Source organism: Streptomyces sp. NRRL S-455, assembly GCF_000717875.1.
Taxonomy (GTDB): Bacteria; Actinomycetota; Actinomycetes; order Streptomycetales; family Streptomycetaceae; genus Streptomyces.
Genome location: NZ_JOCT01000021.1, coordinates 114,096 through 170,077, shown reverse-complemented (window position 1 = coordinate 170,077; position 55,982 = coordinate 114,096). Strand labels below are relative to the sequence as shown.

At 72.4% G+C, this 55,982-nt stretch carries 53 protein-coding genes and 1 pseudogene (1 of these 54 only partly in view); 28 read left to right on the top strand and 26 right to left on the bottom strand.

Annotated elements, in window-relative coordinates; genetic code table 11:
* Positions 1-15: 15 nt before the first annotated feature.
* Positions 16-2,403 (bottom strand): ABC transporter permease, encoded by a 2,388-nt coding sequence (locus IE97_RS0126075; RefSeq protein WP_030245302.1) that lies wholly within the window; start codon positions 2,401-2,403, stop codon positions 16-18.
* Positions 2,400-3,173: an ABC transporter ATP-binding protein gene (locus tag IE97_RS0126070; protein ID WP_030245300.1), complete on the bottom strand. Its 774-nt coding sequence runs from the start codon at positions 3,171-3,173 to the stop codon at positions 2,400-2,402. The genes IE97_RS0126075 and IE97_RS0126070 overlap by 4 nt, the downstream gene beginning before the upstream one ends.
* 111 nt (positions 3,174-3,284) lie before the next feature.
* Here IE97_RS0126070 and IE97_RS0126065 point away from each other — a divergent pair, with 111 nt between their 5' ends.
* Together IE97_RS0126065 and IE97_RS0126060 are read left to right on the top strand one after the other, a co-directional pair.
* Positions 3,285-4,451 carry a sensor histidine kinase gene (locus IE97_RS0126065; protein WP_030245297.1) on the top strand — a complete coding sequence of 389 codons (1,167 nt, stop codon included), beginning with the start codon at positions 3,285-3,287 and terminating at the stop codon, positions 4,449-4,451.
* Positions 4,451-5,089 (top strand): response regulator, encoded by a 639-nt coding sequence (locus tag IE97_RS0126060; protein ID WP_030245295.1) that lies wholly within the window; start codon positions 4,451-4,453, stop codon positions 5,087-5,089. Before IE97_RS0126065 ends, IE97_RS0126060 begins: the two co-directional genes overlap by 1 nt.
* A gap of 13 nt (positions 5,090-5,102) precedes the next feature.
* Here IE97_RS0126060 and IE97_RS0126055 read toward each other — a convergent pair whose 3' ends face one another.
* Both IE97_RS0126055 and IE97_RS0126050 read right to left on the bottom strand, forming a co-directional pair.
* Positions 5,103-5,537 carry an ABA4-like family protein gene (locus IE97_RS0126055; protein WP_030245293.1) on the bottom strand — a complete coding sequence of 145 codons (435 nt, stop codon included), beginning with the start codon at positions 5,535-5,537 and terminating at the stop codon, positions 5,103-5,105.
* Complete coding sequence (locus IE97_RS0126050; RefSeq protein ID WP_030245290.1) at positions 5,534-6,418, bottom strand: hypothetical protein; 885 nt, start codon at positions 6,416-6,418, stop codon at positions 5,534-5,536. Before IE97_RS0126050 ends, IE97_RS0126055 begins: the two co-directional genes overlap by 4 nt.
* A 179-nt stretch (positions 6,419-6,597) precedes the next feature.
* On the opposite strand from IE97_RS0126050, the gene IE97_RS0126045 reads away from it, so the two are divergent.
* Complete coding sequence (locus IE97_RS0126045; RefSeq protein ID WP_037837058.1) at positions 6,598-7,233, top strand: MerR family transcriptional regulator; 636 nt, start codon at positions 6,598-6,600, stop codon at positions 7,231-7,233.
* Positions 7,234-7,407: 174 nt separating this feature from the next.
* Here the strand turns inward: IE97_RS0126045 and IE97_RS0126040 are convergent, their stop codons facing one another.
* Positions 7,408-8,952 carry an MFS transporter gene (locus tag IE97_RS0126040; protein ID WP_106975427.1) on the bottom strand — a complete coding sequence of 515 codons (1,545 nt, stop codon included), beginning with the start codon at positions 8,950-8,952 and terminating at the stop codon, positions 7,408-7,410.
* Here IE97_RS0126040 and IE97_RS0126035 point away from each other — a divergent pair.
* The 4 genes from IE97_RS0126035 to IE97_RS0126020 all read left to right on the top strand — a co-directional run bounded on the left by IE97_RS0126035 (position 8,951) and on the right by IE97_RS0126020 (position 13,185).
* Positions 8,951-9,922 (top strand): helix-turn-helix transcriptional regulator, encoded by a 972-nt coding sequence (locus IE97_RS0126035; RefSeq protein WP_030245284.1) that lies wholly within the window; start codon positions 8,951-8,953, stop codon positions 9,920-9,922. The genes IE97_RS0126040 and IE97_RS0126035 overlap by 2 nt on opposite strands.
* A gap of 100 nt (positions 9,923-10,022) precedes the next feature.
* Positions 10,023-11,198: a sensor histidine kinase gene (locus tag IE97_RS0126030; protein ID WP_030245281.1), complete on the top strand. Its 1,176-nt coding sequence runs from the start codon at positions 10,023-10,025 to the stop codon at positions 11,196-11,198.
* Complete coding sequence (locus IE97_RS0126025) at positions 11,195-11,908, top strand: response regulator (protein WP_030245279.1); 714 nt, start codon at positions 11,195-11,197, stop codon at positions 11,906-11,908. The genes IE97_RS0126030 and IE97_RS0126025 overlap by 4 nt, the downstream gene beginning before the upstream one ends.
* A gap of 95 nt (positions 11,909-12,003) precedes the next feature.
* The gene (locus tag IE97_RS0126020; RefSeq protein ID WP_030245275.1) at positions 12,004-13,185 is read left to right on the top strand and encodes a serine hydrolase domain-containing protein; all 1,182 of its coding nucleotides are present in this window, start codon (positions 12,004-12,006) and stop codon (positions 13,183-13,185) included.
* 12 nt (positions 13,186-13,197) lie between these two features.
* Here IE97_RS0126020 and IE97_RS0126015 read toward each other — a convergent pair whose 3' ends face one another.
* From IE97_RS0126015 to IE97_RS0125995, 5 genes are all read right to left on the bottom strand, one after another.
* Complete coding sequence (locus IE97_RS0126015) at positions 13,198-13,875, bottom strand: response regulator transcription factor (protein WP_030245273.1); 678 nt, start codon at positions 13,873-13,875, stop codon at positions 13,198-13,200.
* Positions 13,872-15,158 (bottom strand): sensor histidine kinase, encoded by a 1,287-nt coding sequence (locus IE97_RS0126010; RefSeq protein ID WP_030245270.1) that lies wholly within the window; start codon positions 15,156-15,158, stop codon positions 13,872-13,874. The genes IE97_RS0126015 and IE97_RS0126010 overlap by 4 nt, the downstream gene beginning before the upstream one ends.
* A gap of 117 nt (positions 15,159-15,275) precedes the next feature.
* A complete protein-coding gene (locus IE97_RS0126005; RefSeq protein ID WP_037844795.1) occupies positions 15,276-17,486 on the bottom strand; it encodes an MMPL family transporter in 2,211 nt (736 codons plus the stop codon).
* Positions 17,487-17,623: 137 nt separating this feature from the next.
* On the bottom strand, positions 17,624-17,770 hold the full coding sequence (locus IE97_RS42225) for a hypothetical protein (RefSeq protein WP_158708331.1): 147 nt from the start codon (positions 17,768-17,770) through the stop codon (positions 17,624-17,626).
* Between the two features lie 177 nt (positions 17,771-17,947).
* Complete coding sequence (locus IE97_RS0125995; protein ID WP_030245265.1) at positions 17,948-18,946, bottom strand: LacI family DNA-binding transcriptional regulator; 999 nt, start codon at positions 18,944-18,946, stop codon at positions 17,948-17,950.
* 289 nt (positions 18,947-19,235) lie between these two features.
* Between IE97_RS0125995 and IE97_RS0125990 the strand changes: the two genes are divergently transcribed.
* Positions 19,236-21,290 (top strand): glycoside hydrolase, encoded by a 2,055-nt coding sequence (locus IE97_RS0125990; protein ID WP_030245264.1) that lies wholly within the window; start codon positions 19,236-19,238, stop codon positions 21,288-21,290.
* A gap of 149 nt (positions 21,291-21,439) precedes the next feature.
* Positions 21,440-21,823 carry a VOC family protein gene (locus IE97_RS0125985; RefSeq protein WP_030245263.1) on the top strand — a complete coding sequence of 128 codons (384 nt, stop codon included), beginning with the start codon at positions 21,440-21,442 and terminating at the stop codon, positions 21,821-21,823.
* A 24-nt stretch (positions 21,824-21,847) separates the two neighbouring features.
* On the opposite strand, the gene IE97_RS0125980 is transcribed toward IE97_RS0125985, so the two are convergent.
* The 4 genes and pseudogenes from IE97_RS0125980 to IE97_RS0125965 all read right to left on the bottom strand — a co-directional run bounded on the left by IE97_RS0125980 (position 21,848) and on the right by IE97_RS0125965 (position 25,327).
* Positions 21,848-22,777 carry an amidohydrolase family protein gene (locus IE97_RS0125980; RefSeq protein WP_030245261.1) on the bottom strand — a complete coding sequence of 310 codons (930 nt, stop codon included), beginning with the start codon at positions 22,775-22,777 and terminating at the stop codon, positions 21,848-21,850.
* A gap of 39 nt (positions 22,778-22,816) precedes the next feature.
* A complete protein-coding gene (locus tag IE97_RS0125975; RefSeq protein WP_030899757.1) occupies positions 22,817-24,181 on the bottom strand; it encodes an erythromycin esterase family protein in 1,365 nt (454 codons plus the stop codon).
* 109 nt (positions 24,182-24,290) lie between these two features.
* A pseudogene (locus IE97_RS38685) lies at positions 24,291-24,748 on the bottom strand (helix-turn-helix domain-containing protein); the annotation flags it as partial.
* Between the two features lie 57 nt (positions 24,749-24,805).
* Positions 24,806-25,327 carry a hypothetical protein gene (locus IE97_RS0125965; RefSeq protein WP_030245255.1) on the bottom strand — a complete coding sequence of 174 codons (522 nt, stop codon included), beginning with the start codon at positions 25,325-25,327 and terminating at the stop codon, positions 24,806-24,808.
* 129 nt (positions 25,328-25,456) lie between these two features.
* Here IE97_RS0125965 and IE97_RS0125960 point away from each other — a divergent pair, with 129 nt between their 5' ends.
* Positions 25,457-26,797, top strand: a complete 1,341-nt coding sequence (locus tag IE97_RS0125960; protein ID WP_030245252.1) for a BTAD domain-containing putative transcriptional regulator — start codon at positions 25,457-25,459, stop codon at positions 26,795-26,797.
* Positions 26,798-26,921: 124 nt separating this feature from the next.
* Here the strand turns inward: IE97_RS0125960 and pip are convergent, their stop codons facing one another.
* Complete coding sequence (pip, locus tag IE97_RS0125955) at positions 26,922-27,902, bottom strand: prolyl aminopeptidase (RefSeq protein WP_030245244.1); 981 nt, start codon at positions 27,900-27,902, stop codon at positions 26,922-26,924.
* Between the two features lie 34 nt (positions 27,903-27,936).
* The gene (locus IE97_RS0125950) at positions 27,937-28,815 is read right to left on the bottom strand and encodes an alpha/beta fold hydrolase (RefSeq protein ID WP_030245242.1); all 879 of its coding nucleotides are present in this window, start codon (positions 28,813-28,815) and stop codon (positions 27,937-27,939) included.
* A 105-nt stretch (positions 28,816-28,920) separates the two neighbouring features.
* On the opposite strand from IE97_RS0125950, the gene IE97_RS0125945 reads away from it, so the two are divergent.
* The 12 genes from IE97_RS0125945 to IE97_RS0125890 all read left to right on the top strand — a co-directional run bounded on the left by IE97_RS0125945 (position 28,921) and on the right by IE97_RS0125890 (position 40,608).
* Positions 28,921-29,355, top strand: a complete 435-nt coding sequence (locus tag IE97_RS0125945; RefSeq protein ID WP_030245240.1) for a VOC family protein — start codon at positions 28,921-28,923, stop codon at positions 29,353-29,355.
* A 120-nt stretch (positions 29,356-29,475) separates the two neighbouring features.
* The gene (locus IE97_RS0125940) at positions 29,476-31,128 is read left to right on the top strand and encodes an alpha/beta hydrolase (protein WP_051705105.1); all 1,653 of its coding nucleotides are present in this window, start codon (positions 29,476-29,478) and stop codon (positions 31,126-31,128) included.
* Positions 31,129-31,242: 114 nt separating this feature from the next.
* Positions 31,243-33,450, top strand: coding sequence for an MMPL family transporter (locus IE97_RS0125935; protein WP_030245235.1), 2,208 nt, complete (start codon positions 31,243-31,245; stop codon positions 33,448-33,450).
* Positions 33,451-33,455: 5 nt separating this feature from the next.
* Entirely contained in the window at positions 33,456-34,646 is a 1,191-nt protein-coding gene (locus tag IE97_RS0125930; protein ID WP_030245233.1) for a sensor histidine kinase, read from the top strand.
* Entirely contained in the window at positions 34,643-35,299 is a 657-nt protein-coding gene (locus IE97_RS0125925; protein WP_030245231.1) for a response regulator, read from the top strand. Before IE97_RS0125930 ends, IE97_RS0125925 begins: the two co-directional genes overlap by 4 nt.
* Positions 35,300-35,431: 132 nt before the next feature.
* Complete coding sequence (locus IE97_RS0125920; protein WP_030245229.1) at positions 35,432-35,839, top strand: hypothetical protein; 408 nt, start codon at positions 35,432-35,434, stop codon at positions 35,837-35,839.
* Positions 35,836-36,453 (top strand): class F sortase, encoded by a 618-nt coding sequence (locus IE97_RS0125915; RefSeq protein WP_030245227.1) that lies wholly within the window; start codon positions 35,836-35,838, stop codon positions 36,451-36,453. Before IE97_RS0125920 ends, IE97_RS0125915 begins: the two co-directional genes overlap by 4 nt.
* Complete coding sequence (locus tag IE97_RS0125910) at positions 36,450-36,941, top strand: RNA polymerase sigma factor (RefSeq protein WP_030245224.1); 492 nt, start codon at positions 36,450-36,452, stop codon at positions 36,939-36,941. The genes IE97_RS0125915 and IE97_RS0125910 overlap by 4 nt, the downstream gene beginning before the upstream one ends.
* The gene (locus IE97_RS40755; protein WP_078603373.1) at positions 36,925-37,404 is read left to right on the top strand and encodes a hypothetical protein; all 480 of its coding nucleotides are present in this window, start codon (positions 36,925-36,927) and stop codon (positions 37,402-37,404) included. Before IE97_RS0125910 ends, IE97_RS40755 begins: the two co-directional genes overlap by 17 nt.
* A gap of 195 nt (positions 37,405-37,599) precedes the next feature.
* Complete coding sequence (locus IE97_RS0125900; protein ID WP_051705104.1) at positions 37,600-38,490, top strand: putative RNA methyltransferase; 891 nt, start codon at positions 37,600-37,602, stop codon at positions 38,488-38,490.
* A 155-nt stretch (positions 38,491-38,645) separates the two neighbouring features.
* Complete coding sequence (locus IE97_RS0125895) at positions 38,646-38,849, top strand: cold-shock protein (RefSeq protein ID WP_007502648.1); 204 nt, start codon at positions 38,646-38,648, stop codon at positions 38,847-38,849.
* Between the two features lie 88 nt (positions 38,850-38,937).
* Complete coding sequence (locus tag IE97_RS0125890) at positions 38,938-40,608, top strand: DEAD/DEAH box helicase (RefSeq protein ID WP_030245216.1); 1,671 nt, start codon at positions 38,938-38,940, stop codon at positions 40,606-40,608.
* A gap of 41 nt (positions 40,609-40,649) precedes the next feature.
* Here IE97_RS0125890 and IE97_RS0125885 read toward each other — a convergent pair whose 3' ends face one another.
* The 3 genes from IE97_RS0125885 to IE97_RS41650 all read right to left on the bottom strand — a co-directional run bounded on the left by IE97_RS0125885 (position 40,650) and on the right by IE97_RS41650 (position 43,079).
* Positions 40,650-41,228, bottom strand: coding sequence for a tellurite resistance TerB family protein (locus IE97_RS0125885; RefSeq protein WP_030245215.1), 579 nt, complete (start codon positions 41,226-41,228; stop codon positions 40,650-40,652).
* A 228-nt stretch (positions 41,229-41,456) separates the two neighbouring features.
* Positions 41,457-42,737, bottom strand: a complete 1,281-nt coding sequence (locus tag IE97_RS0125880; RefSeq protein ID WP_037844794.1) for a serine hydrolase domain-containing protein — start codon at positions 42,735-42,737, stop codon at positions 41,457-41,459.
* Between the two features lie 198 nt (positions 42,738-42,935).
* Complete coding sequence (locus IE97_RS41650; RefSeq protein WP_158708330.1) at positions 42,936-43,079, bottom strand: hypothetical protein; 144 nt, start codon at positions 43,077-43,079, stop codon at positions 42,936-42,938.
* A gap of 379 nt (positions 43,080-43,458) precedes the next feature.
* Between IE97_RS41650 and IE97_RS0125870 the strand changes: the two genes are divergently transcribed.
* The 3 genes from IE97_RS0125870 (at position 43,459) to IE97_RS0125860 (ending at position 44,804) form a co-directional block, all read left to right on the top strand.
* Positions 43,459-43,821, top strand: coding sequence for a DUF1304 domain-containing protein (locus IE97_RS0125870; protein WP_030245209.1), 363 nt, complete (start codon positions 43,459-43,461; stop codon positions 43,819-43,821).
* Positions 43,822-43,899: 78 nt separating this feature from the next.
* Complete coding sequence (locus tag IE97_RS0125865; protein ID WP_030245206.1) at positions 43,900-44,274, top strand: DUF6479 family protein; 375 nt, start codon at positions 43,900-43,902, stop codon at positions 44,272-44,274.
* A 41-nt stretch (positions 44,275-44,315) separates the two neighbouring features.
* Positions 44,316-44,804 carry a hypothetical protein gene (locus IE97_RS0125860; RefSeq protein WP_030245205.1) on the top strand — a complete coding sequence of 163 codons (489 nt, stop codon included), beginning with the start codon at positions 44,316-44,318 and terminating at the stop codon, positions 44,802-44,804.
* Here IE97_RS0125860 and IE97_RS0125855 read toward each other — a convergent pair.
* Positions 44,798-45,568 (bottom strand): Ig-like domain-containing protein, encoded by a 771-nt coding sequence (locus tag IE97_RS0125855; RefSeq protein ID WP_030245203.1) that lies wholly within the window; start codon positions 45,566-45,568, stop codon positions 44,798-44,800. The two genes, IE97_RS0125860 and IE97_RS0125855, sit on opposite strands and share 7 nt — an antisense overlap.
* Positions 45,569-46,034: 466 nt before the next feature.
* On the opposite strand from IE97_RS0125855, the gene IE97_RS0125850 reads away from it, so the two are divergent.
* Together IE97_RS0125850 and IE97_RS0125845 are read left to right on the top strand one after the other, a co-directional pair.
* Positions 46,035-46,994: an LAETG motif-containing sortase-dependent surface protein gene (locus IE97_RS0125850; RefSeq protein ID WP_030245201.1), complete on the top strand. Its 960-nt coding sequence runs from the start codon at positions 46,035-46,037 to the stop codon at positions 46,992-46,994.
* A gap of 137 nt (positions 46,995-47,131) precedes the next feature.
* The gene (locus tag IE97_RS0125845) at positions 47,132-47,896 is read left to right on the top strand and encodes a restriction endonuclease (protein WP_051705103.1); all 765 of its coding nucleotides are present in this window, start codon (positions 47,132-47,134) and stop codon (positions 47,894-47,896) included.
* Positions 47,897-47,967: 71 nt separating this feature from the next.
* Here IE97_RS0125845 and IE97_RS0125840 read toward each other — a convergent pair whose 3' ends face one another.
* Together IE97_RS0125840 and thrS are read right to left on the bottom strand one after the other, a co-directional pair.
* On the bottom strand, positions 47,968-48,927 hold the full coding sequence (locus IE97_RS0125840) for a nucleoside hydrolase (protein WP_030245195.1): 960 nt from the start codon (positions 48,925-48,927) through the stop codon (positions 47,968-47,970).
* Between the two features lie 115 nt (positions 48,928-49,042).
* Entirely contained in the window at positions 49,043-50,263 is a 1,221-nt protein-coding gene (thrS, locus tag IE97_RS0125835) for a threonine--tRNA ligase (RefSeq protein WP_030245188.1), read from the bottom strand.
* A gap of 286 nt (positions 50,264-50,549) precedes the next feature.
* Here thrS and IE97_RS0125830 point away from each other — a divergent pair, with 286 nt between their 5' ends.
* Complete coding sequence (locus IE97_RS0125830) at positions 50,550-51,338, top strand: hypothetical protein (RefSeq protein WP_030245185.1); 789 nt, start codon at positions 50,550-50,552, stop codon at positions 51,336-51,338.
* A gap of 18 nt (positions 51,339-51,356) precedes the next feature.
* Here IE97_RS0125830 and IE97_RS0125825 read toward each other — a convergent pair whose 3' ends face one another.
* The 4 genes from IE97_RS0125825 to IE97_RS0125810 form a co-directional block, all read right to left on the bottom strand.
* A complete protein-coding gene (locus tag IE97_RS0125825) occupies positions 51,357-52,160 on the bottom strand; it encodes a GAF and ANTAR domain-containing protein (protein WP_420706139.1) in 804 nt (267 codons plus the stop codon).
* A gap of 142 nt (positions 52,161-52,302) precedes the next feature.
* A complete protein-coding gene (locus tag IE97_RS0125820) occupies positions 52,303-53,646 on the bottom strand; it encodes a helix-turn-helix domain-containing protein (RefSeq protein WP_030245173.1) in 1,344 nt (447 codons plus the stop codon).
* A 404-nt stretch (positions 53,647-54,050) separates the two neighbouring features.
* Complete coding sequence (locus IE97_RS0125815; protein ID WP_030245172.1) at positions 54,051-55,463, bottom strand: extracellular solute-binding protein; 1,413 nt, start codon at positions 55,461-55,463, stop codon at positions 54,051-54,053.
* Positions 55,463-55,982, bottom strand: partial view of a caspase family protein gene (locus tag IE97_RS0125810; protein WP_030245171.1) — the 3' end only. Its footprint extends 2,012 nt past the window's final position; 520 of the gene's 2,532 nt are visible here — the last part of the coding sequence; its start codon lies off the right edge, out of view; the stop codon is at positions 55,463-55,465. The genes IE97_RS0125815 and IE97_RS0125810 overlap by 1 nt, the downstream gene beginning before the upstream one ends.

Genomic DNA, 55,982 nt, shown 5'->3' with positions numbered 1-55,982 from the left:
CCACGAGCCGGCCCGTCACACCCGCCGCATCCGCCGCAGCGCGGCCCGGGCCGGGAGGACGGTGGCGGTCGTGGCGAGCAGCAGGCAGCCGGCCACCACGCCCGCGACCCAGGGCCAGGCCACCGACAGATCGACCGGCAGGCCCAGTTCCCGGCGCAGCCCGTGGGCGACGCCGAACAGGGTCGGGGCGGCCACCGCCAGTCCCAGGCCGGCGCCCAGGGCGACGACGCAGCACGTCTCGGCCGCGAGCGTCAGCAGCACCTGGCGCGGTGTCGCACCGGACAGTCGCAGGACGCGCAGGTCGCGCACCCGGCCCGCCGTGGCCGTCAGCACCGTGGAGGCGACTGCGATCATCGTGTAGCCCGCCGTGATGGTGACGAGGATCAGGGTGAACACCCGCACCAGCCGGTCTTCCTCGGCGTCGTCCGAGGCCGCGTAGGCCGCCACGGAGACTTCCTGTGCGCCGAGCCGGGCGGGCAGCGCCGCGGTGCCGATACCGGTGCCGGTGCGGTAGACGACGTCCGCGAGGGCCGACGGGTCGTGGGCGCGCACCACTTCGCGAGGCAGGAGCACCTGGTACGGCATCGAGTCGTCCACCACGCCGGCCACCCGCAGCCGCCCGGTACGGCCGTCCTCGAAGGTGAGGGTGACGGTACGGCCCTCCCGCCAGCCGTGCGCGGCGGCCACGGCGCCGGTGACCACGACGGCGTTCCCCCGCGGTGCCCGCACCCCGTACGTCCGCTCAAAACCGGGTGTCACTCCGGCTGCCGCCAGGGCGACTTGGCGCTCGCCGCCGTAGACGGTCGTCGACAGCAGGGCCGTGCCCTCGGCCCGGGCGACCGCGGCGTCCGACAGGCCCGGCGTGCCCCGGGGCACCACCGCGCTCTCGGCCCGTACGGCGGCGGCCTGCCGGCTGGTGTCGGCGCTCTGGGTGGTCTGCACCGCGCTGGTGATCAGCACGGCGAAGGCGACGGTCGCCAGCACCGGGGCGATCGTGGCGGACGTGCGGCGCACCGCGGTGATCATGTTCTCGCGCACGAGTACGGCCGTCGCCCCGGGCCGCCGGGCGAGCGGCCGGGTCAGCGCCCCGATCACGGGCCCGGTCAACGCGGGCAGGAGGAGGGTCAGTCCGGCCGTCAGGCACATGGCCGCGCCCAGGGCCGTCAGCACCATGCCGTCGGCCCCCGCGAAAGCCGTACCCACCGAGCAGGCCGTGCCCAGACCCGTCGTCACCAGTCCCGTGGCCCATCGGCGGCGCGTCATCGGCCGGCTGTCCACCACAGCCTCCCGCATCACCTCCAGCGGCTTCACCCGGGAGGCCCGCCGCGAGGCAACTCCCGCCCCGGCGACGGCCGTCGCCACGCCCAGGGTCCAGGCGGCGGCCGGCACCCACCACCGGATGCTCACCTCGAAACCCGCCGGCTGGAAGCCCGCGTCGATCAGCAGACCGGTCATCGTCGGTGCGAGAGCCACCCCCGCGACCGCCCCGGCCGCGGCGCCGATGACGCCCACGAGCAGGGCCTCCCCGTAGACCAGCCGCCGCACCTGCCGCGGTGTGGCGCCGAGGGTGCGCAGCAGGCCGAACTCGCGGCGCCGCTGGGCGACGGCGAACGCGAACGTGGAGGACACGTTGAAGACGGTGACGAACGCGGAGAGCAACGCCATGGCGGTGAGCACCTGGCCGCCGATCCAGCGGGTCATCTCGTCCTGCTTCGGCGCGAGCGCGTCACGGGCGGCGCCGGTCAGGACCGTGCCGTCGTCCCCGACGGCGTGCCGCGCGGCCTCCGCGACCCGGGCGGGGTCGGCTCCCGGACGGAGGACGAGCCCGATGGCCCGCGTCCCGCCCGCCAGTTCGGCGGCCCGCCGGTCGGTGACGTAGTAGCCGGGGCCGTCGGTCGTACCGGACACCGTGAGGCGCTGCGGCCCGCGTGCCGTCAGCACCGTGACGTGCTCGCCCGGCCCGTACCCCAGGGACTCGTCCAGAACGATCTCGCCCGCCGCGGTCGGCGCCCGGCCCGCGCTCAGTCCGTAGGTGCTGAGTCGCGCGGTCGACCAGGGGTGGCCCTGCCTCTCTCCCCGGCGCTGCTCACGGCCCGGCACCTGGGCGTAGAAGGACCGGTCGGCCACCGCCGCGTCCACTCCCGGAAGCCGGGCGAGTGCTCGCCGCAGCTCCTCCGCGCGCTCCGGTGCCCAGGGCGGGTTCTCCGTGAACACCCCACCGGTCCGCTCCCCCGCCGGGCTCTGCACCAGCACCGGCGCCCCCGCCAGCCGCCGTGGCACGCCCGTGCCGTCCGACAGCAGCACCAGGGCGCTCATGGTGACGACCGCGACGCCCAGCGCCACGGCCCCGAACGACCCCAGGAAGGAGGTCCAGCGCTCCCTCGCCGTCGCCAGGCTGATCACGCCCGCACCTCCAGCGCGGCCGTGCGCGCCGCGATCGCCTCGGCGCCCTCTCCGCCCGGCAGTTCGTCCGCGAGCCGGCCGTCGGCCAGCAGCAGCACTCGGTCCGCGTACGCCGCCGCTGCCGGGTCGTGCGTCACCATCACCACCGTCTGTCCACGGCTGTCCACCAGGTCCCGCAACAGGCGCAGCACGACCCGCGAGGCCATGCTGTCCAGCGCGCCGGTCGGCTCGTCGGCGAACAGCACGGCGGGCCGGGCGATGATCGCCCGGGCGATCGCCACGCGCTGCTGCTGGCCACCGGACAGTTCGCTCGGCCGGTGTCCCTGCCGGTCCGCGAGCCCGACCGCGTCGAGGGCGGCCCGCACCTCCGCCGCCGCCGGGCGTGATCCAGCCAGCCGCAGGGGCAGTTCGACGTTCTGCGCGGCGGTCAGGGCCGACACCAGGTTGAAGGCCTGGAAGACGAATCCGACGCGTTCGCGGCGCAGTACGGTCAGTGCGTTCTCGTCCAGGCCGGCCAGGTCCGTACCGTCGATCAGCACCTCGCCCGAGCTGGGCCGGTCGATGCCGGCCGCGCAGTGCAGCAGCGTGGACTTGCCGGATCCGGAGGGGCCCATGACGGCGGTCATCGTCCCGGCCGCGAAGTCCAGGGTCAGGCGGTCGAGAGCGGTGACGGTGCGTTCACCGGCGCCGTAGTGCTTGGTGACGTCCCGGAGCCGGACGGGCGGTTGACTCGAAGTTCCCCGCTGGGGACGGACGTTGGTGGTCATCATGCCGTCAAGACAACGACGGCGGCACGGCCCGGCACATTGCCGCTGGGGCGACAGCCGATACTCCACCTGGCACTACTGCTCGCGTCGCCCGGCACGACTACGGTCGACCGCGTGACCACCCCTCGAACCGTCCTGGAGGCCGTCGCCCGTAGGCCACTGGGGTTTCTGCGCACCGCCTGGCCGTGGCGCGCGCTGGTGTACCTGCTGTCGGGCGGGTTGTTCGCGATCGGCGTGTACCTCGGTGTGGGCGGGCTGTTCAGCGCGCCGATCGGCACGTTGACCAGGGTGCTCTGCGCGACTGCGGTGGTGGTCTTCACGGTCGCCCTCGCCGGCCCCCTGGAACGCCGGCGCCTCGCTCTCGTCGACCGGGATGACGGCCACCGGCCGGAACCGCGCCAGAGGGCGCGCACTGTCGGCTACGGCGCCGTGTCCGTGCTGGCCGTCGGCTGGATGGACCTGGCCGTGGTCCTCGTCTCGCTCGGCATACCGGGCTTCCTCCTGCTGACGCCCCTCCAGCCCACGGCCACCCCCTGGCAGTCCGTGGCCGGTCCGGTCGCGGGCGCACTGCTGCTGCCGGTGGCGGCGTACCCCGTGGCCGCGTGGGCGGGTGTCCGTGGCGCCGTGGCCCGCGCGGTGCTCTTTCCGAAGGACCGCGAGCTGCGTGAGGTCGTACGGTCCCGGGCCCGCCTCGTCGACGCCTTCGAGGCGGAGCGGCGCCGCATCGAGCGCGACCTGCACGACGGGGCCCAGCAACGGCTGGTCGCCCTCACCATGAAACTGGGTCTCGCCGCCCTCGACCTGCCGCCCGGCAGTGCGGCGGCGAAGGAGGTGGGCGAGGCCCACGCCCTCGCCAAGGAGGCGCTCACCGAGCTGCGCGAACTGATCCGCGGCATCCACCCGCAGATCCTGACGGAACGCGGACTGCCCGCCGCCGCCCGGGACATCGCCGGACGCTGCCCGGTCCCCACGGACCTCGACCTCGACCTCCCCGTCCGCCTCCCGGCCACCGTCGAGCAGACGGCGTACTACGTGACCTCCGAGGCCCTCACCAACGTCGCCCGGCACAGCGGTGCGGCCCGGTGCCGGGTCACCGCCCGCTGCCGTGACGGCGTGCTCCGCCTCGACATCCAGGACAACGGGTCGGGCGGCGCCGACCCCGCCCGCGGCACGGGCCTCACCGGCCTGGCCGACCGGATCGCCGCCGCCGACGGCAGAATGCTCCTGTCCAGCCCGCCCGGCGGGCCCACCCTGTTGCGAGCGGAGATCCCGTGCGCATAGTGCTCGCGGAGGACGCCGTCCTCCTGCGTGAAGGTCTCGTTCATCTGCTGGAGCGCTTCGGCCACCGGGTCCTCGCCTCCGTCGGCGACGGTCCCGCCCTGCTCGCCGCTGCCCGGGAACACCGGCCGGACCTGGTGATCACGGACGTCCGCATGCCGCCCGGCCAGGCGGACGAAGGCCTGCGGACGGCCCGTCTGCTCCAGGCCGAGCAGCCCGGCCTCGCGGTCCTCGTCCTCAGCCAGTACGTCGAGCAGACCTTCGCCGACGAGCTGCTCGACGACCGTCGCGGCAGCGTCGGAACGGGCTACCTCCTCAAGGAACGCATCGGCGACGTGGAGGAGTTCGCCGACGCCGTCACCCGCGTCGCCGCCGGCGCGACGGTCGTCGACCCCGAGGTCGTACGCCAGCTCCTGGCCCGCCGCCGCGACCCCCTGGACCGCCTCACACCCCGCGAACACGAGGTCCTCGCCCTCATGGCCGAAGGCCGCTCCAATGCGGCGATCGCCCGCCGCCTGGTCGTCACGGACGCCGCCGTCGCCAAGCACATCGCGAGCATCCTCCAGAAACTCGACCTCCCCCCGTCGGCCCCCGACGATCACCGCCGGGTGCTGGCGGTACTGGCCTATCTGCGGGCCTGAACCTCCCTGCCGTTCACGGACGTACGGCCGACCGCCGCGACTTCGCGGCACGCACCGCCAGGAACACCAGCAGCCCGAACGGCGACAGCAGGATCGTGAGGACCAGCAGGGGCCCCATCACCAGTGCGGGAATCGCGAGCCGCCTGCCCTCCCGGTACATCCACTGCCCGATGAGCAGGTCCCAGGCGATGACCTGCGCCCAGACGGCTCCAGCCCCGTCCGGGAGGGCCGTCAGCTCGCGGAAGGTGTCCAGGTCCGGACTGCTGACCGCGCTCCACAGCTCGGGGAACACCGGCACGGCGAGGGCGAGATACACGACGAGCACCGGCACCACGGTCAGCGGTGACCCGGCGATACGAGCGGTCGGCCCCCATGCCGGAGCGAAGATCATGAGCAGCCAGACGGGCGCGGCCAGCAGGAAGGAGAGTTCGAAGAGGAATCCGGTCATGCCGCGAGCTCCCTGGCGGGCCTGCGGGCCGCGGGCCGCAAGGCGGTGCGGGCACCGGCGGTGACGGCGGCCAGGAGCAGACCGGCCGCTCCCAGGGTCAGCCCGTCCGGCCTGGTCAACGGCTGGCCGCGCAGCGCCTGCCACAGGACCAGGGCGAAGACGGCGGCGTAGGCCCCCGAGGCGACCAGCACGAGGCGCAGCCGGACCCGGTCGTCGGCGAGGCGGGCGAACCGCGGGGTGAGGACGGTCAGCACCATGACCAGCAGCGGCAGGAGTTGCAGCGCGTGCATGCCGACGAAGTGAGGGATCCGCAGATCGCCGCCGGTCGTGGACCAGCCGGTCAGCGCCATCGAGGGACCCCCGTCCGGTACGCCCACGCTGTGCGCGCCGACCACCTTGGACACACCACGCCGCTGACCCGGCGCGGGCTGCGTCATCAGGAAGCCGACGGCGGCACCGGCGAGCGCCAGGAGGATTCCGGAACGCATCGCCCAGGCGGAGGCACGGTCGGCGATCCGGGCCCGCAGCAGCAGCACGGCCACGACGAGCGTGCCGGTCCACAGGATGACGACCGTGACGGCCATCGCGTTGAACAGCGCCTCGTCGAACGGTGTCTCGTGGTTGAAGTGGCTGCGCTTACCGCGGACGACCTGCCCGGTGATGATCACCATCTCGACGAGACTCGCCAGCGCGACGACGGTCCCCGCCCACCAGCCCACCCGCCGGCCGCTGGGAAGGAGCGACAGCATCCAGGCGAGGGAGAGGCAGTACGCCACGAACGACACCGCGAACTTGAACGGCTTGGCCCAGATCGGCGCCCCCACGAGGACGCGGTCGTCGACCAGGAGCCCCACCGCGGACACGACCGCCATCACCGCCATGGCGGCCGAGAACAGCACCAGCGGTCGATGCCAAGAAGTACGTAAGAGCACCATGCACCCCCATGTTCCTAGATGGATAGCGACACTATCCGCTATCCGATAGCTCCACTATCTATCATGGGTGCCGGACCGGCAAGGTCCGAAGCGGTGGCGGGCGGAAGCCGAGGAGTGAACCTGCGTTGCGCATCGGAGAGTTGAGCCGGAGGACCGGAGTGCCGGTGCCGACGATCAAGTACTACGTCCGTGAGGGTCTGCTGCCCGCGGGCGAGCTGACCAGCCGTAACCAGGCGACCTACGACGAGACGCACGAACGCCGGCTCCGGCTGATCCGGGCCCTGCTCGACGTGGGCGGGATGAAGGTGGCCGAGATCGCGGACGTGCTGACCGCCGTCGACGACCCGGAGCGCCCGGTGCACAAGGTGCTCGGCGCGGCCGCGGACCGCATGGGCAGGGCGTCCGCGCCGCAGGAGGACACCGAGTCCGCGTCCGCCCGTGCCGCCGTGGCCGACCTCATCTCCCGGCGCGGCTGGCGGACCCACGAGTCCAACCCCGCCGCCGCCGACCTGTCCGAAGCCCTGGCCGCGCTCGCCCGGCTGGGCCACGGAGCGTTCGCCGACCTGCTCGACACCTACGCCGACGCCGCCGAGCAGGTCGCCCGCGCCGACCTCAGGTACGTGGACCGGCAGGTGGCGGTCGAGGACATGGTGGAGGGCGTGGTGATCGGGACCGTCCTGGGTGAGGCGGTGTTCAGCGCCCTGCGCCGCCTCGCCCACGTCGACGCGTCGGCCAGGTTGTACGGCACGGATCTGACCTGAGATCCGCCTGGCCCACTCGGGCCTCACGGTCTCGTCGTACGCGGCGCAGCCCGTGGGCGAGGCGACCTCCCCCCGTCGACCCTCGACGACCACCGCCGCTTGCCGGCGGTACCGGCTTGTCCGAAAGGCTGAAGCGGCAAGTTGCGCGGTGCGGTTCTTCTTCCCCGCACGGGTTCACTGGTCGACGTGCTCGGCGGCGGTCTTCGGGAGCGCGAGCATCACGAGTGCCGCCACGGAGTAGAGGACCGCGGAGACGGCGAGGACGATGCCGAGCGCGTGGCCGTGGTCGGCCGGCCCCGGTGTGCCGGCCGCCGATCCGGTGACGGCGGTGAAGAAGGCCGTGCCGAGAACGGCGATGCCGATGGCGCCGCCGATCTGGTTGACGGTGGCGAGCACGCCGCCCGCCGCGCCCGCACTGCGTCCGGGGACACCGGCGAGGACCACGTTGACGAGGATGGGGGCCGCAAGACCGAGTCCTAGGCCGCCGACGAAAAGTGCCAGGGCAAGGTGCCAGTACCCGGGGTCGTTGCCGTCCCTGACGATCGCCCACAGGACGAGGTGGGATGCCGCGATGGTGAGCGAGCCGGTGATGAGCAGCGCTCTCCCGGCCCTGGCAGCGAGAGCGACACCGAGGCCTGAGGTGATGATCGAGCCGAGCGCGTAAGGCAGGATCACCAGGCCGGTCTCCCACGCGGTGCGGTCGGTGCCGTTCTGGAGATAGACCGACAGGGTGAGGAAGTACGGCCCGAGGCCGCCGAAGAAGAGAACGGACGCGCACAGGCCGATCGCGAAGGCGCGGATCCGGAGCAGTGCCGGATCGAAGACGGGTTCGTCCCCGCGTCCGGTGAGGCGACGCTCATGGGCGAGGAAGACCGCCAGCACGATGGTTCCGGCGGCGAGGAGGACGTAACTGGCCCAGGTCCATCCCCAGGTCTCCGTCTGGATGACCGGCAGGAGCAGGAGCAGGATGCCCGAGGCCGCGAGCAGCGCGCCCAGGAGGTCCAGGCGCGCGGTTGAGGCGGAACGGGACTCCGGAAGAACCCTCGCTCCGATGATCAGCGCCAGGATCGAGACGGGAACGTTGATCCAGAAGATCGTGCGCCATCCCAGATCGAACAGGTTGCCCTCGACGAGCAACCCGCCCAGCAGGGGACCGGCGACCGACGCCAGCCCCTGCACCGCCCCGTAGGCGCCGAACGCCTTGGCACGCTCGCCCGGAGCGAACGATGCCCGGATGATCCCGAACACCTGCGGGACCATGATTCCCGCGGTCAGCCCCTGCGCGGCTCGCATGCCGATGAGCATCCCCGGATCCGCGGCCAGCGCGCAGAGGGCGGACGTGAGCATGAACCCGGCCAGCCCGGCCATGAAGAGGCGCTTGCGGCCGTATTGGTCACCGAGCCGTCCGCCGGTGATCAGGGCCGCACCCAGGGCGAGTACGTAGGCGGCGATCATCCACTGGATCTGAGCGTGGCCGGCCCCGAGGTCCTGGGCTATCGCCGGGGCCGCGACGGTCACGATCGTCGCGTCGAGAAGGTCCATGAAGGAACCGAAGAGCACCACCAGGAGCGCCACGCTCGCGCCCGCGCCGGAGATGGGTGCCGAGGAAGCGGCGGGTGCGCGCGTGTCCTCCTGAGGAGTCTGTGAAGCGGTCATGCGGGCCACCATGGCAGCTATAGTTGCCACCGAGTGACCGCTTTGGGTGAGGGGATGAGCCATGGCCGCCACCTCCGCGCGGACGCTCAAGCTGCTGTCGATCTTCGGGATCGGCGCGACCCTGACCGCCGAGGAACTGGCCACCAGGCTGGGGACGTCGGTGCGGACCGTGCGACGCGACATCGACACGCTCAGGGAACTCGGATACGAGATCGAGGCCGTGCGCGGGGCGGGCGGAGGTTACCGGCTCGGCCGCGCCACCCGGTTGCCGCCGGTCGTCTTCGACGAGGAGCAGGCTGTCGCGGCAGCCGTCGCGCTCCAGACCGTCCCCACGATCCTTTCCGGCATTCGCGAGCACTCGGCCCGCGCCCTCGCCACGCTGCGGCAGGCGATGCCCGCCCGCAGCCGTGTCCACGCCGAAGCGTTCACCGTCTCCGCGGCGCGCAACTACTGGGAGTTCCCCGCAGCGCCCATCGACGCCGAGATCATCCGCGTCATCGGTGGCGCGATCAACCGACAGCACGTCGTTCGGGTGGACTACACGGGCGAGGACGAACCCACGACGCTCACGCTGGAACCGCACGACCTCGTCGTGTGGGCGGCACGGTGGTACCTGGTCGCGTTCCAACCGGACGCGGACCGATGGCGCGCGATGCGAGTCGACCGCCTCGAACCACGCATGCCCACGGGGAGAACCTTCGATCGTCGCGACGTCCCGCACGGCGATCCGGTCGCATTCGTCATGAGCACGTACGACCGCGGCGACACCCCGGCGGAATGGCCATGCCGCGGGTCGGTGCTCATGGCACTGCCCGCGCCCGTCGTCGCCCGGTTCGCCCCTGGCGGATCGACGGTCGAGCACCACACCGACTCCAGCTGCCGGCTCACGCTCGGCGCGTGGTCATGGGCAGGGCTGGCCGGGCTGCTCCTGACTTTCGACGCCGACATCACGGACATCGAACCGGCAGAACTGAGGCAGGCGCTGCGCTCCGTGGGCACCCGCATCAACGAAGGACTCAAGCGCTCAGGGTGAGTTCGTCCGGCATCGTCATGGAGGACGGCGAGGCCGTGGCGGGCCGCCGTGGCGCGATGACGAACCCCCGGTGGCCCCACGCCCGATACCGTGTGGAGGCGTGGGGGACGTACGCGGGGACTTACAGGACTGGTGGGAGCGCGCTCGGGCACTCGGGGCGGCCAATCCCCTGGTGGTCGACATCGGCATCGCGCTGCTGGTCCAGGGCGCGACAACCATGCCGTTCGTCGTGCCGAGGGCGGCCGGGGCGCCGCCCGCGACCTGGGCCGCGTACGGACTGAGCACGCTCACCGTGCTGCCCCTGGTCTGGCGGCGGCGCGCCCCCGTCGCCGTGCTGTTCGCGGTGCTGGCCACCAGCGGGCTGTACGGGCTGGCCGTGGACGGGCCCGGGCAGCCGCTGCCGTACACCGGGCTCGTGGTCGTGTACACGATTGCCGCGCTGTCGTCGGCGCGGAAGCGGCTCCTTACCGGTGGAGTACTGCTCGTCGCCGTGCCGGTGGGCGTGTGGCTCAACACCCGGTCCGCCCGGGAACTGACCTTCTCGGTCTTCGTGTTCGCGGCTGCCTACGTGTTCGGCCGGCTCACCGACGCCCGGCAGCGGGCGAACCGGATCGAGGCCGAGCGGGCCGCCGCGCGGGAACGGGCCCGGATCGCCCGGGAGATGCACGACATCCTGTCCCACGCGGTGAGCCTGATGATCGTGCAGGCCGAGGCCGGGCCGGTGGCGGTGCGGGCCGCGCCGGAGCGTGCCGAGGCCGCCTTCGACGCCATCTCCGCCACCGGGCGGGACGCCATGGCACAGCTGCGGCGGATGCTGGGGGTGCTGCGCGAGGGCGACGACGAGGGCGGCGGCGACGCCCCGCGCGAACCGCAGCCCGGGCTCGCGGACTTGCCCGAGCTGCTCGAACGAGTGCGGGCCAGTGGGCTCGACGTGGCGTACGGGACGGCCGGGGCCGTCCGGCCGTTGCCGGAGTCGGTCGCGGCGACCGTCTTCCGGGTCGTCCAGGAGGCCCTGACCAATACCGTCAGACATGCGGAAGCACGTAACGTGTCCGTGCAACTGACCTACGGAGCCAGCGACTTGTGCGTCCGGGTGAAGGATGACGGGCGGGGGCCGCAACCGAGTGCCGGCCGGGGCGGGCACGGGCTCGTCGGGATCCGGGAGCGGGCGGCGGCGCACGGAGGGAGCGCGGTGACCGGGCGGGGTGCTGACGGCCGGGGGTTCGAGGTCGTGGTTCGGCTGCCGGTGCCGGCCGCCGTGGAGGTGGCGCGGTGACGATCCGGGTGGTCGTGGCCGACGACCAGGAGCTGGTGCGCAGCGGTTTCGCGCTGATCCTGGACGTCCAGCCGGACATCGAGGTCGTCGCGGAGGTGGGCGACGGGGCGGAGGCCGTGGCGGCGGTGCGGCGGCACGCGGCCGACGTGGCGCTGCTCGACGTCCGGATGCCACGCGTGGACGGGATCGAGGCCTGCCGTGCGATCGGTGCGGCGGGCGGCTGCCGGTGCGTGATGCTGACGACGTTCGACTCCGACGAGTACGTCTACGACGCGCTGCACGCGGGCGCGAGCGGTTTCCTGCTCAAGGACGTCCGCCGGGACGATCTCGTGCACGCGGTACGGGTGGTCGCCCGGGGTGACTCGCTGCTCGCTCCGTCGGTGGCCCGGCGTCTGGTGGAGCAGTACACGCGGCCGGCCGCCGCCCGGCCCCGGCGGCCCGATCCCCGGCTCGACGTGCTGACCGGGCGGGAGCGCGAGACGCTGCTGCTGCTCGCGCGCGGCCTGTCGAACGCCGAGATCGCCGCCGAGCTGGTGGTCAGCGACCACACGGTCAAGACGCATGTCGGCAACGTGCTGGCGAAGTTGGGGCTGCGGGACCGGATCCAGGCCGTGATCTGCGCGTACGAGACGGGGCTCGTCGCGGCCGGGGGTCCCCCACCCGGGGGAGCGCCCCGGGCCGGCTCCTCCCCCGCGTCGGCGAGGAACTGACTCCGCGAGACCGCCCGCGCGGGCGATCCGTCTTCCGCTGCCTCTCCGGAGGATGGAGCCGTCGCTGATCCCGGCTCACCTCAACGGAGTTGACCATGTCCCGTACCGCTTCCCTGTCGGCCGCCGCACTCCTCGTGGGACTCGTGGCGGGGCCGTCCGTCCACCCGGCCGCCGCGTCCGCCCCGCCGGGCCCGACGGCCCCTGCCGCCGCCCAGATATCCGCCCGGCACCAGGATTCCGGGCTGGCCGCCGCCATCGCCGGCCTGCCCGACGCCGACGCGACCGCGGCACTCGTGCGGGTCGGGGGCCGCGAGGGCGTCTGGCGGGGCAGCTCCGGCGTGCACGATCTGCGGAGCCACCGGCCGGCCGACCCGGACGCCCGTTTCCGCGCCGGTTCCGTCACCAAGGTCTTCACGGCCGCCGTCGCCCTGCAACTGGCCGCCGAGGGCGAACTGGACCTGGACCGCAGCGCCCGTTCCTACCTGCCGGACCTGATCCCGGCGTCGTACGGAGGCGTCACCGTCCGGCAGCTCCTCAACCACACGCACGGCATCCCGGCCCCGGACTTCCCGGGCACCACCGTCGAGGAGTGGTACGCGAACCGCTTCCAGGTCCACGTCCCCGAGGACATGGTCCGCTCGGCGACCTCGAAGAAGCCCGAGTTCGGGCCCGGCAAGCGGCAGCACTATCTCAACATCGGGTACACGATCGCCGGTCTGATCATCGAGCGGGTCACGCGTGACTCGTACGAGGACCAGGTCGCCCGGCGCGTGCTCGGGCCACTGGGGTTGTGCGACACGTACTTCCCGGGGACGAACCCGCGCATCACCGGGCCGCACAACCACGGCTACCAGAGGATGCGGCTGGACGACGGGACGACCGGGCTCCGGGACGTGACCGTGTGGGGAACGACGGACGGGTGGGCGACCGGTGACATCGTGTCGACGACGGCGGACCTGGAGCGGTTCACGCAGGCGCTGTTCGCGGGGCGGGTGGTGCGCGGGCCGTTGCTGGAGGAGATGTTCACGCTGCCCGAGGTGACCGACTTCAAGAGCGGGGAGCCGGCCGCGTACTCCGTCGGCCTGTCGATGAAGGTGCTGGGGGGCCGCGAGGTGTGGGGCAAGACGGGCGGGCGCTGGGGCTACAACGCGGCCATCGCCTCCACCCGTAACGGCTCCCGCACCCTCGTCTACAGCGTCAACTCCACGGACGCCAAGGGCCAGGACATGAACAAGGTGGCGGAGAACATCATGGTGGCGGCGTACGGCATGCCGTAGCGGCCCGCCGCGTCACGCCGGGGGCGTGGCCCGCACCAGGCCCGTCTGGTAGGCGATCACGACCAGTTGGGCGCGGTCGCGGGCGTCCAGTTTGGTCATGGCCCGGTGGATGTGGGTGCGGACGGTCAGCGGGCTGAGGGTCAGGTCCTCGGCGATCTCGGCGTTGGACCTGCCTTCCGCGGCCAGGGCCATCACCTCGCGTTCGCGGACCGTGAGGTCGGCCAGGCGCTCCGGAGCTGCCAGATGGGTGTCGGGGGCGGGGGCCAGGAGGAAGCGGGTGATGAGGGAGCGGGTGGCGACGGGTGAGAGGAGGGCCTCGCCGGAGGCCACCGTGCGCAGGCCCGCCAGGAGCGTGTCGGCGGTGACGTCCTTGCCGAGGAAGCCGCTGGCACCGGCGCGCAGCGCCTGGGCCACGTAGTCCTCGGTCTCGAAGGTGGTCAGGATGAGGACGCGGGTGGCGGACAGCTCCGGGTCGGCGCAGAGCGTGGCGGTGGCGGTGAGGCCGTCGGTGCCGGGCATGCGGATGTCCATGAGGACGATGTCGGGGCGGTGGACGCGGGTCAGTTCCACCGCCTCCGCGCCGTCGGAGGCCTCGGCCACCACCTCCAGGTCAGCGCAGGAGTCGATGAGGATCCGGAAGGTGGCCCGCAGCAGGGCCTGGTCGTCGGCGAGCAGCACTCTGATGGTCACGGCGTCGTTCCTCCGGCGAGGTGGGTGGCGGGCGAGGGCTGCAGCGGCAGCGCGGTGCTGACCTCGAAGCCGCCCTGCGGGCGGGGGCCGGCGCACAGTTCGCCGCCGATGGAGCGGGCGCGCTCGCGCATGCCCATGACGCCGAAGCCGCGGCTCTGCGCGGGCTCGGCGGTGGTCGGGCCGTCGGCGGTGGGGACGTCGTCGGTCGTGCCGTTGTCGGTCGGGCCGTCGTTCGTGACCGTGATCAGCAGGCGGGAGCCGGTGTATTCGAGGCGTACGTGGGCGGCCTCGGCGGCGGCGTGCCTGGTGACGTTGGTGAGCGCCTCCTGGACGATACGGAAGGCCGTGAGGTCCACACCCGGTGAGAGCGGCTGCGGCTCCCCTTCCGTGGTCACGGTGACCCCCAGGCCCGCCGACTCGCACGCCGCGACCAGCTCGGGCAGGCGGGCGAGTCCGGGGGACGGTTCCAGTCCCGCGGAGCCGGGGGTGTCGTCGTTCTGGCGCAACAGGCCGAGCGTGGCCTTCAGCTCCCGGAGCGCGGAGGACGTGGTGCCGGTCAGGTCCTTGAGGATCCGCTGGGTCTGTTCGGGGTGGGTGAGGGCGAGGTGCGCGGCCGTACCGGCCTGGGCGTTGGCCAGGGCCATGTGGTGGGCGACGACGTCGTGGAGCTCCCGGGCGATGCGCATCCGCTCCTCGGTGACGCGCAGCCGGGCCTCCTCCTCGCGGGTCCGCTCGGCGTGCTCGGCGCGGGCCTGCACCGACTGGAGGTAGGCGCGCCGCAGCTGGGTCATCTTGCCGGCGGCGAGCGGCAGCATCAGCCAGAAGACCGGGCCGATCGTCCTGAGCAGCGGCGAGATGTGGTTCATGGAGTCGGAGACCACGGCCGCGAGCGTCACCGCCACCAGGGTGATGAGGCCGAGGACGCGGGTGGATCTGCGGTCGGTGAGCGCGGACAGCCAGTACAGCGCCGCCATGAGCGGGGCCAGCAGCAGGGGCGTGACGAGGTAGCCCAGCGCGATCGCGGTCACCGTGCAGCCCGCGGCCACGACGACGACGGTGCGTGGGTGCAGGCGGTGCTTGAGCAGGACCAGGCAGGCCACCCCCATGAGGGTGGTGGCGGTCATGTCCTGGTCCGGCGGGGCGGCGCCGGGCATGGTGAGCGAGCCGCCGAGGAGGGCACAGCCCATCAGCGCCAGGACCATCGCCAGGTCGACGAGGAACGCGTGGCGGGCCGAGAAGTCCTCGAGGCGGGCCGCGTAGCGCCGCTCCAGACTGATGCTCATCGGGCTCTCCGGGGGGGTGGGGCTGGGACCCATCGTGGTCGACTCGGGACGTGAACGCCCGAGGGGCCGCCCGTGTCCTTCGCCACGGGCGGCCCTGGTCGGGGGTGGGTTCGGGGGTCAGGTGCGCGCCGGTTCCAGGTCGGGTGCGGTGTGCGGGGCCGGCTCCGTCTCCGGCCCGCGGCTGAGTGCCTCGCCCTCCACGTCGACGCGGGGCAGGATCCGGTCCAGCCACTTCGGCAGCCACCAGGCCTTGTGGCCCAGCAGGGCGAGGACGGCGGGCACGATCGCCATGCGGACGACGAAGGCGTCGAACAGGACGGCGGAGGCGAGTCCGAAGCCGATCATCTTGATCATGGAGTCGCTCTCGCCGATGAACCCGGCGAACACCGCGATCATGATCAGGGCCGCCGCCACGACGACCCGGGCGCTGTGCCGGAAGCCGGACGTGACCGCCTCGGCGGGCGACTCGCCGTGCACGTACGCCTCCCGCATCCGGGAGACGAGGAACACCTCGTAGTCCATGGCCAGACCGAAGACGATCCCCACCAGGAAGATCGGCATCAGGCTCATGATCGGGCCGGTCTGCTCCACGCCGAAGAGCTCCGCGCCGTGGCCCTGCTGGAAGACCACGACAACCGCGCCGAGGGAGGCCAGCACCGACAGCAGGAAACCGAGGGCCGCCTTGAGCGGCACGAGCAGCGACCGGAACACCACCAGCAGCAGCACGATCGCCATTCCGACGACCAGGATCAGGTACGGGACGAGCGCGGCCTGGACTTTGTCGGCGATGTCGATGTTCATCGCGGTGGTGCCGGTGACCTCGTAACTCGCGCCCGTGCCGGCCTCGATGCCGGGCCGCTCGTCGCGGATGGTCGTCACCAGGTTCTTGGTCTTCTCGTCGGTCGGCGCGGTGGACGGCACGACGGAGAACACGGCGGTGTCACCGGCGTCGTTGAAGCGGGCCGGGGAGACGGAGACGACGCCCTTGGTGGAGCCGATCTCCTGGGCGACGGTGTCCGCGGCGCCCTTGGGGTCGGCGTCGCCCTTGGCGTCCACGACGACGGTGAGCGGCCCGTTGAAGCCGGGCCCGAAGCCCTCGGCGAGCGCGTCGTAGGCCCGGCGTTCGGTGGTGGAGACCGGCTTGGCCTCGTCGCCGGGCATGCCGAGCTGGAGGTCGGCCGCGGGCAGGGCGAGGGCGCCGAGGCCGACGACGCCGAGGAGCAGGACGGGCAGGGGGCGGCGCAGCACGAACCGGGCCCAGCGGGTGCCGCCGTTGGTCTGGCCGCTCGCCTCGATCCGGCCGCTCCTGCGGGCCTTCCGGGTGAGCACGGCGTTCGGCCAGAAGCCGAGGAACGCCGGGACGAGGGTCAGCGCGATCAGCACGGCCACGACGACGGCGCCCGCGGCGGCCAGCCCCATCTTGGTGAGCATCGGGATCCCGACCACGGCGAGCCCGGCCAGCGCGATGACGACGGTGAGCCCGGCGAACACCACAGCCGACCCGGCCGTGCCGACGGCCAGGCCGGTCGCCTCCTGCGGCGTCCGCCCCTTGGCGCGCTCCTCCCGGTAGCGGGAGACGACGAACAGGGCGTAGTCGATGCCGACGGCGAGGCCCAGCATCATGGCCAGGGTGCCGGTGGTCGTGGAGAGCCCGAGCGCGGACGACAGGGCGAGGATGGTGGCCATGCTGACGCCGACGCCGATGAGGGCGGTCAGCAGCGGCAGACCGGCGGCGGCCAGGGAGCCGAAGGTGACGAGCAGGACGACGGCGGCGATGGCGACGCCGATCACCTCGGCCGTGCCGCCCGGCCCGCCCTCGTCGGCCAGCGCGGTGCCGCCCGCCTCGACGGTCAGTCCGGAGTCCCGGGCCTGGTCGATGGTCCGCTCCAGATGGGTGCGGCCGGCGTCGGTGAGGTCGGCGGCGCCGACCTTGTAGGTGACGGTCGCGAAGGCGGTGGAGCCGTCCTTGCTGATGGTCTTCGCCTGGAACGGGTCGACGGCGCTCGCGACCTGCGTGCCGTCGCCGAGACCGGTCACGGCCTTCTCGATGGCCTCCTTGTTCTCGGCGGCGGTGACCTTCTCGCCGCCCGGCGCGATGAACACGACCCGCGCGGTCGCGCTGTCGGCCGTGGCACCCGGGAACCGCTCCTCCATCAGGTCGAACGCCTTCTGGGACTCGATGCCGGGCATCGAGAACTCCTCGTCGGCGGCCCCCGGCGCCCTCAGGGCACCCAACCCCACGGCGGCCAGGACGGCCGCCCAGACCAGGGCGACGTACCAGCGTCGCCGGAAGGCCAGACGGCCCACTCGATACAGGAAAGTAGCCACGGCAGCAGGTCTCCACATCCGGTGTCGATCGTCTGCCAAGGCTCTCCGCGAGGGGGCTGTCCTGTCGTCGTGCGGCTGCCGACAATCCGGAGTACTCGGAACGCAGTACGAGGCGGGAGGCCGGTCCGCCGCGAGGACTACCCCGGGGATCGTCGCGGCGACAGCCGCAGTACCGTCCCCTCCCCGTTGGCCGACAGGAGCAGGGAGCCGTCCGGGGAGGCGGCGAGCCCGGCGAAGCGGGGGGCCAGGCCGGGGATCTGGTGGGTGAAGGCCGGTTGAACCACGTCCACCTGCTGGTCAACATTCCACCCAAGGTCGCCGTGCCACGACGGTGTCCGGCGCCACCGGACCTGAATCCGCGACGCTTCGACGCGCACCCTGTGGCGGTACTTCCGCTCCAAGGAGGAGTGCGTACGCCACCACGCCCGGTTCCGCCACCGCCGTCGCGCCGGCCCGCACCCTCACCGCCCCGGCGGCGCCCCCGTGCTCTCCCGCACCACCACCCGCGTGGGCACCAACGTCGTCCCGTGCTCCGCCCCGTCCTCCCCGGGCAGCCGCATCTTGCTCAGGACGCCTTCCACGCACAGCCGCCCCACCTCCGCGAAGTCCTGGTGGATGGTCGTCAGCGGCGGGAGGAAGGACGCCGACTCGGGGATGTCGTCGAAGCCGATGACGCTGATGTCGCCGGGGACGCGCAGGCCGCGTTCGTGCAGGGCCCGGAGCAGGCCCAGGGCCATCTGGTCGTTGGCCGCGAACACCGCCGTGCAGCCCGGCTCGTCGGCCAGCCGCAGACCGGCTCGGTACCCGGACTCGGCCGACCAGTCGCCCCGGACCAGGGGCGGCGGGACCCGGCCCGCCCGGGTCAGCGTGTCGCGCCAGGCGTTGGCGCGGCGCTGGGCGGCGAAGGAGCCCTCCGGCCCGGCCAGGTGCCACACCGTGTCGTGGCCGAGGTCCAGCAGGTGCCGTACGGCGTCACGGGCGCCGCCCGCCTGGTCGGTGTCGACGACGGTGTAGCGGTCGCCGGCATCGGAGTCGGCGACCACGACCTGCACGCCGGGCGGGAGGGAGACCGTCGCGGCGTCCAACAGATGGATCTCCATGATGACGATGACGGCGTCCACGGCGAGTTCGCCGAGGCGGGAGAAGGCGCCGTTCACCTCGTCCTGGGTGGGGACGGCGACGGGCAGCAGCGTGACGGCGTAGCCGTGCTGGGCCGCGGAGGTGGCGATGGCCTCCAGGGTGCGGATGTTGCCCATGGTGGAGAGGGAGAAGGTGATCACGCCGAGGGTGCGGAATTCGCCCCGCCGGAGGGCCCGTGCCGCGCTGTTGGGGCGGTATCCCAGTTCACGCATGGCATCCAGGACCTGCCGGCGGGTGTCCTCCGTGACCCCGGGGAAGCCGTTGGAGACGCGGGAGACCGTCTGGGAGGAGACGCCGGCGAGGCGGGCGACGTCGGCCATGGAGGCGCCCTGGCGGGGCCGGGCCGCACGCCTTCTCGTACGGCTCGTGCCGCTCGGTTCGCTCTCGCCGTCCACCGCGTCCGCCTGCCCCTCGCACCAACCGGTCCGGAAGAACTCCTTGACCCCTGAGATTCGGACAGTGTAGACATCCCGCCAGCGGATGTTTACGTAAACATTGCTGAGCCGAAATCGCATGAAAAGGTTGCAAACCCGCACCGGTCGCACCACGTAGGCCCCGATCTCTGCCCCGCCGGGACGCGCGGCACGCAGAAGAGCTGGAGTACTCGAGATGGCACACCGCACCCGTAAGAGAAGGCTCCTCGGGGCCATCGGCGTCACCGCCGTGGCGACCGGAACCATCCTGGCCACGACGACCCTGCCCGCCGCGCACGCCGAGCCGACCCAGGCGGCGGCCGCCGGGGTCACCGTCCGGCCCGACCCCTCCTACCAGCACGAGAAGTTCGAGGGCTGGGGCACCAGCCTGGTCTGGTTCGCCAACGCCACCGGCGACTACCCGCCCGCGATACGCGAGAAGCTCTACAAGCTCCTCTTCAGCGACGAGGGGCTCGCCCTCAACATCGCCCGCTACAACATCGGCGGCGGAAACGCCCCGGACGTCAAGGACTACCTGCGGGCCGGCGGCGCCGTCGAGGGCTGGTGGAAGGCACCGGCGGGCACGACCCGCGAGGACGTCGACTGGTGGGACGCCGACGACCCCCGGGACTGGAACAAGAACGCGGACAGGACGCAGCGCTGGTGGGTCGACCGCATCAAGAAGGACATCACCCACTGGGAGACCTTCAGCAACTCCCCGCCCTGGTTCATGACCGAGAGCGGCTACGTCTCCGGCAACTTCGACGCCGGCAAGGACCAGCTCAAGCCCGGGTCGGTCGAGGACTTCGCCAAGTACCTGGTGGGCGCGACCGAACGGCTGGAGAAGGCGCACGGCATCAAGGTCGACACGCTGGACCCGTTCAACGAGCCGAACACCGACTACTGGGGCACCAAGCTCGGCCCGGACGGCGAGCCGGTCGGCGGGCGCCAGGAGGGCGCCCACATCGGCCCCGAGATGCAGCAGAAGGTGATCAAGGCACTGGGCCCGGTGCTGGAGAAGTCCCGCAGCCACGCCGACATCTCGGCGATGGACGAGACCAACCCCGGCACCTTCGCCACCAACTGGAACTCCTACCCCCAGGACGTGCGCGACCTCGTCGCCCAGATGAACGTCCACACCTACGGCACCGGCCAGCGCACCACCGTCCGCGACCTGGCCAAGGCCGCCGACAAGCCGCTGTGGATGAGCGAGGTCGAGGGCGACTGGGGCGACGGCCAGAGCTTCACCGACATGCGGCCCGGACTGGGCCTGGCCCAGCGCATCGTCGACGACCTGCGCGAACTGGAGCCCAAGGCCTGGGTGTTCTGGCAGCCCGTCGAGGACTACGACAACATGAAGCCGGGCGGCGAGTCCGCGAAGGGCGGCAACTGGGGCTCGATCCAGCTCCCCTTCAGCTGCACCTCGAAGGACACCCTCGAGACCTGCCCGGTCTACACGAACACCAAGTTCGACACGGCCCGCAACTTCACCCACTTCATCAAGCCCGGCGACCGGCTGATCAAGACGAACGACACGTCCAGCACCGCGGCGATCTCCCGCAAGGGCGACGCGGCGACCGTCGTCCACGTCAACAGCGCCACCGAGGCGCGTGAGGTCACACTCGACCTGTCCAAGTTCGGCCGGGTCTCCTCCCGTGCCACGGTCACGCCGGTGGTGACCAGCGCCGACGGCAAGCTGGAGAAGCAGAAGGCCGTCCGCGTCACCGGCAAGCAGGCCACCCTCACCGTGCCCGCCCAGTCGGTGACGTCCTTCCTCGTCAAGGGCGTGTCGGGCGTCGCGAAGGACGCGGCGGAGCTGCGCAAGGACCACACCTACCGGCTGACCGGCGCCCAGAGCGGCAAGGACCTCACCATCGCCGGCAACGGCACGGGCCTGGTCATCAGGAGCGCGAACGCGACCGACCCGGCCGGTCAGCAGTGGCGGGTCGAGCAGGTCCGCGGCACGGACAACCGCAAGCGGTACGTCTTCACGGAGACCGCCACCGACAAGCGCCTGGCCATCCGCGACGGCGCGCTGGTCGCCGAGCCGGACGAGGGCCGCCGCGACGCCGCCGCCGAATGGATCATGTCCACGACCGGCGACGGCACCTGGACCCTCGTCAACGCCGCCACCGGCCAGCTCCCGGACGTCTCGGGCCAGTCCACGAACGAGGGCGCGAGCGTGGGCGTCTGGCAGCCGAACTCCGGGGCGAACCAGCGCTGGAAGGTCACGGACGTGACGAACCGCTAGCCCTTCGTGAGGCGTACGCCGTTTCCGACGCCCCCGCCTGCCGCCGCCGCACGGTGACGGCAGGGCCGGGGGCGTCGCCCTGCGGGCAAACGGCAGGTACCGTCGTATTCCGGTAGCAGGCCGGGCCCCGCTCGGGCATGATCGCGGGCATGGCCTCAACCGTGACGAACGTGGCGATCGACTGCGCGAACGCCTACCAACTGGCCCAGTTCTGGAGCGAAGTCACCGGACACCCGGTGGATCCCGAGGACCAGCCGGGTGACACCGAGACCGCGATCACTCTGCCCGGCGGCCCGACCCTGTACTTCAACGAGGTCCCGGAGCCGAAGTCCGTGAAGAACAGGCTTCACCTCTGCCTGCGCCCGGACACCTCGCGGGAGGAGGAGGTCGAGCGCCTGCTCGGGCTGGGCGCCTCCCTGGTCGACGACCGCCGCAAGCCCGACGGCTGGGGCTGGGTCGTCCTCGCCGACCCGGAGGGCAACGAGTTCTGCGTGCTGCTGGCCGAGTCGGAACGGGCCGCGCTGTCCTCGTGACACCGGCCCTTCAAACCCTGGCCCTCACACCCCGAACAACTCCGCCGCGTTGTCGTGGCACACCGCCCGCAGCCAGTCCTCCCCGAGCCCCAGCCGCTCCAGGGCGTGCAGCTGATGCACGTACGGATACGGGATGTTGGGGAAGTCCGAGCCCAGCAGGATGCGGTCGCCGGCGTCGGCCAGCCGGGACAGGGCGCCGGGCGGGAACGGCGCGAGCTTCTCGGCGAAGTCGGTGAACGCCATAGTCGTGTCGAGCCGCACCTCGCCGTACCACTCGGCGAGGTCGAGGAACTCCTCGTACTCGGGCATCCCCATGTGTGCGACGACCAGCCGCAGCCGGGGGTGCCGGGCCAGCACCCGGGCGATCGGCCCGGGACCGGTGTGCTCGCCGGGCGCGGGCCCGGAGCCGCAGTGGATGACCACGGGAACCCCCGCCTCGGCCAGCACTCCCCAGGCCGGGTCGAGAAGCTCGTCGGCCGGGTCGTACGCCCCCACCTGCACATGCGCCTTGAACACCCGTGCGCCCGCCTCGACGGCCTCCCGGACATACGCCTCGACGCCCGGCTCGGGGAAGAGGGTGGCGGTGTGCAGGCAGTCGGGGGTGCGGCGGGCGAAGTCGGCCGCCCAGCCGTTCAGCCAGCGGGCCATGCCCGGCTTGTGCGAGTAGAGCATCGAGGTGAAGGCCCGCACGCCGAACTCCCGCAGGATGGCGGCCCGTTCCGCCTCCTCCTGACGATAGGTGATCGGCCACTCCAGCCCGCCGGTCAGCGGACCGAGCGCGTCGAAGTAGCCCCAGACCTTGCGCAGCACACTCTCGGGCATGAAGTGCGTGTGCACGTCCACCAGCCCGGGAAGCCCCAGCCGACCCCGGAAACGGCGAACCTCATCGGCCTCCGCACGCGGGGGCCCGGCGGTGCCTGTCGGGTCGGCGGGAACATCGCTGTGATCACCCATGTCGCCCACGATCGGCCCTGGGAGGCGGCGAGTCCACTCCTACTCGGTGGCCGAGCCGGGCGCCGGTTTCCGGTCGCGCAGGTGGGCCGCCTCCACGCGGTGCAGGTGGATCAGCACGTCATGGCTGCGGGCGAGCGCTATGTCGTGCTCCGGCTGCGGATACGCGGTGCCGATGCTGCGGGTCGGCCGGGCGCCCCGCAGCCACTTCCGGGCCGGCCCCGGAGCGGTCCGCAGGTCGACGACGTAGTCGCGGTGGCGCACCCGGTCGAGGGTCCGCTCATTGCTGCCGGGCCCTGCCGGGCCGAGGGTGTACCGCCGCACCTCGTCATCGGGTCCGGTCGCGTTGAACGAGCCCCGGGCGAAGGTGAATCCGATGCTGACGTACGCGTCGCCGAGCCGGTCGCGCAGGAACGCGCCCTGCATCTTCGGATAGTGGGAGGGGTCGTCCGGCACGTAGGAGACGTGTGCGTTGTGCGCCGACAGCAGGATCTTGTCCCCCGTGTGCTGCGCCCACCAGGCCACGTTGTCGGCCATGACCGAGTCGCGGAAGCGCATGGCGGCCCGGAGCTGCTCCGCGTCCCCGAAGTCGAAGGCGTAGCCGCGCGCGGTCTGGTCGATGGCTGTGGCCTGCCGCACCACCCAGTCGTACGCCGCCGGGTCGGCACCCGGCCCTTGCCGCTTCAACAGCGCCAGCGCCTCACCGGTCCGCTCCGCCCTCTCCTCGCGTTCCGCGTAAGACCTGTTCAGGTACTGCTCGATGTACGCGCCCGCCGCCGTCGTGGGCCTCAGCCCCCGATACAGCTCGGTGAAGCGGTCGAGCAGGGCGGGGTGGGCGCGGGCCACATAGCCGGTCACCTCGTCGTACAGCTCGGGCCCGGCCCAGGCGAAGTCGTCGCCCATGAACCGGACCGGGTCGTCAGGGTGCCGGCTGTTGTACGCCCGCATCCACTCCACGAGCGCCAGATACTCGGCGTTGTTCCACCACAGGTAGTCCCGCTGAAACTCCTCCCGCATGATGCGCCGAGGGTCCCCCTCGCCGCGCAACACGTAGGCGTTGAGGCGCAGGCCGGTGCTCCAGGGGGCTTCCAGGGCGAAGGTACGGAAGCCCCGCTTCTCGACGAGGTGGCGGAAGACTCGGTGCTTGAGGGCGAAGAACTCGTGCGAGCTGTGCGTGGCCTCGCCCAGGCCGACGACCCGGGCGTCACCGATCATGCGGTCGAGGGGGCGCAGGTCCCGGGTGTCCCCACCCGGTTCGGCGGTGCGCAGGCGGTGGGAGGTGCGATCGAGGGCGTCTACGACGGTGGAGGTGGACTCGGCGGCGGTCGCGGTGGCCGGTGTCCCGGCCGCGACGACGCCGAGTGTGACGAGCAGGGTCAGAGCGCTGGCGGTCCGATGCCGTGTCATGATCCAAGGCTCTCGCCCCGCGATCATCAAGACCATGCGGCGGACCACCGGCCCGAGGTGGGGAAACCTCCACGCGGGCATGGGGGGTTTACCCGCACCAGCACTCGGTTTCGTCGTCGTTCTCCGCGGCCGTGGCGGTTCGCGCATCGGCAATGAGATCCGGCAGGGCCTTCATCACCGTGTCGAACTCGGCTGCGTGGTAATGCGTCCAGCCGTCCGCGATCTGCTCGCGCAACCGCTCCGGCGAGAAGTCCGGCCCCGGTGGCTCCGGCTCCGGCCCCCAGAGCACGGGCATGATTGCGCGACGCACGGCCACGAAGCGGGGCCCGTCGTTCTCACCTGTGGACGAGACGGCAGGCGGATCGCCCAGCAGCGTGGTCAGCTCCACACCCAGGCCGCCCGCGAGCGCGTGCAGAGTCGGAAGGCGCGCGCCGAGTGCTTCCGCCCCTGTTCCAGCTGGCGGATCACATCGACCGACACATCGGAGCGTTCGGCCAGTTCTTCTTGCGTCAAGGAGGCCAGACGGCGCAGGCGGCGCAAAGTCCGCCCCTGGTCTTCGTTTGCCACGCTGCCACCGTACGCCGCCGGACGGAGCGGAACAGCGCCGTGGGAGAGCGGCGGGCTTCAGCCGATACGGGCGCACAGGTCGTCCGTCGTCCCGTGGAGGAGACGTACGGTCTTGTGTCCGGCAGGGCTGATGTCCATCGTGTAGACGCCGTCGACGATGTACAGGCCGCGCGGGAGGCTGCCCTGGCCCTCCCCGACACCGACGAGCACCGGCCCGTGCACCGCCCAGGCCTGTGAGCCGTCGCGGCGGTACTCGACGACCGCCGAGCCACTCGCGTCGGCGTCGTAGGAGGCACCGGTGTCGGTATTCGTCACCCGTACGACCAGGTCGCCCTGGTAGGCGACCCGCCGTACGGATCCGTCGGGATGGGTGCTGAGCACGCGTCGCACCACCTCGTCGACGACCGGTTCACCGTGGACGGGGAAGTCGCACCGGACGCCGGAGGCGGTGTCCCAGGGCGCGGAAGGCGCCGGTTCCCAGCCCACCCCGGTGTCCGTCCCGGCGGAGGCGGCGGACGCGGCCTGCGTCGCGAGGAGCACGGCGGCAAGTGCGAGTGTCGCAAGGGCGGTTCGGCGCATGGTTCTCCCTGGAGAGCGGGTCGTATGAGGTCTCGGTGCCCCAGCCTCTCCCCGCCCACTGACCAAAGCCTCACCATCCTCGGCGCGCGGATCAGAAGGAGGCGGGCAGGCCCTAAGCTGCCGGACACCATGGAGTTCCAGCTGCTCGGTCCGTTCGCCGCCCGTCACGAGGGGCGGCAGGTGCTGGTGGGCAGTCGCCGCCAGGAGCGGTGCCTGCTGGCGGTCCTGCTGCTGCACGCGGGCAGCGTCGTCACGACCGGACGGCTCATCGACCTGCTGTGGGACGACGCCCCGCCCGCCTCCGCCCGCGGCACCGTCCACACGTACGTCGGCCGGCTGCGGGCCGCGCTCCGGCCGTACGGGGTGTCCGTCGAGACCCGGCACGACGGCTACGCCGTCGAGGGGGACGGCCACGTCATCGACGCGCGGGAGTTCACCACCCTGGTGAGACAGGCGGCTCAGGCCCGCGATCCGGTGGAGCGGATCGGCCACTACGACCGCGCCCTCCGGCTCTGGCACGGCCCGCTGCTCGCGGACGTCGCCGACGACCGGCTGCGAGCCCGGCTCGGCGCCGGCCTCGGCGAACTGCGGCTGTCCGCCCTGGAGATGCTGGCGGAAGCCCAGCTCAGTACGGGTGCGCACCACCGTGTCGTGACGGATTTGGCCCCGCTGATCGAGGAGCACCCGACGCGGGAACGGCTGGTCGCCGCCAGGATGACCGCGCTGTACCGCGCGGGGCGCCGGGCCGAAGCGCTCCAGTTGTACCTCGATACGCGCAGGGTGCTGGTCAAGGAACTCGGCATCGAGCCGGGCGCCGCGCTGCGCACTCTGCACGAGCGGGTACTGCGCGGCGACGCCCGGCTGGACCGGCCCGGGCCGGTGTACGCCGTGCGGGTCGGCGACCAGTGGCTGCCTTGGAGTACGAGCGGACACCCCGCGCTGGAGTTCTGCAACACCTACGCCGGGTGGGGCGGGGACCGGCTGCCCGGGTCGGAGTGGCTGGGCGACTACGCCACGCTCGCCGTATGGGCCGGCCACCTGGACCTGATCGAGGAGCGGCAGGTCACCCGGCTGCGGGAAGAGGCCCGGCGGCAGCCGGACGAGGCCGCGCTCGTCCTAGACGAGGCCAGGCGGTTCCGTACGGACCTGTACGCCTGCCTGACGGACCCGCAGGACGGCCGGGCATTCAAGGCAGTGGCCGCGAGGGTGGAGCGGGCCGCACGGCTCTCGGTCTTCACGCGCGGCGAGGACGGCCTCGGACGCTGGCGGCCGTCACCCTCCACCGGATTGCCGCTCCCCGTCCACGCGGTGGCCCACAGCGTGGCCGAACTGCTGGCCGACGCCCGCCGCTTCACGATCCGCAGCTGCCCCAGCCGGGACTGCGGCTGGCTGTTCCTGGACGAGAGCGGGCGGCGCAGGTGGTGCAGCCTGGCGACGTGCGGTGCGCAGCGGAACACCGGTGGGCTGTGACCGGCCGGTCCGGCACCGGGTGATCCTGCACCAGCCTGTCCCGCACCAACCTGCGCCATCCGGCCCCGCACCGATCCCGCGCCATCCGGCCCCGCACCGCGCAACCCTGAACCCGCCGTCAGCGTCACCCGGCTGAGGCGTTCCCGGTCGGACGGAACCGGTCCGTCGCCGCCAGCAGTGCCTCCGTCGTGGCATCCCCCGACAGCCCGTGCCCCTCCGCGCCGATCAGCACGAGCTCCGCGTCCGGCCACACCTGGGCCAGTTGCCAGGCGACGTCCGGAGGCCCGCTGATGTCCAGCCGCCCGTGGATCATCACCCCGGGGATGCCGGCGAGCTTCCCGGCGTCCCGCAGCAGCGCCCCGTCCTCCAGGAAACCGGCGTGCCGCCAGTAGTGCGTGACCAGGCGGGCGAAGCGCAGCCGGAAGCGGGGGTCCTGAAAGCGGGGATCGGGCCGATGTCCGGGGTGGGTGGACACATGCACGTCCTCCCACCGGCACCAGGCCCGCGCGGCGCGCTCCCGCACGACCGGATCCGGGTCGTTCAGCATCCGGGCGTACGCGTCGACCAGGCTGCCGTCCCGCTCCCGCTCGGGGACGGTGTCGCGGAACCGCGCCCACTCCTCGGGGAAGATCCGGCCCATGTCCCGGGTGACCCACTCCACCTCGCGGCGCGTGGTGTTGGTGACGCTGAAGAGGACCAGCTCGGACACGCGTCCGGCGTGCTGCTGGGCGTAGGCCAGGGCCAGGGTCACACCCCAGGAGCCGCCGAGGACCAGCCACTCCTCGATGCCGAGGTGCTGCCGCAGCAGCTCGATGTCGGCGATGAGACGGTCGGTGGTGTTGGCGTCGAGCGAGGTCAGCGGATCGGCGGCGTCCGGTGTGCTCCGGCCGCACCCGCGCTGGTCGAAGAGCACGATGCGGTACGCCTCGGGGTCGAACAGCCGGCGCCAGGACGGCCCCGCGCCGGAACCCGGCCCTCCGTGCAGGACCAGGGCGGGCTTGCCGGCTGGGTTCCCGCACGTCTCCCAGTACACGCGGTTGCCGTCGCCGACGTCGAGCATGCCGTGTGCGTACGGCTCGATGCCGGCGGGGTAGAACTGGGCCACCTGAGACGTCCTCCCTGACCTGCCTCGGCTGTACTCAGTCCGTATCCGGCGCGAGCGCGGCGAGCTCCCCCAGCACCCGGGCCGCCGGTGCCGGATCGACCAGCCACTTCAGGTGGCTGCTCTCGAGGGTGCGGACGTCGAACGGGTTGTCCGGTGTCAGCCCGTCGCCCTCGCGGATCAGCCGGTCCTGCATGGCGAGCGGCATGCTCGCGTCGTCGGACAGCCGGACGAAGGTCTTCGGGATGCGACCCCAGGTGTCGGCCCGCGCCCGGTCGTCGGTGGTACCGGCGTCCAGGTTCTCGTCGGGCTGGAAGGTGTTCAGGAAGGTCAGGAACTCCTCGTCGGTGCCGTCGGCGAGGAAGGCCGCCTTGAGTGCCGCGAGGGCGTCCGGGTCGGCGGTGCGGAAGTTGACGCGGAGCAGGCCGAGTTCCGCCGGGTCGCCCACCATCGCCAGGGCCAGTGACGCGGCGTCGACACCGGCCATCTCCGGCTCGGCGTAGTAGGCGGCGACGTCGAGATCGACCGGGCACCAGGCGGCGACGTAGACGATCCGGTCGATCAGGTCCGGCCGCGCGTTGGCCGCCACCGTGGCCGTGACGCCGCCGCGGCTGTGGGCGACGAGGATCACGGGGCCGTTCCGCTTGGCCCGCTCCAGGATGCCGATGAGGTGCGCGGCGTTGTCGGCGAGCGTGACGCCCTTGATCGAACCCGGGGCGGAGGCGAGCCCCTCGGCGTCCTGCGGTGCCTGATAGGCGCGGGTGAACGTCGCCCCGAATCCGTGCCCGGGCAGGTCGACGGCGACCGAACGGTGCCCGAGGAGACCCAGTTCCGCCTGGAGCGGCGCCAGGGAGAAGGAGTTCGCGAAGGCGCCGTGGACCAGTACGAAGGTCGGCTGCTGTATTTGTCTGCTCACCCTCAGACCCTAGTCCGACAAGGACTCCCAAAGGTCATTTTCTCTCCAACCAGTGCATGTAAAAAGGGAATTGAGCAGCGAATACCCCGTTGCTACGGTGACCCGATGGCATCGGTCAAACAGTTCCAGGTCACCTTCGACTGCGCGGAACCCGAGCGCCTCGCTCGCTTCTGGTGCGAGGTGCTGGGGTACGTCGTACCGCCGCCACCGGAGGGGTTCGGCTCCTGGGACGATTTCGATCGCACACTGCCGTCCGAGGACCAGGGCAAGTGGTTCGCCTGCGTCGATCCCTCAGGTGCGGGACCGCGGCTGCTGTTCCAGCGCGTCCCCGAAGGCAAGGTCGTCAAGAACCGGGTGCATCTCTGCGTGCGGGCCGGCACCGGACTCGTGGGTGAGGAGCGCCTGGCCACGCTGGAGGCCGAACGCGCGCGACTGGCCGCCCTCGGCGCGGCACATGTGCGCACCCTGCTGGCCGACGGCGTCAACGAGTCGTGCATCGTGATGCAGGACATCGAGGGCAACGAGTTCTGCCTCGACTGAGCCGGGATGCAACCGGAAGGCCACCCCCTCCCCTCTTCTCTCCACGAGTGAGCCGGCGTCAGCGACCGACTCGTCCGCACCGGCAACGCGCCGCTGCGCACGCGCCCGAGGGGAACCCGAGTGACCACACCAGAGCACAGACCAGGCCGGTCCGGCGGCTGGGCGGGCAGACGCCGTCTGAGGATCGCCCTCGCCGCCGCCGTCTCCTTCGCCGTCGCCGGCACCGCCGCACCGGCGGTGGCCACCCAGCCGGACGGGAAGACGGGGCAGCCGCCCGTGCCGTCCCTGTCCTGGTCCGACTGCCAGGGCGGGTTCGAGTGCGCCGACGCCCAGGTGCCGCTGGACTACCGTGATCCGCAGGGCAGGACCATCACCCTCGCGGTGATCCGCAAGAAGGCCCCGGACCAGGCGAAGAAGAAGGGCACCCTCTTCCTCCAGCCCGGCGGGCCCGGCAACTCCGGCGTGGACTTCGTACGCGGCAACTACGCCGGCCTGCCGGCCGCCGTGCGCGACTCCTTCGACGTCTTCGGGTACGACGTCCGCGGCGTCGGGCGCAGTTCGCAGGTCGAGTGCTGGGACGACCAGACGTACACCCAGGCCATCACCGCCGCCAAGGGCGTCCCCGGCCCGGACGCCTACGAGCCCGCCGTGCGGCAGGCCGCCGCGTTCGCCCAGGCCTGCCAGGACAAGGCGGGCGAGCTGCTGCCGTACGTGGGCACCGAGTACGTCGCCCGCGACATCGACCTGCTGCGTCAGGCCCTGGGGGAGGACCAACTCACCTACTACGGCCGGTCGTTCGGCAGCTACATAGGCACCGTCTACGCCGCCCTGTTCCCCGACCGGGTGCGCGCCCTGGTGCTCGACGGCGCGTACGACCCGGAGCGCTACGCGAACCGGCCCTACGCCTACGACCGGTCCCAGTACCTGGCGCTGGACGGCGCGATGAGCCGGTTCCTCGACTGGTGCGCGGCGGACCAGGCCACCTGCGGGTTCGGTGACGGCGACCCCCGGGGCGCGTTCGAGAAGCTCAAGGCCGACCTGGACGCCGGCCCGGTACCGACCGCGAACGGCGGTCAGGCGAACGGCTACACCCTCGTCTACCGCCTCCTGTTCAACATCAACGCGGGCAAGGTCATCTGGCCCTCCCTCGGCGCGGCCCTGCACAAGGCCCAGCAGCGCGACAACACGTCCTTCCTGCTCCGGCCGCCGTCCGCCGCCAGCTACGACTTCCTCAACCCGAACGTGGTCGTGGAGTGCGTCGACCGGGACTACCCGCGTAACCCGCACCTGCTGAAGTGGAAGGTGACCTCCTTCGCCAAGGCGGCGCCGCTGCTCGGACCGCCCCTCGCCTACGGTCCGCCGCTCTACGACCACCAGCACGCCACCACCTGCGCCCAGTGGCCGGCCGAGAAGCCCAGCCGCTACGACGGCTCCTTCCGCGCCGAGGGCTCCGCGCCGATCCTGGTCCTCGGCACCACCGGCGACCCGGACACCCCGTACCGGGACGCGGTGGCCCTGTCCCGGCAGCTGGACAACGGCCGGCTGCTCACCTTCGAGGCCGAAGGACACACCGCGTTCGGGCGGAGCGTCTGCGCGACGGACGCCGTCACGGGCTACCTCGTGGACCTGAAGGTGCCCGCACGCGGCACGACCTGCGCGGACGAGACCCAGCCGCCGACCGTCACGCCGAAGGTGGCCCCGCCCGGCACGACGCTCGGCGAACTCCGCCACGGCGTCAGCGACCGCCTCGAACGCCTCGGCGACATGCGCTGAACCACCCGCCAGGCGTGGGGTTCTCCCCAGGGCTGCCGTCCACCGAACGGTGGACGGCAGGTTCAACCGAGTGCCTCTGTCCGACAACTGCCCTGCTCAGCAACGCTTTTGGGCATGACTTCATTATCTGTGCGGGTGGCACGCCAGAGCGCGCGGCACCCCTGGCGGGCGATCGCCGGCTGGCTGGTGTTCGTGGTGCTGTGTCTGGGCGCCGGCAGTGCTGTCGGCGTGAACAGTGCGAAGACGGCGGACTACCGGGTCGGTGAGGCAGGCCGGGCCGAGGCCCTCGCGGCCGAGGGGAATCTGGAGCGCAGATCCGCCGAGCAGGTGCTGATCTCCTCCCGTTCGGGCGGTGCCCTGGACCAGGGCACCGCCCGAGCTGCCGCCGAGGAGCTGACCGAGCGGATGCGGCGCCTGCCTGAAGTGGCGGGCGTGGCCGACCCGTTGCTGTCCGAGGACCGGCGGATCCTGATGGTCGAGGTGGCGCTGAAGGGCGAGGAGCGGGACGCCAAGGACAAGGTCGACGCGCTGCTGGCACAGACCGCAGCGGTACAGAAGAGCCACCCGGATCTGCTGCTGGAGGAGACCGGAAGCCCTTCCGTCAGCAAGGGAGTCGACAAGCAGCGCAGTGACGACCTGGCGCTGTCCGAAGCGATCACCCTTCCCGTCACCCTGCTCACGCTGCTGGTGGTGTTCGGCTCGGTGACCATGGCCGCGGTGCCGTTGCTGCTGGCACTGTCGTCGATCGCCGCCGCGGTCGGGCTGTCGATGGTCGTCTCGCACCTGACGCCCGACGCCGGGGTCGGCACCAACGTCATCCTGATGATCGGTCTCGCGGTCGGCGTCGACTACACGCTCTTCTACCTCAAGCGTGAGCGGGAGGAACGGGCCCGCTCCGGCGGCCGGCTCTCCTCCGAGGCCCTCGTGGAGCTGGCCGCGGCGACCTCGGGCCGGGCGGTCGTGGTCTCCGGGCTCGCGGTGGTCGCCTCCACGGCGACGCTGTACCTCGCCTCCGACGTGATCTTCTCCTCCCTCGCGACCGGCACCATCGTGGTCGTGCTGGTCGCGGTGGCCAGTTCCCTGACCGCGCTGCCGGCGCTGCTGGTGAAGCTGGGGCAGCGGGCGGAACGCCGGGCGCTGCGGCGGGCGGAGCGCGGGAAGCCCGCACACCGGGTGCGCGGCGAGGGCGGCGGCAGCCGGGTGTGGAGCGCGCTGCTGCGGCCCGCCGCCCGGCACCCCCTGGCCACCCTGTGCGTGTCGGTCGTGGCACTGCTGGCACTGGTCGTCCCGCTGGCCGGACTGAAGATCACCGAGATGAGCCGGGACACCCACTCCCGCGACATCCCCGCGATGCAGGTGTACGACCGGCTCAACGACGCGTTCCCCGAGCAGCGGGTGACCCACCAGGTCGTCGTGCGGGCCGACGCCTCACGGTCGGCGGAGGTGACCGCCGCGCTGCGGGAGGTGGTCCGGCGGGCGCAGGCCGATCCGCTGTTCACCGGGGCGTCGCGGATGCGGACCTCGGCCGACGACCGCACCAGCACTCTCGAACTGAAGGTGCCCCACCTCGGCAACTCCGACGAGGCGTACGACTCCCTGGACCGGCTGCGGGACGACTTCCTGCCCGCCACCGTCGGCCGGATCGCCGGTGCCGAGTACGGCGTGAGCGGTGACGTCGCCCGCTACACGGACTATCCCGCCCATCAGAACGCCAAACTGCCGCTGGTGCTCGTGGCGTTGCTGCTGGTGACGTTCGGGATGACGGTGTACGCCTTCCGTTCGGTGGTGCTCGGGCTGCTCGGCGTCGTGCTGAACCTGCTGTCCGCGGCGGCGGCACTCGGGCTGCTGGTGCTGGTGTTCCAGGGGACCTGGGCCGAAGGCCTGCTGGGCTTCGACTCCACCGGGTCGATCGGTTCGCGGGTGCCGCTGTTCCTCTTCGTGATCCTCTTCGGGCTGTCGATGGACTACCAGGTGTTCGTGGTGAGCCGGATCCGGGAGGCGGTGCTCGCGGGCGTGCCCACCCGGCAGGCCGTGCTGGACGGGATCCGGTCCTCGGCGAGCGTGGTGACCAGCGCCGCCGTCGTGATGACGACCGTGTTCGCCGGCTTCGTCTTCCTGCACATCATCGAGATGAAGCAGATCGGCTTCGTCCTGGCGGCGGCCGTGCTGATCGACGCGTTCGTGGTCCGGGCCCTGGTGCTGCCGGCGGCGATGCTGCTGCTGGGCGAGGCGAGTTGGTGGCCCTCGCGAGCGCTGCGGCGGACGACGGCGGCCGACCCCGGGAAAAGGAGCCCCTCCCGCCCGGCGGTCGACGTACGTTGACCGCTATGACCGCTCTCGCCGGGTCCACCGCCGACGCCTTCTGGGCCGTCTCGCTGCGCCGCTGGAACGCGGTGTGCTGGCTGCTGTTCGCCGTGATGGCCGTCGGGCTGGTCGCCATCGACCGGCCCGGCGGGAGCAAGTACGCGGCGCTGGTTCTGCTGGGCGGCGTGGTGCTGTGCTACGCGGTCCTCGACCGCTTCCCCGCCAACCCCGTCGTACGGCCGCACGTCTACCTGTCGGTGCTGGTGGTGGCCCTGGGAGGGCTGGCGTATCTGCGCGCCAACTACGCGGGCCTGTTCATGGTGACGCTGCCGCACTACTGGATGTTCGGGCGGACGCCGAGGGCCTCGCTGGTGTTCCTGGGGCTCGCCACGGCCGCGACCCTGGCCGGGAGCGTGCTGCGGGAGGACGGCTGGACGGTGGAGTTCTTCACCGAGACGCTCGTGTCCACGCTGCTCGTCGTCGCCGTGGGGGCGCTGATCGGCCTGTGGACGCACTCGGTGGTCGCGCAGAGCGCCGAACGGGCCCGGCTGATCAGTGAACTGGAGCAGACCCAGGCCGAGTTGACCGAGGCGCACCAGCGTCAGGGCGCGGCGGACGAGCGGGAGCGGATGGCGCGGGACATCCACGACACCCTCGCGCAGGGCTTCGCCTCGATCGTCGTGCTCGCCGAGGCGGCCCGGGCGGGGCTCGACTCAGATCCGGCCCGCAGCGCCCAGCAGTTGCGGTCGATCGAGTCCACCGCACGGGAGAACCTCGCCGAGGCGCGGGAGCTGGTCGGCTCGGGCCGGCGTCCGGGCCAGGCCGTGGCCGGTTCGGTGGCCCAGACCCTCCGCCGCATCCTGGACCGTTTCGCCGAGGACACCGGCCTCACCGTCGACGCCGAACTGGAGGACCTGGAGTGCGACCAGCAGACCCGGATCGCGCTGCTGCGCTGCACCCAGGAGTCCCTCGCCAACGTCCGCAAGCACGCCCGTGCCTCCACGGTGGGCGTGGTCCTGGCCCGGCAGCCGTACGGGATGGAGCTCGAGATCACCGATGACGGGACGGGTTTCCTGGTGGAGGAGTCGTCGGGCTTCGGTCTGGACGGCATGCGCAAACGACTCGCGGAGCTGGGCGGGAGGCTGACGGTGACGAGTTCGCTGGGCGACGGGACGCGGGTGCTGGCGCTGGTACCCCTGGGGGCTGCGGCATGACGAAGGGACCCCTGCGCATCATCGTCGTGGACGATCACACGGTCATGCGGGCCGGAGTGGTGGCTCTCCTCGCCTCCGGCACCGGCATCGAGATCGTCGGCGAGGCCGGCGACGGCCGCGCGGCCCTGGACCTCGTCGAGCGTCACCGGCCCGATGTCGCCCTGGTCGACCTGCGGATGCCCGTGCTGGACGGAGTGGCCACGACGACCGAGATCGTGACCCGCTTCCCCCGCACCCGGGTGCTGATCCTCACCACGTACGACACGGACGCGGAGATCGAGCGCGCGGTGGAGGCCGGGGCGATCGGCTATCTCCTGAAGGACACCACCCGTGAGCAGCTCGCCGACGCGATCCATGCCGCGGCCCGCGGGGAGACGGTACTGGCGCCCCGGGTGGCCGAGCGGCTCGTCGCCCGGATGCGCCGGCCCGAGCGGATTCCGCTCACGGCCCGCGAGGCGGATGTCCTGAACGCGGTCGCGGACGGCCTCACCAACGCCGAGATCGGCCGCCGCCTCGTCATCGCCGAGGCCACGGTGAAGACGCACCTGCTCCGCCTGTTCGCCAAGCTCGACGTCAACGACCGCACGAGGGCCGTGGTGGTGGCGATGGAACGCGGGCTGTTGCGCAGGCCGGCCCCCACCGAAGGCCCCTGAGGACTTTGCCTTCTCTTTACAACCTGCCGGGTGGCCGCCTCGTCTCTCCGCACGAACTCACCGCCCGGCCGCCGGCACCGGGCGCCGCACCCCGCCGATCACGAGGCGGGGCCGACCAAGGAGAGCGACCCCATGCGCCGAACCGTCCTCAGTGTCCTGGCCCTCGCGGGCACCGCCGTACTGATGGGCGCGGGCCCCGCGTTCGCCGGCGGCACCACGGCCCCGACCCCGGTCCCGGCGACCGACGCCCCCACCGCCCAGCCGGCGGAGAGCGCCGTACCGACGGCCGGTGACGAGGCGGCCAGTCCGGTGCCGAGTGCCGAGCCCGCCACTCCGGTGCCGAGCGCCGAGCCGACCAAGGCACCGGCCGAGGACCAGGTCGCCGTCCGGCCGAGCGGCGCGCCCGACACCGGCGTGACGTCGGCGTCCGCGGGCTCCGCCACCAGCGGCACGGCGATCGGCGCGGGCGCCGCCGCGGTGCTCGCCCTCGGCGGCGGCACGGTCTTCGTCGTACGCCGCCGCCGGGCGCCCGGGGCATGACCGCGTTCTCCAGGCGCGCGTTCACGGCCGCGGCCCTGACGCCCCTGCTGGCGGCCTGCGGCGGTGGGAGCACGACGGACGAGCACGCCTCCCGGACCCCACCGCCGCCGGTCCCGGCCGGACGGAGGCGTCGCCCGGCGAGTTCGGTGCCGGTCCGGCTGCTGATCCCCGCGATCGGCGTCGACACCCCGGTCATCCGGCTGGGCCTGGCGCCGGACGGCACGGTGGAGGTACCGCCGGTGACGGCCCATGACCGGGCGGGCTGGTACCACCACTCGCCGACGCCCGGCCGGACCGGCCCGTCGGTGATCCTCGGCCATGTCACGGTCGGCCCGTACGGCGACGGTGTCTTCCGGCACCTCGCCCGGCTGCGCCGGGGCCAGCGGATCGTGGCGCGCCTGGAGAACGGCACGGCGGCGGAGTTCGCCGTCACGGCCGTACGCACGGTCCCGAAAACCGAGTTCCCGGCGGACGACGTCTACGGGAACGTGAACCGCCCGGAGCTGCGGTTGATCACCTGCGGCGGTGTGCGGACCGGCGACGAATACGCGGACAACGTGATCGTGTTCGCCGCGCAGGGCGGCACCGAGTCCCCCACCCCTGGAGAGCGTTGAAACGGTCCCGCGAGAAGGCCGCGTCCGAGCTGTTCGCCGCCCTCTACCCGCGCCTCGCCGGCTGGTGCCGCCGTCTCGTCGACGACGACGAGACGGCCCACGAGATCGCCTCGGAGGCGTTCACCCGGCTCTGGGCCCGCTGGACGTCCGTGGCGGAGCCGCGCGGCTTCCTCTACGTCACCGCGGCCAACCTCGTGCGCGACCACTGGCGCAAACTGGAGCGCGAGCGCCGGGCCATGCACCGCGTCACCTCGGAAGCCGCGATACGCCCCCACCCCGAACAGGCCGACCCGTCGGTGCGCCTGCTCGTGCAGTCGCTCCCCGAACGACTCCGCGTCCCGCTCCTCCTGCACTACTACGCTGACATGCCGATCCGGGAGGTGTCGGTACTGACCGGACGCAAGGAAGGAACCGTCAAGGCCGACCTGCACGCGGCCCGGGAACTGCTCCGCGTCCATCTGAGGAGAAGCCTTGACCACACGCCTTGACGACGACGGGCCGGAGTTCGGCCCCGACGACCCGCTCGCCGTGATCCTGCGCCCCTCCTCGCCGGACTACCTGAGCGCGCCCCCCGGCCACTACGAGGCGATCCGCCGCAGGTCGGCCCGCCGCCGCCTGCTGCGCACCGCGGCCGGGACGGGTCTGCTCTGCGCCACGGCCGCCCTCATCGCCCTCCCGCTGCGCCTCACGGCCCCGGAGCCCCCTGCCTCCCCGACGGTCCCGATGGCTCCACCGTCCAGGACAACGGCCCCGCCGCCCCCCTCCCCTTCTCCGTCCCCCTCCGCGCCCGTTCCCGCGTCCGAGGCTCCGACACCCACCGCACAGGACACCGGCGGCGCCACGACCCCGACGCCCTCCCCCCACCTCCCGTCGGCCGTCCCCACCGCGATCCGCCCGGATGCCTCGAAAACCCGCCCGGCCACGGACCAGCCGTCCGGCGGCGGCCGGTAGCCTTGCCGTATGGCATTGGCATGCACCGGCATCCCGCACTGCTTCCTCTGACACCGCGGTGAGCACGGTGATGTGAGTCCCCCTCACATCACCGAGCTCGGCCTGCCCGCCACCGGCGGGCGCCGACGACTTCACCGTCCCCCGCACACACAGCCGGCGCTCCAGCGCGCCGTGCTGCGTCGTCAAGGAGCATCCATGCCTTCGGGTCCGGGCCGACGCCTGCCGTCCGACCGACTTCTGACCGTCCTGACCTGCCCCCTGTGCCCGTCCGGCCTCATACGGACCGACGGCGCTCTGCGGTGCGCCGACCGGCACACGTTCGACATCGCCCGCCACGGCTACGTCAGTCTGCTGACCGGCCACCGGCGGGCCGTGAGCGCCGACTCCGCCGACATGGTCCGGTGCCGCGGTTCTTTCCTCCGCGCCGGGCACTACGACCCGCTCGCCCGCACCCTCGTGGAGCTGGCGACGGAACTGGCCCCGCCCGACGCCGTCGTGCTGGACGCCGGCGCGGGCACCGGCCACTACCTCGCGGCGGTCCTGGACGCCCTGCCCGGGGCCCTGGGCCTGGGGCTCGACAGCTCCGTCCACGCCCTGCGCGCCGCCGCCCGCGCGCACGCCCGTGCGGAGGCCGTCGGCTGGGACGTCTGGCGGCCGTGGCCCGTCCGCACCGGCTGCGCCGACCTCGTGCTGAACGTCTTCGCGCCCCGCAACGGACCGGAGTTCCACCGCGTCCTCCGGCCGGACGGCGCCCTGCTCGTCGTCACGCCGACGAGCAGGCATCTGCGGGAACTACGGGCGCCGCTGGGCCTGCTGGCCGTCGACCCCAGGAAGGAGGAACGCCTGCGCCGGACCCTCGCGGCCCGTTTCCGGCACGCGCGCACCGAGTCGCTGGAGTACCCCATGAGCCTCACACCCGAGGACGCCACCGGCCTGGTGGCCATGAGTCCGGCCGCGCACCACGTCGGCCCCGCGGAACTGCGGCGCCGTGTCGGCGCGCTGGGGACGCCCGTGCGCGTGACCGCCTCGTTCACCGTGTCGGTGTACCGGCCGAGGGGTCCTCAGGGGCGCCGGGCCGAGTCATGACCCACCACGAGCCGCCGAGCCGTGCTACGCTCTCGGTGTTGCAGTTGTGGTACCCATGAACTTATGTGCGCCTGACGGGAATGCTTCTCCTTCAGGCGCATTATTTGGTTTCCGGCATCTCCGGATGGGGCCTCTGCCTACAGAAGGAGAATGTCATGGCACAGGGAACCGTGAAGTGGTTCAACTCTGAAAAGGGCTTCGGCTTCATCGAGCAGGACGGCGGCGGCCCCGACGTCTTCGCCCACTACTCGAACATCGCGACCCAGGGCTTCCGTGAGCTCCAGGAGGGTCAGCGGGTGTCCTTCGACGTCACGCAGGGCCAGAAGGGCCCGCAGGCGGAGAACATCGTCCCCGCCTGATCGCCGGACGCGTATTCCGCTCACCGGGGTCCGCACCGTCATGGTGCGGACCCCGGTTTGTGCTGTTTCCAGGAAGGCAGATAACGGTATGTCCCGCAGGCCCCAGAAGCCGAACCGGCGCGCCTCGTCACCCTCACCGTCCGCGTCGGCGCCGCGGGAATTCCGGCTGCCGGAAGGCACCACACCCGCCCTTCCCGCAGTCGAGGACTTCGCCGCCCTCGACATGCCCGCGGGGCTGCTGAAGACCCTCACCGCGCAGGGCGTGACCACCCCCTTTCCCATCCAGGCCGCCACGCTGCCCAACTCGCTCGCCGGCCGGGATTTGCTGGGACGGGGACGCACCGGCTCCGGCAAGACCCTCGCGTTCGGGCTGGCGCTCCTGGCCCGCACGGCCGGACTGCGCGCGGAGCCCAAGGCACCCCTCGCCCTGGTGCTGGTGCCCACCCGTGAACTCGCCCAGCAGGTGACCGACGCGCTGACCCCCTACGCGACGGCGGTGAACCTCCGGCTGGCCACCGTGGTCGGCGGGCTCTCCATCACCAAGCAGGCGGGAACGCTCCGGCGCGGCGCCGAGGTGCTCGTGGCGACCCCCGGCAGGCTCAACGACCTCGTGGAACGCGGGGACTGCGTGCTCGGCGACGTACGGATCACGGTGCTGGACGAAGCCGACCAGATGACCGACATGGGCTTCCTGCCGCAGATCACCAAGCTGATCCAGCAGGTGCGGCCCGACGGGCAGCGCCTGCTCTTCTCGGCCACCCTGGACCGCAACATCGACCGCCTGGTGCAGCGGTTCCTGACCGACCCCGTGGTGCACTCCGTGGACCCGTCGGCGGGAGCGGTGACCACCATGGAGCACCACGTGCTGCACGTCCAGGACGAGACCGACAAGAAGGCCGTCACCACGCGCATCGCGGCCCGGGACGGCCGGGTCATCCTCTTCCTCGACACCAAGAGGTCCGCCGACCGGCTCGCCAAGCGGCTCCTCGCCGTCGGTGTCCGGGCGGCGGCACTGCACGGAGGCCGGTCCCAGCCGCAGCGCAACCGCACCCTGGAACAGTTCAAGAACGGCCAGGTCACCGCCCTGGTGGCGACGAACGTCGCGGCCCGGGGCATACACGTCGACGACCTCGACCTCGTCGTGAACGTCGATCCCCCCACCGACCACAAGGACTACCTCCACCGGGGCGGCCGCACGGCCCGCGCCGGCGGCTCCGGCAGTGTGGTCACCCTGGTCCTGCCCGACCAGAAGCGGGACGTGACCCGGCTCCTGTCGGACGCGGGCATCCGCCCCCGGGCGGCCCGCGTCACGTCGAGCGACGCGGAACTGGCCACCATCACCGGCGCCCGCGAGCCGTCCGGCGTCGCCGTCACGATCGAGGCGCCCCAGCAGGCGGCACCCACGGCGTCCCGCCCCGACCGGAAGGCCGGCTCCACGCCCGGCGGGCGATCCGGCCGCCGGCGCCGAAGCGGCGGCGGGGCCGCCGCGGCGCCAGGCGCTGCCTCCAGGGGCGGGAGCCGGAACCCCGACCGCCGGGCCGCGGCCGGAGGGACAGCCTCCGGTGGCACCTCAGCGACCGGGGGGCGTGGTTCCGGCCGCGGTTCCGACCGCCAGTCCACGGGCGGCGCGACGACCGGTGCCGCCTCCGGCAAGGCTGTCCGCGGCTCCGGCCGGCGGGCGACGGCCGGCGGAGCCACAGGCGGCGCCGCCGGCACCGGAGGCCGCACCTCCGACCGCCGAGGCGGCCGCCGCACCTAGGGTCTGTCGTCTCCCGCAGAGAGCCGCGCCGGTTCGCCCGGTCAGAGCTGGAACTCGGCGGGCGACACCCCCAGCACCCCACAGGCCTCGCGCAGGACCGTCGCCTCGGCCTGGGAGAAGTGGCCGTCGGCACCGGCGATCACCATGCCGGTCTGGATCACCGCCCTGGCCTCCGTGGGCTTCTTGGCGGCCTTGGCGATCTCCTGCATCGCCTCGGTCCTGCCGTGCTGGAAGTTCATGGTCAGCTGGTCGACGTGCTTGTTGAAACGCTGCCGCAGCTGCTCCGGCGGGAAGTTCTGCAGCACGTCGTTGCTGAGGATCATCGACTCGACCTGCTGCCGCTCGGCCGGGTCGATCTGACCGTCGGCCGCCGCGACCAGCGCGCACATCGCCATGCTGGCGTCCCGGTACGCCCCGCTCTTCAGCTCGGTCTTCAGCGAACCGAGCTGCGTCTTCAGAAGACCCACCAGCTGGGCCCGGCTGCCACCGCCGGACCCCGTACCCCCGCTGTGGCCGCCATGCCCCCCGTACCCGCCACTGTGCCCACCGGTCGCGCCGCGCCCGCCCTGCGACTGCTGGAAAGCCTTGGCCTGGTCCTTGAGCCGGTCCCACACTGCCATTGACGTCACCTCGGTACTCGTCAGCATCACCAACGCACCCGCTCACGCGCGCACACCCGTCCAACGCCCACACCCCAGGCAAAGGTTCCGCAAAACGCCCCCGTCTCACGTCATGGACCGTCGTACGGCCCGCGTCATGGTCAGCGGCGTGACCCGTGCGGGGCCGTCGTCCGCCGAAACGGAGACTGCCCGCACCCGGTGGCCGGGTGCGGGCAGTCTCCATGCCGATCAGGATCGAACAAGACCGGGAGACAGCTGATCAAACTTGAGGGTCTTGGACAGCTGAGCAGGAGTGGAAGCGGACTTGGGGGTGGCCGGGCAGAGCGCGCCGAGGATGTAGGTGGCCATGGCGTCGTCGATCGGGTTCGCCTTCGGTTGGCCGTTCTCGTCGAGGCTCTGGTACTTCATCAGGTTCTGGGCGAGAGCGAGCTGGCGCTTGCCGTCACGGCTCGACAGCGCGGTCATGCCGGCGCCGAACACCGCGCCGTCGTGGCCCCAGAAGCGGCCACAGGGCAGATCGACCGCGTAGATGCCGAGGCCGTAGGCAATGCCATTCACCGATACCGTGCGCGTCATCTCGTCGAGGGAGGCCTCGCCGATCAGCTTGCCGCCGAGCAGCGCGCGGTAGAAGCGGTTCAGGTCGTCGGTGGTCGAGACGACCGCGCCCGCCGTCGACGCCCAGGACATGTTGTAGACGCTGTAGTCGCGGGGCGGATTGATCAGGCCGAACCACGACTCGTACATCCGCGGGTGCGGGCCCTTGATGTACGGGGTGCGCGGGAAGTAGGTGTGGCGGAGCCCGGCCCGGTCCATGACGTTGCGCTCGATGTAGGCCTCGGCGTCCTGGCCGGTCACCTTCTCCAGGAGCAGCCCGGCGATGACGTAGTTGCTGTTGGAGTAGGAGCCCGGCACGGCGCCGGGGCTTCCCGTGGCGGGGGCCGCCAGGCCCAGCCGGACCAGTTCCTCGGGGCGTATGGAGCGGAAGCGCTCCTCGTCGATGCTGGCCGTCGAATTCTCGGCGAAGGAAGGGAAGGCGCCCACGATGTAGTCGCCGATGTGGCTGGTGTGGTTCAGGAGCATGCGGACGGTGATCTGCCGGCCGCGCTCCCCGGGTATGAGGTCCGGGAGGTAGTCGCCGACGGGCGCGTCGAGACTGATGCGGCCCCGCTCCACCTGCTGGAGCACGGCGACGGAGGTGAAGGTCTTGCTGATGCTGCCCACCCGGTGCCGCATGCCCGGCGTGACCGGGCGGCCCGTGTCCACGTCGGCGACCCCGGAGGCGCCGGTCCACCGCTCGCCGCCGTCCCGGACGGCGGAGAAGACGCCGTACATGCCCGCCTCGTGGATGGCGTCCAGCTTGTCGCGCAGTCCGGATCTGTCCAGTGAGGTGCGGTCCGTGGACACGGCGGGCGGCGTGGCCGGGCCGGCGTGGGCGGGCGCGGTCAGTACGGCGGTGGTCGTCAGCAGCGTGGTGCCCAGGACGGTCCCGAGAAGCCGGACGATGCGCAACGGCTTGCCCCTTCCTTGGTGTTCGAGTCGGCAGGGTTCGAACAGGTCGGGGCCATCGTCAGGCGAAGCCGATGCCTCTTGCATCCTTCCAGGGAATGATCGTCTTCCGGCCGCTCGGCGGCCGAAATGCCGACGTCAGAGCAGTATTTGACGGCATATCACTTGTCTGTCGGCCGGCGTTGCGTTCCTGTCGCCCCGTCACACCTGCTGCGGATCCGCCGAAATGCGCAGGGCCTCCACCAGCTCCCGGTACAGCGCGTCCGTGGCGAGCAGCTCACCGTGGCTGCCCCGGGCGCGGACCCGGCCCCCGTCCAGCACCACGAGGGTGTCCGCGTCGATCACGGTGGACAGCCGGTGGGCGATCGTGACGACGGCGCCGGTCTCCGCACGGGCGCGGACGCACGTCTGGACGGCGGCACGCGCAGCGGGAGCCGGCGCTGGACGTACTCGCGCAGGCCGAGGCGCTCGGCGTGCCGGTGAGCCCGGGCCGGCGCGATGCGCTGCCACTCGCCGCCGGAGACGGCCGCGCCGGACAGGGGCGGGTCCAGGCCGTCCGCTGCGGGAAGGCGGGAAGGCCGGAACGGGCTCCCGAGCGGCACACGCGGGGACGCGACGGCCCGGACCGGCCTTCCACGGTCCGCAATCTGCCACCCGGCATGCCGCGCCGCCTCCCGGGACGCCCGAACGAGGGCAGCGGGGTGGGGGCTGGGATGATGCGCGCATGTCGACTCTCGCCACCCTCGCGGTGCTGGCTCTCGCCGCGCTCCACGCCTACATCCTGGTGCTGGAGATGTTCCTGTGGACCACCCCCCGGGCTCGCGCCGCGTTCGGCACCACCGCCGAGTTCGCGGCCGGGACGAAGGCCCTGGCCGCGAACCAGGGCCTCTACAACGGCTTCCTCGCCGCCGGTCTGCTGTGGGGTGCGGTGGCGGCCGACCCGGTGGGGTTCCAGGTCTCGGTGTTCTTCCTGGTGTGCGTTGCGGTCGCGGGGCTCTACGGCGCCGCGACCGCCAGCCGGAAGATCCTCTTCGTCCAGACCGTCCCGGCGCTCCTAGCCCTGGCCCTGGTCCTGCTCGCCCGCTGACCCGGAGGTCGTGGCGGCCGGCCGACACAGTCGGACATTCCAGGCGCTTTATGGCATTACGTCGGCGATAATCGGAGCATGGAGACGGCAACGTACGAACTTCTCGCGGCGTCGTCGGATCACGCGGTCGCCGTGACGATCGCCTTCGTCGGCGGGCTCATCGTGGCCTGCGCGCTGATCTGGGGCGTGCGGGTCGGGATGCGGGTCATGGACAAGGACACCCACCACCCCGGCCCCGAGGAGCAGCCGCACCTCCCCGACGGCGGGCCGGTCCACGAGACGCGGGAGATGCGGGAGCCCGACGACGTGCCGATCATGGCGCCCGATGGCAAGCGGATCCTGCCCCATGAGCTGCACCATGCGAGCACCCGGACCGGCAAGGACCAGAAACCGCGCCGCTGGTCGCCCGGATCCAGCGGATCCTTCGGCGGCGGCGGCCTCGGGCGTACGTGAGGCCCTGAGACCAGGGGCCCGCCGCTCCCCAGGGAGGTGACATGGCTGCACGCCACCGGACGCGCCGGGCGGCGCTCGGCGCGGTGCTGACGTTCGCCCTGGGTGCGGCCGTGCTCACCGGCTGCGGCGGCGACAGCCCCTCGGACACCGCCCGTGAGGCGGAGTCGGCGGTCGGATCGATCGCCTCGCAGGCCTCCGAGGCGGTGGAGTCGGCCACGGCGGAGGCCGGACGCCGGCTGGACGACATCAAGGACGGCGTCGACGTCAAGGGCGACGCCAGGGTCGCCGCGCCCACCGTCGGCTCCGACGGCCGGGCCCGGGCCGAGGTCACCGTCCGCAACACCGACGACTCGGCCAGGTCCTTCGCCGTCCAGGTGAACTTCACGGACGCCGGGGGCGCGCTGACCGACACGGTCATCGTCACCGTGAACAGCGTGCAGGCGGGCGATTCCGCCACGGCCACCGCCCACAGCACCCGCGACCTGTCCGATGAGGTCCGGGCGGAGGTGGCCCGGGCCGTGCGCTACTGACCGGCGCCGGCGTCCCCGACCGAGATGTCGATCTGCTCGCTCTCGGCGCTCACCCCGTTGAGGGTGGCGACGGCCTGGAGACGGTTGGTCCCGGCCGGAAGGGCCGAGCGCGGTGTGCAGGACCAGGTGCCGTCGGGAGCGGCGGTCGCCGCACAGGCCTCCTGGTCGTCCTTGTCGCGGACGGTGATCCGGGCGCCCGGGTGCGCCGTACCGGAGATCCGCGGCCGGCCGTCCAGCGCCACGCCGGACAGCGGGCGGTCCAGCGTCGGCCCGGCCATGCCCACGGTCACGGAGCAGCGTCCGGCGGCCTGCCGTACGCCCCGCGCGTCGGTGACCAGCACGGAACAGCCGCGCAGCCGGGTACCGGGCACCGCGTCGGCGGACACCGCCAGCACGAAGGGGAACGTACGGTCCTGCCACGGCCGCCCGGCCGCCTCGCCGGTGAGGGTGTACGTCCCGCCACGTCCGCCGGGGGCGACCCGGCCCCGGTAGCCGGCCGCGTCGAGCGGCGTGGCCGTCACCCGGGCGCCCCGGGGCGCCGTCAGGGTCACGGTCGCGCCCGCGCCGGGCGGCGTTCCCGGTCGGCCCGCGACCTCGACGACGCCCTCCCGGCCGGGAACGATGGTCGCGGCGCCCCACACCCCGCCGTCCCGGGCCGCCGTGGACGCGCCCGGGAACGCGAGCACCCCCACGACGACGGCCCCCACGACGGCTGCCGCCTTCCCGCACCTGTTCCTGGCGTTCATCGCGTTCCTCGTGCTCATCGCGTTCCTCGCGTTCATCGCGTTCGTCCGGCTCATCGGGTTCATCGCGGGCGGGGCGCCCTGTGCGGACGTCGGCGGGGCACTCTGCCAGCGATTCTCAGGGGGCGCCCCCACAGACGGCGCGTGCTGGTGGGCCGCGCGGGTGGCGGAGACCGGACCGACGCTCCTCCGCAGGGCATACGGGCGACAGCAGTGCACCTGTCCAGAACGCCGGGAAAGCGAACCATCGCCGTGATCGGAGTGATCCATTCCCGCTGTGATGAAAGTGTGATGGCAGAGCAACTTCCTTTGTATTACCGCAGGTTGACAGGGTGCGACGGCCCGGCCACGATGGGGACGCACTGTGGCGCATGTGACCAATGGGCCCGGTGCCTCTTCGACCACTCACCCCGATACGGCCCCGGCAGCCGCGCGCTGCCCGCATGCCGTCATCCGGGTTTCTGCACACGCCAAGAATGGGATCCGCATGTCCATAGCGAGACGTGTCACCGCGCGACGCCTGCTGGGGACGGGCGCCGCGGCCCTCGCCCTCTGCGCCGCCTCCGCCACCACCGCGTTCGCCTCCGATGCGCCCGGGGGCGACGGCTGGTCGTCCGGCGGCAGCTACCAGCCCGGGACGGGCGCGGGCAAGGAGACCGGGACCGACCGCTGCCAGTTCTCGCTCGACGGCACGAACTTCTACGACTCGGTCAAGGTCGACGACCAGAACCTGAAGCCGAGCGAGGACGGCAAGGTGCACATCAAGGTGCGCACCGCCGGTGACGCGGCCACCTGCACGGCCTCCCTCGCCTCCTACCTCGCCCACGGCGCGACCTTCGCGACCTCCGGGGAGCAGGTGTTCGTCGACTTCGACACGGTGACGGTCAAGCCGGGCGGCACCGAGTCGCTCGACATCGCCATCCCCGACAAGGGCTGCTTCGGGCAGATCGACCTCTACCGGGGAACGGTGAGGTTCGACGGCGAACTCGACGCGAAGGACGGCTTCGAGCACGGCGAGCTGCCCAAGGGCCCGGACCGCCCGGTCATCAAGGACAAGTTGATCGCGGCCTGGAACGGCGGCACCAAGGACTGCGCGACGACGCCCCCGCCGGCGGAGTCCCAGCCCCCGTCCAGCCCGCCCGCGAGCCCCTCGGAGCCGCCCGCCGAGCAGACGACGCCACCGGCGCCCTCTGAGCCGTCGGAGCCGTCGGAGCCCTCGGAGCCCGCCGAGCCCACGTCCCCGCCCACGACGGACACGGACACGCCCACCCCGTCCGCCTCCGAGTCGACGCCCACCGCCCCCAAGCCGAACGGCGGTGGCGGCGACCTCGCCGAGACCGGCGCGAGCAGCAGCACCGGCCCGATCGCCCTCGGTGCCGCCGCACTCCTCGCGGGCGGCGCGGCCATGCTGGTCGTGACCCGCAGGAAGCGCGCGGCGCGCTCCTGACGCGGTGCGGGCCCGGTACTTCCGAGTTCCGGGCCCTGCCCGCCAGAAGCCGGCTCCTCACCGCGGGGCGATGAAGATCCTGATCTTGGGAAGACGTTGGAAGTGATCTTCTATCGGTCTCCTGAGGAGGGCACGTCGTGACCGCACCCGGGTCTCGTCAATCGCCGGCGAACCGGCGGCACAGGTTCGACCTGCGCTCGACCACCCTCTTCTTCGTCTTCCTCGCTGTGGTGGTGAGTGTCCTGGGCCTCGCGGCGCGCATGGTGGCGGGCACGGTCGAGCGGCGTCCCGCCTGGGTGGCCGTCCTGGTCGTCGTGGGCGTCGCCGGTCTCGTGGGCCTGCGGCGCCGGTGGCACGTGCTGAGGTCCGCCCGCCGAGCCGCGGCAGCGCTCGACGAGGCGGCGAGAGAGACGGCCGACGAACTGGAGGCTCTCGCGATTCCGCCTCAGCGCCCGGCAGCCGAAGCCGGCGTCCGTTACGACGACCTGACGCCCGAGGAGTTCGAGGAGGCGATCGCCGCCCTCTGCGAACGCGACGGCTGTTCCGCCGTCGAACTCGTGGGAGGAGCCGGTGACTTGGGCGCCGATGTCGTGGCCGTGACGCCCGACGGGCGCCGGATCGTCATCCAGTGCAAGCACTACGGCGACTCACACCGGGTCGGCTCCCAGGATCTCCAGCGTTTCGGCGGCACGTGCTTCACCGTCCACGAGGCCGACGTCGCCGCGCTGGTCACCACAAGCGACTTCACCTCGCCGGCGCTGGAGTACGCCGACCTGTGCGGGATCGTGTGCGTGGACCGGGAATCCCTCCAGGCATGGACGGACGGCACCGGTCCCCGGCCCTGGGAGGCCGCCACGGAGAGCCGGGCAGCGGGGTGGGGAAAGGCACCTGCCGAATCGTGAGCCGGACGGGCAGCACCCGGCCCTTGTCGGAGGGCGGCGAAGCGGGCGAGGTCCCCGAAGCCGCCTCCCGCCTACTCCACCGTCTTCAGCCACAGCTGCACGTACCGCTCGACATCGACGCCCAAAGCCACGTCCACCAGGGGCTGTTCCCGCGTGCCCTGGTGGATCTCGGACTCGCCGGGCCGGGGGCGGCGGTCGACGATCGTCTGGCCGCGGGCGGGACCCGGGGCCAGGACGACCTCGACCGGCAGCCGCTCGGTGGTGATGCCCTTCGGGTCGACGACCGCGCAGACCGCGCCCGCGTCGCCGAGGCCGCCCATGGGGGTGGGATCACCGGAGGTGGCCGGGTCACGGTGGGCGAGCAGTTCGCCGGCCAGCCGCACGTGCGGTTCCGCGCTCGCCCGCAGCCGCTGCACATCGCCGGCGGGCACCAGGACCTTCTTGAACACGTCCAGGCCGTACATCGTGATCGGCACGCCCGCGGTGAGCAGGACCGCGGCGGCCTCCGGGTCGTGCCAGACGTTGAACTCCGCGACCGGCGTGGCGTTCCCGGCCGCCACCGCGCCGCCCATGAACACGATCCGCTCGATGTTGTGCGTCACCTCGGGGTGGGTCCGCAGGAGCAGCGCGATGTTCGTCAGGGGTGCCATGGGGATGAGGGTGACCGGCCTCGGCGAGGCGAGGATCTCGCGGCGCAGCAGCGTCACCGCGTCCACGTCGACCGGCACGCGGGCCGGGGCGGGCAGCCCCAGGTCACCCATGCCGTCCTGCCCGTGCACGTGCCGCGCCGTCCGCACCGGTTCGATCAGCGGGCGCTCGGCACCCCGGGCGACCGGAATGTTCCCGGCGCCCGCCTGCTCCAGCACGGTCAGGGTGTTGCGGACCACGCCGTCCACGTCCGTGTTCCCGGCGACGCAGGTGATCGCGCGGACGTCGAGCGCCGGGTGCCGTACGGCGAACAGCAGGGCCAGGGCGTCGTCGACGCCGGTGTCGCAGTCGATGATCACCGGGATGCGCTGACCGTCCGTCACGGCGGGGCTCCTTCCACTGGTCCCACGGGGCTCCGTACCAGCGACCCTACGACCTGGGTCAACGGCCACACGACCCCCTGGGCGTCCTGAACCGGTCACGGGGCGGTTCGCGGCCCTACGCCTGTTCCCACAGGCCGGTGCCGCGGGACGCCACCCGGTCCGCGATGCGCCGCAGCAGGTCGGCGGTGGGCAGGGGGCCGGGCCGGCGGCCGTCGCGCAGGCGCGGTGCCACCAGGCCGGCGGCGGCCTCCCGCGCGCCGATCACCGCCTGGTACGGCACCAGCCGGGCCGCGCGGACCCGGGCGGCGAGGGTGCCCTCCGCCGGGTCCGCGACCTCCGCGCGCAGGCCGAGGTCCCGGGCGTGGCGGGCCAGGGCGTGGGCGGCTTCCGCCTGCTCGTCCGCCACCGGCAGGATGACCAGCTGCACCGGGGCGAGCCACGGCGGGAAGGCACCGCCGTGGGCCTCGACGAGGTGCGCGACCGCGCGTTCCACGCTGCCGATGACGCTGCGGTGCACCATGACCGGCCGGTGTTTCGCCCCGTCGGCGCCGATGTAGTGCAGGTCGAAGCGCTCGGGCTGGTGGAAGTCGATCTGGACGGTGGACAGGGTGGCCTCCCGGCCCGCCGGATCCGCGATCTGCACGTCGATCTTCGGGCCGTAGAAGGCCGCCTCGCCCTCGGCGGCCTCGTAGGGGATGCCGGAGCCGTCCAGGACTTCGCGGAGCAGGGCGGTGGCCCGGCGCCACAGGTCCGGGTCGGCCACGTACTTGCCGCCCTCGCCGGGGAGGGAGAGCCGGTGGCGGGCCGCGCGGATACCCAGGTCGGCGTAGGCACGGCCGATCAGCTCCAGCGCGGAACGCGCCTCCTCCACGGCCTGCTCCAGGGTGCAGAAGATGTGCGCGTCGTTGAGGGTGATGGCCCGCACCCGGGTCAGACCGCCGAGGACACCCGACAGCTCCGAACGGTACATGCCGCCCAACTCGGCCATGCGCAACGGCAGTTCTCGGTAGCTGTGGGAGCGGGAGCGGTAGATCAGGGCGTGGTGGGGACACAGGCTGGGGCGCAGCAGGACCTCTTCCGCGCCCAGTTGCATCGGCGGGAACATGTCCTCGCTGTAGTGGTCCCAGTGCCCGGAGATCTCGTAGAGCTCGCGTTTGCCGAGGACGGGCGAGTACACGTGCCGGTAGCCGGCCCGGCGTTCGGCCTCGCGGACGTACTCCTCCAGGGTGTGCCGCACGATCGCCCCGTCGGGCAGCCAGTACGGCAGCCCGGCGCCCATCAGCGGGTCGGTGTCGAACAGCTCCAGCTCGCGGCCGAGTCGGCGGTGGTCGTGCACGGTGGTCATGGTGGCTCCTGTGGATCGGGAGCGAGCACCACGCGACGAAGCCCCGGGGCACTCGCCCCGGGGCTTCGGACATCTGCGTCAGCTGTCAGCGCGCCGGGACACTCTCCGGCGTCGTCGTACGAGACGGGAACGGCTGGGCGCGTGTCCCGCCGCCCCCGTCTCACCCGAACAGCCCGTCGCACTGGTGTGCCGTCCGTCGCGGTGGTGCCGTAAGAGCACGTACCCGATCTTGGAGTGCCCGCTCCCACCCGGGCCCGCCCTCTCAGGAGGCACCCCCATGCCCCGTCCTCCGGCCACCTCCCGTGCCCTCCTCGCCTCAGCGCTGTCCGTGACGGCCCTGCTGGCCACGGCCTCCTGCTCCCTCCAGGACGAACCGCGGCCCCGGTGGTTCTCCGCCCCCGCCACCGACACCAGCGCCTCGCCCGCCGGCGAGCGGCCCCCCGGCTCCGGAGCCGGCCTCACCCAGGCCCAGGCCCAGGCGGCGCTGGTCACCGAGGCCGATCTGGGGGAGCCGTGGGTGCCGACGCGCGGTGCCAAGACCTGGCGGGACGGGCTGCTCAAGGCGCGCACGGAGGACCCTGAATGCCAGCGGCTGCTCGACTCCCTCTACACGGAGGAACTCTTCGGCGCACCGGCCGGCCCGGGCGCGACGACCGCGCTCGACGCCGCCGGCACCGACGCCCAGCTGCGCTACCAGATCGCCGCCCATCCCCCGGCGGACGTCGACCGCGCCCTGGCCTGGCTGAAGTCGCTGCCGGACAGGTGCGGCCAGTTCGCGGCCACCACCACGCGCGGCCACGTCCAGGGCGTCCAGGTCAGCGACATGCCGCTGCCTCCCGTGGGGGACGCCCGCCAGGCCCTGCGGGTCACCATGGCCGGCGAGACGGAGGACGGAAAGCTGACGTACCTCACGGTCGACGTCGCCGCCGTACGAGTCGGCGCGGAGGCGATCACCGTCACCCACGCCGGGCTCGACGAGGTGTACGAGGAGGTCACGCAGCAGGCGGTGCGGCTCGGGGCGGAGCGCCTGACCGAGATCAGGAAGCAGGGGCGAGCAGCGGTCTGACCTGCTCCCGCTCTCCCCTCAGTGGTCCTGCTCCCGCTCGAAGCACCTGCGGCGGGTGATCACGTCGTGCGCCACCTCGAGGACCGTGCACCCGTGCGCGAAGGCATTCCCCCGCAGCCGCGCCAGCGCGTCGTCGGCGCCGACGCCGAGCTGCGCCATGATCATGCCGACGGCCTGGTAGACCGCGTCGTGGCCGGTGGCCAGGCCGCTGAGCCAGGCCAGCCCGTCGTCCCCGTCGCGCGCCTCTGCCTCGTCGCCGCGCGGCAGCGACATCAGGGCCGCCGTCATGACACCGGCCACGAGGCGTGCCACGCGCAACTGGCGGTCGGTGAGCCCGCCGGGGCTGTCTCTGTACAGGTCCAGGGTGCCCACGCACACCGCGTCGCTGCCCAGCGGAACCGCGTACACGGCACGCACCCCGGCCGCCGTCGCCTGCTGGGCGAAGACCGGCCAGCGGCCGGCATCGCGGCCGCTCGTCAGGTCGCAGGCGAGCACGGGCGCCCCGTCCGCCACCGCTGTCTGGCAGGGGCCGTCACCCAGCGTCGCCTGGATCTCGGCCAGATGTGCGGCATGCTCGCTGCTCGCGCTCACCTGGACGGGCATGCCGTCGCTGCGCAGCGACACGCTCGCGCCGGTCACCGGCAGCAGCTCCACCGCCACCTCGCACAGCCGCCCCGGCACCTCCTCGGGCTCGGCACCGCTTACCCGCCTGGCGATCGCGTCGGCGGCCCGGAACGTGTCGAGGTCCGGCTCACCGCCCCCTGCGCGGCGGGAATCGGGGCCGTCGCCACCGGCGCCCGGGAAGTTGTCCCTGGGCCGCACGACCACCGCCTCCCTTCGCCGTCCCGGTCCGCACCGTCGACGGGCCGCGCCCGGAATCGAGCCCCGACTACCCGTCGCAGATGGGGCGAAACCCGTGTGCCGACTGCCGCCCGGCCCGGTGGTGGCGTCGGCACGTCGCCGCTCACAGAGGAGGCTGTGCGGGGGCGGGGCCCAGCGTGGTGGTGCCGGGCGCCGTGCGGTGGCCGAGCCCCGTCCGGTAGGCGTCCAGGGCCGCCTCCACGCGCCCGGTGCGGCGCAGCAGGTCGCCCAGCAGCCGGCACAGGTCGGCCAGGTCACCGGCCGCGCCCGCCCGTTCCAGCAGACTCAGGGCACGGACGTAGTGCTCCTCGGCCTCCTCGGTCCGGCGGGCGTCCTCGGCGATGATGCCGAGCAGCCGGTGCGCGGCGGCGGAGTGCACGGCACCGCGTTCGGGGGACAGGTCGTCGAGGACTCCGTGCAGCAGGGCCGCCGCCTCGTCCGACTTGCCGCGCCGGTGCAGCACGTCGGCCAGCTCGACGGCGACCTGACTGCTGTAGAGGGCGGCGCGCCTGGCCGACAGCATGCCGAGGGCCTCCCGCAATTCGTCCTCCGCACGTCCCAGTTGGCCGTCCTGGGCGTAGACGTAGCCTCGCATCCAGTGGCAGTTGGCGAGTTCGGTGCGGATCTGCAGGCCGCGGTACAGCTCGGCCGCCTTGGCCAGTGAGGCGTCGGCCTCGGCGAGGCGGCCCTCGGCGACCAGGGTGCGGGCGACCGAGCGGTGCATGCGGGCGACCAGGGCCGGGTCGCCGGACCGCGGGGCGAGGGCCAGGGCGAACTCGGCGGCCTGGGCGGCGCGGGCGTGCGCGCCCATGTCCATGTACGGCCCGATGGCGCTGGCGTAGAGCAGCAGGAGGGCGTCGGGGTCGTGCAGCCCACCCCGATTCAACTCGTCGAGCGTGGACTCCAGCAGGTAGACGGCGTAACGGAGTTCCCCGGCGAGGTAGTGCGCCACGGCCCGGCCGCGCAGTGCCGGGACCCGAGCAGGCAAGGGGGCGTCGGCGAGACACGCCTCCGCCCGTTCGAAGTACCGCCGGCCCGCCACCAGCTCGCCCGTCTCCAGCGCGCACTCACCGAGCCCGAGCAGCGCGGCGGCCTGTTCCGCCACCAGCCCGTGCTCCTCGGCCTCGACCAACAACGTGGCGTACTGCTCCGCGGCCGCCTCCGCCTCACCCACCGCGAAGGTCCGCTGCGCCTCGGTCAGTCGCAGTCGCAGCTCGGTCACGAGCCGGGCGGAACGCCCGGTGGCGAGCTCGTCGAAGGCGACGCCGAGCCGCCCGGCGAGATGTCGCAGGGCGTCGTCGGAGGGCCGCACCCGGCCCGACTCCAGGGTGGAGATGTAGGCGGGCGTGTACACAGGTTCCGCCAGCTGCCGTTGCGTCAATCCCCGTTCGACACGTAACCGCTGCACCCGGCGCCCGATGGTCGCCGGATCGTCCCGCTCCCCCACGCCAACTCCCCCTGTCCCTCTTGCCGTTCGGCTCGGACAGGCCCTAGGTTAAACCGAGAGTTAAACGTGCTTAACTCGCTGCTGTCGTAGCCGCCGCCCCTGTTGCGAGGTCGCCGTGCTCGAACGCCCACGCACCGCCGAGCGGTACGCCAGAGGTTTCACCGCCGGTGTCGTCGCTGTCGCGACCCTACTGCTGGCGGCCAACGCGGGACCGGCGAAGGCGGCGGAGCCGCCGTCCGCGAAATTCGAACACCTGTCAGTCTCATCGAAACCGGCATCCTGACCCAGCCCTCGTCGCCCAGTTCTCCAATGCGACATAGGCCGGTTCGAGACGTGATCCACAACAGGCTCACCACGTCGTACGACGACGCCCGGAGGAACCGTGAACATCACCGGGAGGGGATTCAACCGGGCAAGACCTCTTTCAACGCCTCGTCAAGTCGCTTCGCCACCTCGGTGTCATCCGCCCGGCCCTCGCCCGGGCTCGGGCCGTACAGGGCGTCGAGTTCGGTGATGAGGGTGTGTGTCACGGCGCCGTACAGCGGGGTGCGTGGGCGGTGCACGCCCTCGCGGAGGGCCGGGAGCAGGATGTCGCGGGAGAAGCTGACACCGTCGGCGATCCGGTCGGGGGGCAGACGGACGGTGCCCTCGCCGGTGGGAGACGCCGAGGGGGTCTCCGCGTACGCCGGGGCGTGCCGGCACCGGGGCGCGGTGCCGGGTTCCTGGTAGGCGGAGACGCGGGTCGCGGCGAAACCGGCACGCAGCAGGCAGCGTTCGCTGTCCAGGTCGGTCAGGAACGCGATCAGTTCCGCCGCCTTCGCGGCCCGCTGCTCGGACGTGGAGGAGGTGACGGCCAGGTTCTGCCCGCCGAGGACCGCCTTGCCGGGCAGCCGGGTCACCCCCAAGTCCTCCCCGTAGGTCTCGTGCAGGGTGGGGTAGACGTACGGCCAGTGCCGCAGGAACGTGGTGCGGCCCTCCGCGAAGGCACTGAGCGACTCGGCCTCGCGGGACTCGGAGGCCTCGTCGAGGGTGTACGGCGGGGCCGTGCGCTCACGCAGTTCTGCCACGCCCGCGGTGAGCTGTTCCACGGTCGCCGCGTACTCGCCGTCGCCGTCGGTCAGCCGGAGTCCGGGCACGGCCGAGGTGAACGCCTCGATCGCGTTGACGGTACGGCCCTCGTACGGGGCGAGCTGGGTGCTCCACCCCTCGGTGCCCTGGGAGCCGAAGTGCCCTTTGACGGCGTCGATCTGATCCCGCAGTTCGTCCCAGGTGACCCCACCGCTGAGATCGGTCCGGGAGACACCGGCCTCCCGCAGGTGGTCCTTGCGGTAGTACAGCAGGCCGGCGTCGCTGTTGAACGGGACCGCGTACCGCTTGCCCTTCCAGTACGACGTTCTGTCCACGGACGGGATGATGTCTTCGGGGGACTTGACGGCCGCGTCGGTCAGCGGGCGGATCAGGCCCGCGTCGGCGAACTCCGGGACCCAGGTCACGTCCAGGTTCACCACGTCGTACTCGGCGCTGCCGGACTGAAGGGCACCGAGCAGCTGGCTGCGCTGCTGGTCGGCGGAGCCGGGCAGTTCCACCAACCGGGCCTCGAAGCCCTGTGGGCCCTCCTCGGCGTTCCACATGTCGATGAGCTGCTGACGGATGCCGTTCTTGCCGGTCACGTCCTGTCCGCTGGCGACCACGATCCGGCGGCTGTTGTCGGCGTCCGGCGGCTGCTTCGTCCCTTCACCCGCGGTGCAGGCAGCCAGGAACAGCAGGGTCAGTACGGACAGCGACGCCAGTACGGCGGCCGGCAGGCGTCGGGCCATCATTCCTCCCCCGTTCCGGTGCGGGCGACCTCGTCGCGCAGCGCGGGCACCAGGTCGTCCCCGGCGTCCAGGCAGCGGCCCTGGGCTGCCTCCGCGATGCGTGTGCCAGGGCGGTCACGGTCGCAGGCCCCGCTGTTCAGCGTCACCATCACCACGGGCACGCCCGACTCACCGGCCCGGTCCTCCACCTCGCGGAGGCGGTCGCCGGTCAGGCGGTTGTCGTCCTCGCCGTCGGTCAGATACACGATCAGCTGCGGCCGCTCGTCGCCGGCGCCGCGCTCCCGCATGAACTCCAGTGCGTCCAGCAGGCCGGCGTGCGGATCGGCTTCCGCGTCCCGTACCTCGGCGCCTCCCCCGCCGGTCTTGAGGGCCCCTTCCGCCTCCGCGCGGGAGTGCGTGCGGAAGTCGAGCAGTTCGGTGTGCGTGGGGCGCCCGACGCCGTGCACCGCCCACACCCCGTACTCGTCCTCCTTGCCGAGACCCGTCAGGGTCTGTTTGAGGATGCCGGGGCCGCCGCTG

Excerpts from the sequence above, each read along its gene's own strand:
- IE97_RS0125890 (WP_030245216.1), top strand. The coding sequence starts at position 38,938 with ATGTCCCGCAGGCCCCAGAAGCCGAACCGGCGCGCCTCGTCACCCTCA.
- IE97_RS0125885 (WP_030245215.1), bottom strand. The coding sequence starts at position 41,228 with ATGGCAGTGTGGGACCGGCTCAAGGACCAGGCCAAGGCTTTCCAGCAG.
- IE97_RS0125985 (WP_030245263.1), top strand. The coding sequence starts at position 21,440 with ATGGCCTCAACCGTGACGAACGTGGCGATCGACTGCGCGAACGCCTAC.
- IE97_RS0125870 (WP_030245209.1), top strand. The coding sequence starts at position 43,459 with ATGTCGACTCTCGCCACCCTCGCGGTGCTGGCTCTCGCCGCGCTCCAC.
- IE97_RS0126010 (WP_030245270.1), bottom strand. The coding sequence starts at position 15,158 with ATGAGCATCAGTCTGGAGCGGCGCTACGCGGCCCGCCTCGAGGACTTC.
- IE97_RS0125915 (WP_030245227.1), top strand. The coding sequence starts at position 35,836 with ATGACCGCGTTCTCCAGGCGCGCGTTCACGGCCGCGGCCCTGACGCCC.
- IE97_RS0125850 (WP_030245201.1), top strand. The coding sequence starts at position 46,035 with ATGTCCATAGCGAGACGTGTCACCGCGCGACGCCTGCTGGGGACGGGC.
- IE97_RS0126035 (WP_030245284.1), top strand. The coding sequence starts at position 8,951 with ATGGCCGCCACCTCCGCGCGGACGCTCAAGCTGCTGTCGATCTTCGGG.
- IE97_RS0125900 (WP_051705104.1), top strand. The coding sequence starts at position 37,600 with ATGCCTTCGGGTCCGGGCCGACGCCTGCCGTCCGACCGACTTCTGACC.
- IE97_RS0125945 (WP_030245240.1), top strand. The coding sequence starts at position 28,921 with ATGGCATCGGTCAAACAGTTCCAGGTCACCTTCGACTGCGCGGAACCC.
- IE97_RS0126055 (WP_030245293.1), bottom strand. The coding sequence starts at position 5,537 with ATGACCGGATTCCTCTTCGAACTCTCCTTCCTGCTGGCCGCGCCCGTC.
- IE97_RS0126050 (WP_030245290.1), bottom strand. The coding sequence starts at position 6,418 with ATGGCGGTGATGGCGGTCGTGTCCGCGGTGGGGCTCCTGGTCGACGAC.
- IE97_RS0125960 (WP_030245252.1), top strand. The coding sequence starts at position 25,457 with ATGGAGTTCCAGCTGCTCGGTCCGTTCGCCGCCCGTCACGAGGGGCGG.
- IE97_RS0125975 (WP_030899757.1), bottom strand. The coding sequence starts at position 24,181 with ATGACACGGCATCGGACCGCCAGCGCTCTGACCCTGCTCGTCACACTC.
- IE97_RS0125980 (WP_030245261.1), bottom strand. The coding sequence starts at position 22,777 with ATGGGTGATCACAGCGATGTTCCCGCCGACCCGACAGGCACCGCCGGG.
- IE97_RS0125935 (WP_030245235.1), top strand. The coding sequence starts at position 31,243 with ATGACTTCATTATCTGTGCGGGTGGCACGCCAGAGCGCGCGGCACCCC.
- IE97_RS0125830 (WP_030245185.1), top strand. The coding sequence starts at position 50,550 with ATGCCCCGTCCTCCGGCCACCTCCCGTGCCCTCCTCGCCTCAGCGCTG.
- IE97_RS0126020 (WP_030245275.1), top strand. The coding sequence starts at position 12,004 with ATGTCCCGTACCGCTTCCCTGTCGGCCGCCGCACTCCTCGTGGGACTC.
- IE97_RS0125920 (WP_030245229.1), top strand. The coding sequence starts at position 35,432 with ATGCGCCGAACCGTCCTCAGTGTCCTGGCCCTCGCGGGCACCGCCGTA.
- IE97_RS0125860 (WP_030245205.1), top strand. The coding sequence starts at position 44,316 with ATGGCTGCACGCCACCGGACGCGCCGGGCGGCGCTCGGCGCGGTGCTG.
- IE97_RS0125865 (WP_030245206.1), top strand. The coding sequence starts at position 43,900 with ATGGAGACGGCAACGTACGAACTTCTCGCGGCGTCGTCGGATCACGCG.
- IE97_RS0126040 (WP_106975427.1), bottom strand. The coding sequence starts at position 8,952 with ATGGCTCATCCCCTCACCCAAAGCGGTCACTCGGTGGCAACTATAGCT.
- IE97_RS0125925 (WP_030245231.1), top strand. The coding sequence starts at position 34,643 with ATGACGAAGGGACCCCTGCGCATCATCGTCGTGGACGATCACACGGTC.
- IE97_RS0126070 (WP_030245300.1), bottom strand. The coding sequence starts at position 3,173 with ATGATGACCACCAACGTCCGTCCCCAGCGGGGAACTTCGAGTCAACCG.
- IE97_RS0125965 (WP_030245255.1), bottom strand. The coding sequence starts at position 25,327 with ATGCGCCGAACCGCCCTTGCGACACTCGCACTTGCCGCCGTGCTCCTC.
- IE97_RS0125855 (WP_030245203.1), bottom strand. The coding sequence starts at position 45,568 with ATGAGCACGAGGAACGCGATGAACGCCAGGAACAGGTGCGGGAAGGCG.
- IE97_RS0125815 (WP_030245172.1), bottom strand. The coding sequence starts at position 55,463 with ATGGCCCGACGCCTGCCGGCCGCCGTACTGGCGTCGCTGTCCGTACTG.
- IE97_RS0125995 (WP_030245265.1), bottom strand. The coding sequence starts at position 18,946 with ATGGCCGACGTCGCCCGCCTCGCCGGCGTCTCCTCCCAGACGGTCTCC.
- IE97_RS0125895 (WP_007502648.1), top strand. The coding sequence starts at position 38,646 with ATGGCACAGGGAACCGTGAAGTGGTTCAACTCTGAAAAGGGCTTCGGC.
- IE97_RS0125930 (WP_030245233.1), top strand. The coding sequence starts at position 33,456 with ATGACCGCTCTCGCCGGGTCCACCGCCGACGCCTTCTGGGCCGTCTCG.
- IE97_RS0125990 (WP_030245264.1), top strand. The coding sequence starts at position 19,236 with ATGGCACACCGCACCCGTAAGAGAAGGCTCCTCGGGGCCATCGGCGTC.